Annotated in this window: 49 protein-coding genes (1 of these 49 running past the window's edge); 48 read left to right on the top strand and 1 reads right to left on the bottom strand. The window is 51.7% G+C overall.

The genetic code is table 11. The features are described 5' to 3' along the window. Positions 1-115 (top strand): IS3 family transposase (locus tag FWJ25_RS04490; RefSeq protein ID WP_149599076.1); only part of this gene is annotated, 115 nt, incomplete at its 5' end. Continuing rightward, positions 115-945, top strand: a complete 831-nt coding sequence (locus tag FWJ25_RS04495; protein ID WP_149599077.1) for a glycosyltransferase — start codon at positions 115-117, stop codon at positions 943-945. The genes FWJ25_RS04490 and FWJ25_RS04495, both read left to right, overlap by 1 nt. Positions 946-955: 10 nt before the next feature. Here the strand turns inward: FWJ25_RS04495 and FWJ25_RS04500 are convergent, their stop codons facing one another. Beyond that, positions 956-2,173 carry a glycosyltransferase gene (locus FWJ25_RS04500; RefSeq protein ID WP_149599078.1) on the bottom strand — a complete coding sequence of 406 codons (1,218 nt, stop codon included), beginning with the start codon at positions 2,171-2,173 and terminating at the stop codon, positions 956-958. A 407-nt stretch (positions 2,174-2,580) separates the two neighbouring features. On the opposite strand from FWJ25_RS04500, the gene FWJ25_RS04505 reads away from it, so the two are divergent. The 46 genes from FWJ25_RS04505 to FWJ25_RS04730 all read left to right on the top strand — a co-directional run. Next, a complete protein-coding gene (locus FWJ25_RS04505) occupies positions 2,581-4,089 on the top strand; it encodes a lipopolysaccharide biosynthesis protein (RefSeq protein WP_149599079.1) in 1,509 nt (502 codons plus the stop codon). A 16-nt stretch (positions 4,090-4,105) separates the two neighbouring features. After that, the gene (locus FWJ25_RS04510) at positions 4,106-5,593 is read left to right on the top strand and encodes an alkaline phosphatase family protein (protein ID WP_149599080.1); all 1,488 of its coding nucleotides are present in this window, start codon (positions 4,106-4,108) and stop codon (positions 5,591-5,593) included. Continuing rightward, on the top strand, positions 5,594-6,739 hold the full coding sequence (locus FWJ25_RS04515) for a polysaccharide pyruvyl transferase family protein (RefSeq protein ID WP_149599081.1): 1,146 nt from the start codon (positions 5,594-5,596) through the stop codon (positions 6,737-6,739). A gap of 4 nt (positions 6,740-6,743) precedes the next feature. Next, the gene (locus tag FWJ25_RS04520) at positions 6,744-7,736 is read left to right on the top strand and encodes a glycosyltransferase family 2 protein (RefSeq protein ID WP_149599082.1); all 993 of its coding nucleotides are present in this window, start codon (positions 6,744-6,746) and stop codon (positions 7,734-7,736) included. 105 nt (positions 7,737-7,841) lie between these two features. Beyond that, entirely contained in the window at positions 7,842-9,203 is a 1,362-nt protein-coding gene (locus tag FWJ25_RS04525; protein ID WP_149599083.1) for an MBL fold metallo-hydrolase, read from the top strand. 103 nt (positions 9,204-9,306) lie between these two features. Continuing rightward, complete coding sequence (locus FWJ25_RS04530; RefSeq protein WP_149599084.1) at positions 9,307-10,005, top strand: Fic family protein; 699 nt, start codon at positions 9,307-9,309, stop codon at positions 10,003-10,005. Positions 10,006-10,016: 11 nt separating this feature from the next. Further along, positions 10,017-10,784, top strand: a complete 768-nt coding sequence (gene cysQ, locus FWJ25_RS04535; RefSeq protein ID WP_149599085.1) for a 3'(2'),5'-bisphosphate nucleotidase CysQ — start codon at positions 10,017-10,019, stop codon at positions 10,782-10,784. Next, positions 10,781-11,260 (top strand): transcription/translation regulatory transformer protein RfaH, encoded by a 480-nt coding sequence (gene rfaH / locus FWJ25_RS04540; RefSeq protein WP_149599086.1) that lies wholly within the window; start codon positions 10,781-10,783, stop codon positions 11,258-11,260. Before cysQ ends, rfaH begins: the two co-directional genes overlap by 4 nt. 236 nt (positions 11,261-11,496) lie before the next feature. Continuing rightward, the gene (locus FWJ25_RS04545; protein ID WP_149599087.1) at positions 11,497-13,566 is read left to right on the top strand and encodes a YjbH domain-containing protein; all 2,070 of its coding nucleotides are present in this window, start codon (positions 11,497-11,499) and stop codon (positions 13,564-13,566) included. Between the two features lie 207 nt (positions 13,567-13,773). After that, positions 13,774-14,766 carry a hypothetical protein gene (locus tag FWJ25_RS04550; RefSeq protein ID WP_149599088.1) on the top strand — a complete coding sequence of 331 codons (993 nt, stop codon included), beginning with the start codon at positions 13,774-13,776 and terminating at the stop codon, positions 14,764-14,766. 74 nt (positions 14,767-14,840) lie between these two features. Continuing rightward, entirely contained in the window at positions 14,841-15,263 is a 423-nt protein-coding gene (locus tag FWJ25_RS04555) for an RT0821/Lpp0805 family surface protein (RefSeq protein WP_149599089.1), read from the top strand. Then, complete coding sequence (locus FWJ25_RS04560; RefSeq protein WP_149599090.1) at positions 15,260-16,993, top strand: polysaccharide biosynthesis/export family protein; 1,734 nt, start codon at positions 15,260-15,262, stop codon at positions 16,991-16,993. The genes FWJ25_RS04555 and FWJ25_RS04560 overlap by 4 nt, the downstream gene beginning before the upstream one ends. Before the next feature lie 8 nt (positions 16,994-17,001). Beyond that, a complete protein-coding gene (locus FWJ25_RS04565; RefSeq protein ID WP_149599091.1) occupies positions 17,002-17,796 on the top strand; it encodes an ABC transporter permease in 795 nt (264 codons plus the stop codon). Beyond that, positions 17,793-18,455, top strand: coding sequence for an ABC transporter ATP-binding protein (locus FWJ25_RS04570; protein ID WP_149599092.1), 663 nt, complete (start codon positions 17,793-17,795; stop codon positions 18,453-18,455). The genes FWJ25_RS04565 and FWJ25_RS04570 overlap by 4 nt, the downstream gene beginning before the upstream one ends. Further along, positions 18,452-19,537 carry a KpsE/RkpR family capsule polysaccharide export protein gene (locus tag FWJ25_RS04575; RefSeq protein WP_149599093.1) on the top strand — a complete coding sequence of 362 codons (1,086 nt, stop codon included), beginning with the start codon at positions 18,452-18,454 and terminating at the stop codon, positions 19,535-19,537. The genes FWJ25_RS04570 and FWJ25_RS04575 overlap by 4 nt, the downstream gene beginning before the upstream one ends. Positions 19,538-19,553: 16 nt before the next feature. Then, positions 19,554-20,660: a capsular polysaccharide export protein, LipB/KpsS family gene (locus FWJ25_RS04580; RefSeq protein ID WP_149599094.1), complete on the top strand. Its 1,107-nt coding sequence runs from the start codon at positions 19,554-19,556 to the stop codon at positions 20,658-20,660. Further along, positions 20,564-21,844, top strand: coding sequence for a glycosyltransferase family 4 protein (locus tag FWJ25_RS04585; RefSeq protein WP_149599095.1), 1,281 nt, complete (start codon positions 20,564-20,566; stop codon positions 21,842-21,844). The genes FWJ25_RS04580 and FWJ25_RS04585 overlap by 97 nt, the downstream gene beginning before the upstream one ends. A gap of 14 nt (positions 21,845-21,858) precedes the next feature. Then, positions 21,859-22,947 carry a dTDP-glucose 4,6-dehydratase gene (gene rfbB, locus FWJ25_RS04590; protein ID WP_149599096.1) on the top strand — a complete coding sequence of 363 codons (1,089 nt, stop codon included), beginning with the start codon at positions 21,859-21,861 and terminating at the stop codon, positions 22,945-22,947. Then, positions 22,944-23,828, top strand: coding sequence for a dTDP-4-dehydrorhamnose reductase (rfbD, locus tag FWJ25_RS04595; RefSeq protein ID WP_149599097.1), 885 nt, complete (start codon positions 22,944-22,946; stop codon positions 23,826-23,828). Before rfbB ends, rfbD begins: the two co-directional genes overlap by 4 nt. After that, the gene (gene rfbA, locus FWJ25_RS04600; protein ID WP_149599098.1) at positions 23,816-24,691 is read left to right on the top strand and encodes a glucose-1-phosphate thymidylyltransferase RfbA; all 876 of its coding nucleotides are present in this window, start codon (positions 23,816-23,818) and stop codon (positions 24,689-24,691) included. Before rfbD ends, rfbA begins: the two co-directional genes overlap by 13 nt. A gap of 23 nt (positions 24,692-24,714) precedes the next feature. Continuing rightward, positions 24,715-26,622 carry a glycosyltransferase gene (locus FWJ25_RS04605; RefSeq protein ID WP_223163227.1) on the top strand — a complete coding sequence of 636 codons (1,908 nt, stop codon included), beginning with the start codon at positions 24,715-24,717 and terminating at the stop codon, positions 26,620-26,622. Beyond that, on the top strand, positions 26,612-28,045 hold the full coding sequence (locus FWJ25_RS04610; RefSeq protein WP_149599099.1) for a mannose-1-phosphate guanylyltransferase/mannose-6-phosphate isomerase: 1,434 nt from the start codon (positions 26,612-26,614) through the stop codon (positions 28,043-28,045). Before FWJ25_RS04605 ends, FWJ25_RS04610 begins: the two co-directional genes overlap by 11 nt. Beyond that, the gene (locus tag FWJ25_RS04615; protein ID WP_149599100.1) at positions 28,042-30,204 is read left to right on the top strand and encodes a coiled-coil domain-containing protein; all 2,163 of its coding nucleotides are present in this window, start codon (positions 28,042-28,044) and stop codon (positions 30,202-30,204) included. The genes FWJ25_RS04610 and FWJ25_RS04615 overlap by 4 nt, the downstream gene beginning before the upstream one ends. A 90-nt stretch (positions 30,205-30,294) precedes the next feature. Beyond that, the gene (locus FWJ25_RS04620; protein ID WP_149599101.1) at positions 30,295-31,545 is read left to right on the top strand and encodes a coiled-coil domain-containing protein; all 1,251 of its coding nucleotides are present in this window, start codon (positions 30,295-30,297) and stop codon (positions 31,543-31,545) included. 5 nt (positions 31,546-31,550) lie between these two features. Continuing rightward, the gene (locus tag FWJ25_RS04625; protein WP_149599102.1) at positions 31,551-32,882 is read left to right on the top strand and encodes a methyltransferase domain-containing protein; all 1,332 of its coding nucleotides are present in this window, start codon (positions 31,551-31,553) and stop codon (positions 32,880-32,882) included. A 21-nt stretch (positions 32,883-32,903) separates the two neighbouring features. Then, complete coding sequence (locus tag FWJ25_RS04630; protein WP_149599103.1) at positions 32,904-33,605, top strand: hypothetical protein; 702 nt, start codon at positions 32,904-32,906, stop codon at positions 33,603-33,605. Then, positions 33,605-36,760 carry a glycosyltransferase gene (locus FWJ25_RS04635; protein ID WP_149599104.1) on the top strand — a complete coding sequence of 1,052 codons (3,156 nt, stop codon included), beginning with the start codon at positions 33,605-33,607 and terminating at the stop codon, positions 36,758-36,760. Before FWJ25_RS04630 ends, FWJ25_RS04635 begins: the two co-directional genes overlap by 1 nt. Positions 36,761-36,784: 24 nt before the next feature. Continuing rightward, the gene (locus FWJ25_RS04640; protein WP_149599105.1) at positions 36,785-38,470 is read left to right on the top strand and encodes a hypothetical protein; all 1,686 of its coding nucleotides are present in this window, start codon (positions 36,785-36,787) and stop codon (positions 38,468-38,470) included. Positions 38,471-38,525: 55 nt separating this feature from the next. Continuing rightward, the gene (locus FWJ25_RS04645; protein ID WP_149599106.1) at positions 38,526-39,251 is read left to right on the top strand and encodes a sulfotransferase family 2 domain-containing protein; all 726 of its coding nucleotides are present in this window, start codon (positions 38,526-38,528) and stop codon (positions 39,249-39,251) included. 45 nt (positions 39,252-39,296) lie between these two features. Continuing rightward, on the top strand, positions 39,297-39,605 hold the full coding sequence (locus FWJ25_RS04650) for a hypothetical protein (RefSeq protein WP_149599107.1): 309 nt from the start codon (positions 39,297-39,299) through the stop codon (positions 39,603-39,605). Positions 39,606-39,778: 173 nt separating this feature from the next. After that, positions 39,779-40,513 carry a hypothetical protein gene (locus tag FWJ25_RS04655; RefSeq protein WP_149599108.1) on the top strand — a complete coding sequence of 245 codons (735 nt, stop codon included), beginning with the start codon at positions 39,779-39,781 and terminating at the stop codon, positions 40,511-40,513. A 212-nt stretch (positions 40,514-40,725) separates the two neighbouring features. Further along, positions 40,726-42,159 (top strand): phosphomannomutase, encoded by a 1,434-nt coding sequence (locus FWJ25_RS04660; RefSeq protein WP_149599109.1) that lies wholly within the window; start codon positions 40,726-40,728, stop codon positions 42,157-42,159. Further along, positions 42,156-43,424, top strand: coding sequence for a hypothetical protein (locus FWJ25_RS04665; RefSeq protein ID WP_149599110.1), 1,269 nt, complete (start codon positions 42,156-42,158; stop codon positions 43,422-43,424). Before FWJ25_RS04660 ends, FWJ25_RS04665 begins: the two co-directional genes overlap by 4 nt. Before the next feature lie 518 nt (positions 43,425-43,942). Beyond that, complete coding sequence (locus FWJ25_RS04670; protein ID WP_188093568.1) at positions 43,943-45,538, top strand: glycosyltransferase family 2 protein; 1,596 nt, start codon at positions 43,943-43,945, stop codon at positions 45,536-45,538. 37 nt (positions 45,539-45,575) lie between these two features. Next, positions 45,576-46,121, top strand: a complete 546-nt coding sequence (gene rfbC, locus FWJ25_RS04675; RefSeq protein ID WP_149599112.1) for a dTDP-4-dehydrorhamnose 3,5-epimerase — start codon at positions 45,576-45,578, stop codon at positions 46,119-46,121. 32 nt (positions 46,122-46,153) lie between these two features. Beyond that, a complete protein-coding gene (locus FWJ25_RS04680) occupies positions 46,154-46,396 on the top strand; it encodes a DUF4160 domain-containing protein (RefSeq protein WP_149599113.1) in 243 nt (80 codons plus the stop codon). Continuing rightward, positions 46,380-46,631: a DUF2442 domain-containing protein gene (locus FWJ25_RS04685; protein WP_149599114.1), complete on the top strand. Its 252-nt coding sequence runs from the start codon at positions 46,380-46,382 to the stop codon at positions 46,629-46,631. Before FWJ25_RS04680 ends, FWJ25_RS04685 begins: the two co-directional genes overlap by 17 nt. Positions 46,632-46,641: 10 nt before the next feature. Next, the gene (locus FWJ25_RS04690) at positions 46,642-47,586 is read left to right on the top strand and encodes a glycosyltransferase family protein (protein WP_188093569.1); all 945 of its coding nucleotides are present in this window, start codon (positions 46,642-46,644) and stop codon (positions 47,584-47,586) included. Positions 47,587-47,868: 282 nt separating this feature from the next. Next, the gene (locus FWJ25_RS04695; protein WP_149599115.1) at positions 47,869-48,984 is read left to right on the top strand and encodes an AAA family ATPase; all 1,116 of its coding nucleotides are present in this window, start codon (positions 47,869-47,871) and stop codon (positions 48,982-48,984) included. Between the two features lie 242 nt (positions 48,985-49,226). Further along, positions 49,227-51,212, top strand: coding sequence for a capsule polysaccharide biogenesis protein (locus FWJ25_RS04700; RefSeq protein ID WP_149599116.1), 1,986 nt, complete (start codon positions 49,227-49,229; stop codon positions 51,210-51,212). Between the two features lie 40 nt (positions 51,213-51,252). Continuing rightward, positions 51,253-52,215, top strand: coding sequence for a DHH family phosphoesterase (locus tag FWJ25_RS04705; RefSeq protein WP_149599117.1), 963 nt, complete (start codon positions 51,253-51,255; stop codon positions 52,213-52,215). A 9-nt stretch (positions 52,216-52,224) separates the two neighbouring features. Continuing rightward, entirely contained in the window at positions 52,225-53,139 is a 915-nt protein-coding gene (gene cysD / locus FWJ25_RS04710; RefSeq protein WP_149599118.1) for a sulfate adenylyltransferase subunit CysD, read from the top strand. A 9-nt stretch (positions 53,140-53,148) separates the two neighbouring features. Then, complete coding sequence (gene cysN / locus FWJ25_RS04715; protein ID WP_149599119.1) at positions 53,149-54,564, top strand: sulfate adenylyltransferase subunit CysN; 1,416 nt, start codon at positions 53,149-53,151, stop codon at positions 54,562-54,564. Between the two features lie 8 nt (positions 54,565-54,572). Next, complete coding sequence (gene cysC, locus FWJ25_RS04720) at positions 54,573-55,187, top strand: adenylyl-sulfate kinase (RefSeq protein ID WP_149599120.1); 615 nt, start codon at positions 54,573-54,575, stop codon at positions 55,185-55,187. A 4-nt stretch (positions 55,188-55,191) separates the two neighbouring features. Beyond that, positions 55,192-56,958, top strand: a complete 1,767-nt coding sequence (locus tag FWJ25_RS04725; RefSeq protein ID WP_149599121.1) for an SLC13 family permease — start codon at positions 55,192-55,194, stop codon at positions 56,956-56,958. A 197-nt stretch (positions 56,959-57,155) separates the two neighbouring features. Then, on the top strand, positions 57,156-57,671 hold the 5' portion of the coding sequence (locus tag FWJ25_RS04730; protein ID WP_149599122.1) for a Wzz/FepE/Etk N-terminal domain-containing protein. The gene runs 240 nt beyond the window's last position; only the first 516 of its 756 coding nucleotides appear in the window; its start codon is at positions 57,156-57,158; its stop codon lies beyond the right edge, outside the window.

Genomic DNA, 57,671 nt, shown 5'->3' on the forward strand with positions numbered 1-57,671 from the left:
GTTGAGACAATTACGGCGGCATATAAGTAACTATATTGAAGTCTTTTACAATCGTCAGCGGCTGCACAGTGGCCTGGGCTATCGGACTCCGCTAGAGTTCGAAGAAATCAACTGATGGGGCGTGTCCAATTTATTGGGGGAAGTCCACTTCCATTGTGTCGGAATTCTATCCTCTCTATATTGCTTCAGACCAGAACGCCAGATAAAATTAATTTGTGGATTTCAGAGGAGGCTTATCTTTTCGATCAGGGAATTTTAGATAGAGATCCTCTGAAAGATTTGTTGAATTCGTGCTCCGAAAAGTTAAGGGATATTGTAAGTGTTCGTTGGGTCAATAATATCGGCCCTTATAGGAAGCTACTTCCAATATTAAGGGAAGCAGATTCAGGTGATATTATAGTCACTGCGGATGATGATATTTTATATGGCAAGGATTGGCTTGGGATACTTTTAGATGGCTTTAAGTCAGATCCGTCATGCGCTGTTGCTGCCAGGGTGCGCCGTGAAAAGGTTAATTTTTTTGGTAAGAAGACATCATACCTGCGTTGGGGGCTTGTAAGGGGAGATAGGATTCTTGATGATAACTATATAATTACATTTGGTGGTGGGGCTGTCGTGACCCGTTCAATGTTTCTTGAAGATGATATTAGTGATGAAGAATATAAACGACTAGCACCGACCTCTGACGACTTATGGTATTCGGAACTGTTGAAGCGGAATTTAGTCAAGGTTCGGGTCTTGAGTAGAGCCTTTGATGAGCTTGAGCTTGTTGATCATGAAGAAGGATTGATGCGTCAAAATTTGCCCGCAACAAAGAATTATCTTCATAAAATTAAAGTATGGCTTATAGATTATACGTTGGGTTATTTTGGATACTCTATGTGTAATAATGATCTTTCATATTCAAAAATAAAACTTTACTTTCGTGGTAAGAATAATGCTTAAGGTCTCTGTTTTAGGGTGCAATTGAACTCAGTATTTTAAGGTATTTTTTCTTTACATTTCTCCAGTGAAACTTCAGTAATACATGCTTTCTCAGTTCAATGATATCTTCTGGGTTGGTGTGCTTCATAATCTCAACTATTTTTTTTGAGAAAATATCCTTATTTTGCGGCGTAGTTGTATATTTTTCCCGATATTTTTGGGGGATTATGTCATTGGCGGCCGGTATTTTTCCTATCAAAATGGGGCATCCAAAACTCATCGCTTCTATTGTTACTAATCCTAGCCCTTCGGTTAAGCCGTTTTCAGAGCTGACAAATGGTGCGCAGAAGAGGCTTGCGTGCTTATAGTATTTTGGTAACTCTTCTTGTGGTAATGCGCCCATGAATTTAACTGAATTCGAAACTCCTAGCATTTTGCATTGTTTTTCCAAGTTTCTACGTTCCGGGCCATCGCCTACAATTACTAGCTCTAAACTCGGAAGGGTCTCGAGAAGGAAAGGCAATACATCTATAAGATGGTGTAGGCCTTTTAATTTTACCAACCGACCTACAAATAGAATTTGATTCGAGGAACGTAGTCCCGGGTTTGGACTGGCATCTTTGTTGTTGAATCCGAACCCCATTGGTGCGACATAGGTTGAGGTATCTGGCGAGCCCAGCTGGGAAGCGATTGCTTTCATGGGGGTGCTGACAACGGTCATAGCCGCGGCGGTGGATATTGCTTTTCTCTTTAGTTTCGTCCCCAGCTTTCCTCTCAAGCTATAAATATCTCCTCCGTGAGATGTTAAAAGTATCGGAGGCAGGCCCATAAATGCCGATAATAATGAAAGAACAAGCCCCTGAGGGATGATCCAGTGGCAATGGATTACGTTAGGGGTTGTCTTTTTGATTAGCTTGCGTGTGTTTATAGCCATTGATAGGAGGAAAGACGGAACCAGGAACCATTTCAATGGATGGCGTTTGAGGTTGCTGAGGATTCCTCCACCATAGACCAAAGTTTCAAGTTTGGCTGGTGCGTAAGAAAAGCGTTTGATGGTGATCGGTCCAAACTGTTCTTCGCTTTTAGCTCCTGGCGACCTTGATGTTATAACAGTGATGTCATACTCACCTGATAGCTCTGTGCAGAGACGCAGGACAAAGTTTGGTTCGTAGTCATCCTTCCACCGGGGAAAAGTTGAAGCTAAAACCAAAAGTTTAGGTTTTCCTTTGCGGTAGATGGCTGGGGGCATTGGGTCATGACAGCGTGCTTGATTGTAGAAGTGGAAGGGTAGAGCAGAAGTCGCATGTTGTCGAGGGATTGGATTGATATTGCACTGGTGACCCTGGCCAGGTATGAGGTAGAGCCAGAGATGGAAAAATCTGGCTCCAGTGTATTATATTTTGCCTAGAAATTGCATCGAATACATGGGGGCTCCGGGCCTAGTATAGGTTTGGAAAGGAAATTAGCGATAGCTAGGCCATCCATGTGTTATCGTTCTCTGGGGCCAGTAGTTGGTAATTTTTTAACTGCCCCATTTGGTTCTTATTGAAATAAAAATGGGGCAGTTAAACGCAGATGGCTGTTTATAGAAGGCGCCCGCGTTAAGCACTCGCTGGTTAGTGAATTCAACATTTAATCCGTCACCGAGCCAACAGTTTGTCAAATTCCAGAAATCAGGACCAACTCTTTCGCGTAGATCACCTCAAGGTCGATATAGAAGAGCGTGCCGTTAGGGGCGCGAGCATCATGTTTGTTGCTCAAGCCATCAAACTGGCTCTTCAGTTAGGGGCTTTAGCAATTTTGGCTCGCCTGCTGGAGCCAACAGATTTTGGTTTGGTAGCGATGGTGACAGTTTTCACCAATCTGGGGCTGCAAATGATGGAGGGCGGATTGGCGATGGCCGTGATCCAGAGAGAGCAAATCACTCACGCCCAAGTATCCAATTTGTTCTGGGTGAATAGCGCGCTGGGCGCTGGTTTGTGCCTTCTGGGTATCGTCATTTCTCCTTTGGTAGCGGGTATTTACGCTGAACCTCGACTGATGCCAATAATGGCTGTAATGAGTCTGACCTTTCTGATAGGAGCGCTCTCTGTCCAACATGATGCTTTGCTCCGCAGGCAAATGCGATTCACAGCAATCTCGATCATTGACATAGTATCGATGACTGCTGGCGTAGTAGCCGGTATTGCCTCAGCTATCGGCGGGCTTCAGTATTGGGCGTTGGTTATTAGTCCGATTGCGATGCTTTTGACAAAGACTACAATGCGCTGGATTAGTGCGCGATGGTTGCCATCGGCGATAAGTCGAAGTTCGGATGTGCGACCACTTCTTGACTTTGGTGCGAATTTAACCGGGGCTAACTTTATTGGGTATATGGCGACAAATGTAACGGCCTTTGCAGTTGGATACATTGGTGGGCCACAAGCACTGGGTTTTTACAACCGTGCCAGCATATTAACAGCTATACCGTCGTCTCAGCTATTGCCGCCGGTAATGAGTGTGATGCAGTCAATGCTAACAAGGGTAAAGGATGAGCCAGAAAAATTAAAAAATGCTGCACGATCATTGATGACCAAAATAGCTATGGCAACTATGCTGGTCACGATAACGATGTTTGTAACGGCCGATTGGATTGTGGAATTGTTTCTCGGTGATGGCTGGACTGGTGCTATAGAAATATTTCGTGTTTTGGCCATTTCTACAATAGTCACTCCAATAACCACATTTACTGCAGTAATCATGGTTGCTGTTGGCGAGGCGAGAGCTTTGATGCGCTGGAAAGCTATAACTCTTGCTATTTTGGCAGTCTCGATAGGCTTTGGAATGTTTTGGGGCGTCATGGGCGTAGTGTTGGCACACTGTGTTTCTGGGATTTTTATACGAATGCCCGGGTTCTTAGTGTATTCGAGTAGGTATCAGCCAATAACGGCAAAAGATTTTTTTAAATCACTCTATCCTGTTTTCCTGAGTTCCATGCTAACTGTTTCAGTGGCTATGGTTGTGAGGGGGTTTTTGGTTTTTCAAGATGAGTTAATATCAATTTTTATGTATTCGTTGATTATTTTTGTTCTTTATTTTTTGAGTTTGTCTATGTTTTCAGGTACAAGGCTTGAAATTGAAAAGATCATATTTTTATTTAAAAATATTTTTTTAAAATATTTATAGTGTCGTGAGCTGAGTTATGAAGTTGCTTGTAATTGGGATAGATGGCGGGACAAAGGAAATTATTGACGGAATGCCTATGCCGTTTACACAATCCTTGTTTTTGGGGGCAGCGTCCGAGCATCTAGAAGAGGACCTTATTAGTAGAGGGTGGGCAGAAGCGCTGACTGGAGAGCACGCTTCTACCAATAAAGGCTTTTATCTTATGCCGTGCGCGGATGGAAGTTATGATTTTTCTGCTTCATACTCCAAGTCGGAGATGGTATCGGCCAGTTCAAATAAACCTATTTGGGATCTTTTGAATGAAAATGGAGTTTCAGTCGGTATAGTTAATGTTCCTACCACTGGTCCCGCAGATGAAGTCAGCGGATTTATAATTGCTGGCGGGGGCGGCGGGGTAAAAGCCGGAGGGGGTGTGCCAGATGGCATGGTTTATCCTCCGAGCTATAAAAAGATATTAGAAAACAACCGCTACGTCTTCGATGTTAGACTCCCAGGAGGAGAAGATACGGTCTCAGGTTTTCTAAGAAAAATTAGTGAAGCTGAAGAAGTACAAAAGAATACATTTGTACAGTTGGCTAAGCAGGAAAAACCGGAATTTGGTTTTCACTGCTTTCGGATTACGACAGAGGTTCAATATCTTGCTCGGTACGAAATAAAAAGATGTATAGAGGCATTCTCCGATTGTCGGGCTAAAGGGTTAGAATTCGAACCTGATAATGAAATTCAAAGGGAATTAGTGAATCACTATAGGAAGTTGGATGAGTCCATTAAGTTCATATTTCGGGAGTTGGATCCTGAGAGCTATATTATTATTGGGGATCATAGTACCGCTCTTTTTGAATATGAGGGAAACATAGATGTTTGGCTTAGTGAAAAAGGGTACTTAAAAGTTCTATCGCCAGTCGAGGCCTTTATTCGTAAAGGCTTTCGTTTTTTAAAGCGTAAGGCTTTGCTAGCTTTAGGTGGTAAGAATCCACCAAAAGCAAGCCTGATTAGGCGCCCAATTACGAGCTTTTCGAAGAATAAAACTCTTGCATTTGGGACTTTTTACGATACCGGTAATTTTGCCGGAATATTTATCAATGATAGTGATCGATTCGGTGGCCCAGTTAAAGGTTTGAAAGCTACAAAATCTATAGTTGATAATATATGTAAAGAGTTTAACTCGGATCCGGTATCGATAGAGTACGGCTTGATAGCTAAGCCATACAGAGAGGTGCATGAGAACGCGAGATTTCAGCATCTGATGCCTGACATAAAAATTCACAAGCCAGATTCTATATACTTTTCTTCGAGAAGATGGAAATTCATAACTGACAACCCAAATCTGAAGGCGTTGAGCGAAAGCTTGGCGGGAGTTCGATACCCTTATTCAGGAGTTAAAGGAAGCGATCCGCTCTTCGTATGCAGTAAAAATCTCGAACAGTTGATTCACGAAGGCGACCCCAATGATTTGAGGCTTGCTTATCGAATAATTTCAAGATTCTTTATTCAGGCGAATTGAATGGTTGGGCTAAACGTCTCTATCCTCACGCAACCCTTAGGCCACAATTATGGGGGACTCCTGCAAGCCTGGGCCCTACAGACCTATCTTGAGAAAATAGGTTGCGAGGTAGAGATCCTTGATAGGCGCGTCGAAAGTGTCGGGTGGAATTCGCTGAAAGTGCATCTGCTAAATCTTGCGAGGCTGATGCTGGGCAGAATTAAATCCTTACCGTCAGAACGGCGGCAGGCATGGGCTTGGGCAGAACTGGCCGCGTTTCGTGACCACCAGTTGAAGATGTCGCCGAGAATAGTCAGCGAACATAAGGTTCGGGAATACTATCGCGAGCGAAATTTCGATGTGTTCGTAGTTGGAAGTGATCAGGTTTGGAGACCCCGCTATTCTCCAAGCATCCTGAATTTTTATCTTGATTTTCTAGATGATATAAGGTGCCCGGCGAAGCGAATTGCTTATGCCGCGTCCTTCGGGGTGGATAACTGGGAATACTCCCCAAAACTGACTGGAAAATGTAAGAATCTGGCGAGAAAGTTTGACGCAATATCTGTGCGAGAAAACTCGGGAGTCGATTTGTGTCAGGATAAGTTGGGTGTTTCTGCGCAATGTGTCGCGGATCCGACATTTTTACTCGAGCGTGCGGAGTATGAGTCCTTGATTAGTAAGTGTGAATCGTACTCTAACCCAGGTCGCGTGCTTTCTTACGTGTTGGATCCAGCGCCAGAGAAGCGTTCAATAGCCCGCGATGTCGGGCGTCTACTCGGGTCAGAAGTATTCTCTATCAAGCCAGAGTATTCTGTTACCGACGTACGGGCTAAAGATCTATTAAAATGCCGCTTCCCCGGTGTGGAGCGTTGGCTCTTGGCTTTTCGTGATGCCCGTTTTGTTGTAACAGACTCCTTTCATGGAACCATATTCTCAATCCTCTTCAACAAGCCCTTTATTACGGTCGGAAACTCGACAAGAGGACTGGCGCGTTTTGAGTCGCTTCTGTCGCAGTTTGGGTTAGTTGAGCGGCTGGTTGAGTCTCCAACCGAAATACCGTTGGGGCTAGTGCAGAGACAAATTGATTGGGAGGCTGTAAATGATAAGAGGGAAGAACTCTCCACTGCTGGGCGTTTATTTCTACGTACTCAACTTCTAGGTCACTGATTGAATGTCTTTCTCCCCCCAAATTTCGGTCATCGTCCCGGTGTTCAATGCTGGTGCACAGCTAGTTCCAAGTATTGAGTCACTGCTCAAGCAGAGTTTGGCCGACATCGAGATCATTATAGTTAACGATGCTTCGACAGATAGCTCCGCCTCTGTGATTGATAAACTGGCTGAAGATAATGCAAATATTTTGCCGGTGCACTTATCTGTTAACAAGGGAGTCCATGAGGCGAGACTGGCTGGGCTAGCGAAATCGTCTGCGCCATGGATCGGCTTTCTTGATGCAGACGACTTTGCAAAGCCCGGCATGTTTGAAACGCTGTTATCGTCCGCAGTCGATTACGACGTCGATATCGTCGTTTGTGGGTCTAACAGAGTGACGTCTCAGCGAAAGATTATCGCACCAAAGGTACGCTTTCGGCGTTCGGAAAAGGTTTTAGTCAACACCTTTGATCGGTTTTGTGCATACGAGTTTGGTAGCGGAATGCTATGGAATAAGCTTTTTAAGCGCTCAATTATAGAGCCTTGGTTCGATTTGCATTTTCCGTGGCGGCAGAGTATCAATGAAGACCTGTTGATGAATATCGGGTGTTTTTACCAGGCTAAGTCCGTATATTTATGTAAAGAGGTGCTGCATGACTATGTCCTTCATGAGTCGAGTGCCACCGCCAATATCCCAATTTCTAAGGCCTACGTGAATACATATCGTGCTGCAGCATTAGCTATTAGCAATTTTTCAGGGCTAGGTGATGATACGCTCTCAAAAATTATTGATATGTATCGAATTCAGCTTTCTTGGCGTTGTTACCAGGTCGATAATGCGGCTTTGATCCTCTCGTATGAAAAGGAGCTGCGGGAAGCGACAGATGTGATCAATGATGTGTTTCCCGCAGCGTTGGCCCTTCTTGCCGCTAGACCCAGGCCTCCTGTTGTTAACGTTGAGCTAGCGTTGAAATCTCTCTTTCATAGATGTCTCACTGCAGTAGGTCTGCGCTGACTCCAGTTAGCTGGATAGCGACGGTTTGGCTGAATTGGGGGGGGCGTAACCTGCGATTTGGGACGGTAGGTTAATATTGGTGTTAATAAAAACGGAGAGCCCTCAATGAAACTAACCTTCCTAGGCGGCACAGGCACCGTAACAGGCTCCCGCTACCTCCTATCAAACCAAAAGCACCGCCTCCTCATCGACTGCGGCATGTACCAGGGCGTGAAAACCCTGCGTCGTCGTAACTGGGCAAAGTTCCCGGTAGAGCCTTCCAGTATTGAAGCCGTAGTCCTCACCCATGCCCATATTGACCACTCCGGCTATCTCCCTGCTTTGGTCAAAAACGGGTTCAAGGGCAAGATATATTGCACCAAAGCCACCCATGAACTCTGTAGGGTTTTGTTGCCGGATGCCGGTTTTCTTCAGGAAGAGGATGCCAAGTATGCGTCTCGCAAGAAATTTTCGAAACACGCAAATCCTGAACCGTTGTTTACCGAGAAAGATGCCTGGGAGGCGCTCAAGCATTTTGAGTCGCTTCACTACCACGAGACGTTTGAGCCCGTTCATGGGTTTGAGGTGAGTTTCACGCCGGCCGGTCACATTCTCGGCTCTTCCTGTGTTCACGTGTCGGAAAAGAGTTCTGGCAGAACCGTCGTCTTTAGCGGCGACGTGGGTCGGCAGTCGGACATCATTATGCGTAATCCGGAGCCGATTGATCATGCGGATGTCTTGGTGTGCGAATCAACCTACGGTGATCGTGCCCATGGGGAAAGTGATCCGGAAGGGGAGCTGGAAAAGATCATCACAGATACCGCCGGGCGTGGCGGTATTGTGCTGATTCCTGCCTTTGCCGTGGGGCGTGCTCAGATGTTGTTGTATGTGGTCCATAAATTAATGGCTGATGGGCGCATTCCGAAGATGCCAGTATTCCTCAACAGCCCGATGGCGATCAAGGCGACGGAGATTTTCTGTAAACATCACAAAGAGCACAGGCTCAGTCGTGCGGATTGCAACCTGATTGATGAAAAAACGGAGTTTGTTCGTACCGTCGATGAGTCTATCGAGCTTGGTGCTGTGCGCTATCCCTGCATCATCATCTCTGCCAGTGGCATGGCCTCAGGCGGTCGGGTACTCCATCATTTGAAAGCCTTGTTGCCCAATCCCAGGAACAGTGTTGTGTTTGCCGGATTTCAGGCGCCGGGTACCCGGGGTGATGCCCTGGTTCACGGTGTCGATTCGGTCAAGATTCACGGCGAGTACTGGCCGGTGAAGGCGGAGGTCCATAATCTCGATTCCATGTCTGCCCATGGTGACTATCGGGAAATTCTGGCGTGGCTGGAGCAGGGCAAATTGAAGCCAGGGAAAGTGTACGTTACCCATGGTGAGCCGGTAGCCAGCGATGTAATGAGGCACCGTATTACTGAGAAGTTCGGTTGGGATGCGGAAGTGCCGGAGCTGTTTGCCGAAGTTGAGATATAACTCAGGCGCTGGCTAAAAATTCTCTTTAGCCAGCCGGCCCCCTCACTTGTTAAACTAGCGGTTGTATTCTCAACTGGACGTTGCTTACCCTGCCGGACGCTCTATGCCCGATCCCAACGATACCCACTGGGCCATGTCGCCTAATCGTCAAAAAGCGCTCATGCTGGCTCAGCGTGCTGTCTCCGTTTTTGTGTACGATGCGGTGCGCCTGGAGGGCATTAACTTCACGCTCCCGGAAGTCCAGACATTACTGCAGGGAGTAACGGTTGGCGGGCATAAGCTCAGCGATCAGCAAATTGCGGTGAATCAGGGTAATGCCTGGAAGCTGCTGTTCGAGATGATTCGTTCAGAGCGCTTTGGGTTGTCTCCCGCCTGCGCTACAGAGCTGCATAGTGTTGCGGCCAAGGAAGAGGCGTTGGAGTGGGGGGGCTTTCGGTCTGGATCGGTGCTGATCGCCGGTACGGATTACGAACCGCCAGAAGCTTCGATGCTCCCGCAGTTGTTTGATGAGATGGTTGCGCGAGTCGGCGCGTTGAATGACATCTACGACCAGGCCATCCATGTTTTCCTTACGATGGCTCGCTGTCAGTTTTTCTATGATGTTAATAAGCGCATGGGGCGGTTTATGATGAATGGGCTGCTCCTGAGGCACGGTTATCCTGCCATCAACGTTCCTGCGTCGAGGCAGTTGGAGTTTAACGAATTGATGCTTGCGTTCTATGAGTCTGGTGATGAGGCGGCTATGAACCGGTTTGTTCGTAGCTGCCTGGATGAACGCGTGATACGCATCATGAAAGAATAGTGGAGCCTGCCATGCACTACAGCTCGATTCTCCCGGATGTCATTAAAGTCGCGGACGAAGCCAGCGAAAAAGTCCTTCACATCTATCAGTCGGATTTCAAGGTCGACTACAAGGAAGATCAATCCCCCATTACGGCGGCGGATATTGCCAGCCACGACATTATCGTCAGTGGGCTCCGGAATATCAGTCGCGACATTCCGATCCTGTCTGAAGAAGGCAAAAACATTCCCTGGGAAGAGCGTAAGCACTGGCGGAGGTTCTGGCTGGTTGACCCCATTGATGGCACCAAGGATTTCACTCAGCGCAACGGAGAGTTCACCGTGAATATCGCGATGATTGAAGATGGCGAGCCGGTGATGGGTGTGGTGATTGCTCCTGCGCTGAAAGAAGCATTCTGGGGTGTTGTAGGCGAGGGCGCTCACAAGCGTGATCGTACCGGTAACGTGCATCGCATCCGGGTGGCGGACCCCAAGGAAACGAAGCGGGTTGTTGCCAGCAAGAATCATCTGAATGCTGAAACGAGGGAATTTATCGCGAACCTTGGGGATCACGAGCTGGTTCAGGCGGGTAGCTCTCTCAAATTCTGCCGGATTGCGGAAGGTCACGCGGATATCTACCCAAGAATTGGCCCCACGAGTGAATGGGATACCGCAGCCGCACAGGCTGTTCTCGTGGCTGCCGGGGGATCAGTGGTGGCTCTCGACGGTACCCCCCTGCGTTACGGTAAGGAAGATATTCTGAACCCGAACTTCGTGGCATCCGGTGGTTGGTCTTCATGACCTGGTACGTTCTTCAGCACAAACCCACGCAGGGTGACCGGGCGGTGCTTCATCTACAGAACCAGGATATTGCCTGTTTCTATCCGAAAATTACGATTGAGAAGGTGCAATCCGGCAAGCGGGTGCAGAAGCTGGAGCCTCTGTTTCCGGGGTATTTGTTCGTCAATATGGAGCAGGGCGATCCGAAATGGGCAAAGCTGCGTTCGACTCGAGGTGTGTTGAGGGTTGTGGGGTTCGGGAATAAGCCGTTGCCGCTGGGGGATGATGTCATCCAGCACATTAAAAACAGTCTTGATTCGGTGGTGGCTCAGGGTGGAATCAAGCCGGGGCAGGCAGTTGAGCTCAGCGAGGGCCCCTTTGAAGGGGTTCAGGCGGTTTTTCAGAATTACGATGGCGAGGAAAGGGCTGTCGTACTGATCAATTTCATGCAAAAGCAGCAGGTGGTAAAGGTGCCTGTCTCATCGCTCAAAACGTGATCGTTGTTGTTTGATATTTGATCGCATTTGTTTGTATTCTCATATTTTTACAAAACTTAACGTCTGCAAGGTTATGAAATCCGCCTGCTAAGCCATTTGTCACTTGCTTGTAACACCGGATGCCTTAGAATCGTAACCCATCTGAAATAATCCATTCACAACCTGACACGGACCTGGTCGGGGGAGAATCTTCCCTCCTTTTTTTGTTTCCCCGTGTCTTCGGAAAACTGGTTTTTATGACCTCAAAACACTGGGCCCTGGTCGGTGGGGCGGTAGCGTGCCTGAAGCCGCTTTCAGTATTCACGGGGCTGGCGCTTGTCAGCTTGAACAGCAACGCACAATCTGCTCCAAAAGATCTTGCCTTCCCCGGCTACAGCGGTTTTCTGAATGTGCCGTCGGCAACCGTTCTGAACCACGGTCAGGCCGAAGCGCAGTGGTCAGATCAGGCCTACTTGCAGGGGCGTCCGGGTTATGAAGAAGCGCGTTACGGCCACTTTAATAATGCCATCGGCGCTTTTGGCATCATTCCCTACGTGGAAGTAGGCGGGCGAATTGTCTGGGATAAAACCAAAACCAATTGCTACGTTGAAGACTGCACTATCCGGGATCTCTCTGCCAATGTGAAAGTGCAGGCGCCTTTCATTCCTGAGGACTGGTTCACGCTTGCAGCGGGTGTTCAGGATCTCGGCGGTGAAACCGACGACTTTGAAGCCGCCTACGTGGTGGCCGGTCGGCAGTTTGGCCCTGTAGAGGTTGCTCTGGGGTACGGTAAACCCAAAGAAACGCCGCGGTACCTGGATGGGGCTTTTGGCGCGATCAGTTATCGTCCACTTCCGTGGCTGAACATCATGGCTGAACACGACAGCATGGATGCCCGCGTTGGCCTCGGGCTGACGTCACCGGAAGGCTGGTTGCCATACGGCCTGCAGGTTAAAGGTAAAGTGCTTGGCTGGAGTGAGGGCGACAGCGACAACGACCGGAATTTTGTTTCGCTGGGCCTTTCCATGCCATTCGGTAATGCGCCGTCCAAGAAACGCTTGCGAACTGAGCCTCCTTTGCCCGCAGAGCCTGAATCCAGCATGGAGCAAAGCAGCACCGCTGTGAAGGATGGAGCTGAGACCGCTCCGCAGGCAAAAGCCGTTGCTGGTGTTCAGGGTAAAGGCGGTCAGTCAGAAGAGGCCAAAGACGTGGCGCTCCGGATTGGCCAACAGCTCGCCGATGAAGGCTACGATCGGGTTCGCACATCCAGTGATGGTGAAACCCTGAAAATCCAGTGGGAAAACAACCTCTACAACCGGGATGAGCGGGACAGCATCCTGGATGTCGCAAGAATGACCCATAAGGCGGCGGGCACTCATAAGCGGGCAGAGCTGACTCTGATGAATCAGGGCTTGCCGGTGTTGACTCAGGGCGTCTCTCTCACTGAGAGTGAACCCTATTCGGTATCCCGTAAATTTGCAGAGGCCAGCATGCTCTCTCAGGACGAGCAGCAATGGGATTTCGAGGGTGGCTATGGCCCCAGCTGGAAGCCAAGGCTCAAACTTAGCCCGAGTATCTCCAGTGGTGTGGCGACAGAGTACGGTGTGTGGGATGCGTCCGTCGCCCTGAGCTCTGAATTGTCCTCCAATCTGTGGCCGGGTGCTCTGGTGGCTGCCCGCTACGATGCTGAGATCTATCGCACAGACGATTACGAAAAAGGAAAGGTTTTCTACAACAGTCGCCAGAGAACGGACCTTGTTGAAGCGGAAATCCAGCAAACGTTCAAGCTGCATCCGCTGCTCTACACCAGCTTCCACGCGGGCCGTTATGCCATCAACTATAACGGTGGCCTGAATGAGACGCTGATCTTCAGCCCGAACGGCCGTCATGCCCTTGGTTTCATCGGTGGCAAGTTTACCCATCGGGACTACGATGACATCGAGCGTACCCAGTCGCTGGCACAATATAGCTACTACAATCCGGGCCTGGATGCACAGTTTACGGTGTATGGTGGTCAGTTTTTTGCAGAGGATACAGGGTTCCGCGTCGATAGCCGCTTCTGGTTCGGCGACTACGCGCTCACGATGCAGTACAAGAACACCGATGCAGAGTTCATCAGCCTCGGTTGGGTGATACCGCTCACCCCGGTGAAAGATCACCAGTTCAGGTACCTGCAAGTGAAGGGCGATGCGGACTGGAACTACTCGGTTCAGACCCGCATCAACGAAGACAGGAACCTGCTCAGTTCGGGCGGTGGTGCAGGGGTTCTGACGACTGGCAACCCGTTGCGGTCGGTGTATTTCAACCGCGGAAGAATCGGTCAGTGATAAATAGCGACCGACAACATAATGTAAACAAAAGTGCGTAACCTGTATCCGGGTTACCACTTGCGTTTCGATAGCTATGACATATAGTAAGTACCCGAAACCTAATAGAATCTTACCTTGAATCAGGGTTTGTCCGACTGCACCAAAATGGTGACAGTGCATTTCATTAAAGCGCGTGCAACAGTAAATCTCAGGAGACGAGAAGGCATGACTAAAGCAAACGAAGGAACTTTCAAGAAAAAACTGCTCGCCGTCGCGGTGCTGGCTCCGGCTATGGCCCTGACTGCGTGTAACAGCGATGACTACACATCGGCAGACCCGTCTACCATTTCCAGCGGTGTGGTATTCGACGGTTACCTGCAAAATGCAATCGTATGTGTGGACGTTAACCAGAATAAGAAGTGTGACGCGGGCGAGCCTCAGACCACGACTGGTGCAGGTGGTGTCTATGAGTTGACCGGTCTGACCGCTGCTCAGCAGCGTTATCCGCTGGTTATGGTTGCCACTGCTGGTACTACCATCGACGAAGACACTGGTGCACCGGTTGAAGACGACTTTAACTACCAGGCTCCGGCCGGTGGTTCCGCGATTTCCGCTCTGACCACTATCGTTCAGATTGAGCGCGAAAAGCTGATCGCGGCGGGTGCAACCCCAAGCGAAGCGACTGCACAGGCTAACGCGACCGTAGCTACAGCGCTCGGTGTAAGCGGTACCGATATCCTGAACTTCGACGCACCTGCCGTTGCCGCAGAGAACTCTGCGGATTCTGACGTTGCGGCTCGTCTGCACATCGTTAACCAGATTCTTACCAAGAAAATCGTAGCTGCTGTTGCTTCTGCTCCTGCCGGTGCCGATGCTGACAACAACTTCTCTGCAATTTACTTTGCAGCGGTTTCCAACGTTGCTGATCTGCTGACCGAAACCAAGGCTGCTGTAGATGAGGCTATTCCTGATGGAATGACTGCTCAGGACCTGGACGCAACGACTCTTGAGGAAGTTCTGACGACTGTTGATGCAGAAATTACCCCTGAGAACGTGAAGGCTAACGATATTGCTGATGCGCAGGAGATTGTTGAAGCTGCTCAGGATGCAATTGCTAGCGAGATCGAAGAAGAAACCGGTGAAACCGTTGAGCCGGAAGCCCCCACTGGTAGCACTGGCGGTAGCGGTGCAGGCGGTGGTGAGCAAGGCGTAAACTAAGCTCTGCTCCATCCCCTCCGCCACCTTCGGGTGGCGGAGACCCTCCTTCCTTTTATTTCTTTAAGCGTCATTGCATGTTCCAGAAACTCAAGAATCGCACCGTTTACGGCGCAACTGCCGCACTCTGTATGTCTGCAGCCCTGGCCGGTTGTGCAACCACTCCAAATCAAGCTCCGGATGCCCAGGCCAACTGGCTGTTTGTTGGCGAGCCTGTGATTTGGTTATCCACCGAGAACGCGACTCAACTGGAACAGACCCGCGTAGGTAACAGCACCACGCTGAACCAGACCCCGTGGGGCGACACTATTCAGATTTCCCGAACTCCCGGCTATTTTTCTGCGACGGGGGCTCAGTGTTTCAAGTCCACCATCAGCTCTGATGGAAAACACCCCATGGACGTCAATGTCTGTCAATACGAGGGCGGGCAGTGGGGAGTCAGTAAGGCGCTCCAGCCAGCGGGTGCCAGTCTTCCGGCTACGGTGGGAGACCCGTCATGAAGCCCAGAATTCTTTCTTTCGTTGCCGCTGTCATTGCCGCCGCAGCATGCATGAGTACCCAGGCCCAGAGCTTCGGAGATATCCCCGAAAGCCAGCGTGAGCGCCTGATGCCTCAGCTGGAGGCCATGGCTGGCAGCAATCCTGTCAGCAGTAGTTCAGAGGGGGATGCCGCCGCAGAGCAGCAGTCTGCCAGCCGTCGCACGTCCGGTATCTACGGACCGGTATTGCCAGAACAACAGCAGCTGGCCATCAAACCCTTCGGTTCCGAACTGTTCTCAGGAGGTTTCCGGGGGCTGCGTTCCGATGGTCTTAACCCCGATTACCGCATTCTCCCGGGTGATCAGATTACCCTTCGCCTCTGGGGGGCTATCGAGATGGACCGGGTGCTGCCGGTGGATGCCCAGGGCAATATCTTTATCCCGGCCATTGGCCCCGTTCAGGTTGAGGGCGTTAGCCATAGCCAACTGGACTCCATCGTTAAAAGCGCCGTCCGGAATGTCTACCCGGATAACGTGAGCGTTTACACCAACCTGCAAGGCGTTCAGCCGGTATCCGTTTTTGTGACGGGGTACGTTAACAAGCCTGGCCGCTACGTGGGTGTGCCCAGTGACTCTGTGTTGTACCTGCTGGATCAGGCTTCCGGTATTGATGAGCAGCTCGGTAGTTATCGCAACATCAAGCTCTCCCGCGATGGCGAAGTGATCGCGAACCTCGACCTTTATGACTTCCTCACCAATGGCAAACTGGCCCATCCCCAATTGCAGGAAGGTGATACCTTGCTGGTGGAGCGCAGGGGCCCGGCAGTCAGTGTGGTGGGCGACATTGCAAAACCCTATCTCTTCGAACTTGATGATGAGTCCCTCACCGGAGCCGGCCTCAATCAGCTTGCGCCGCTCCTGCCGGGTGTGTCGCATGCCTTGGTGCGAGGCAAACGAGGCATTATGCCCATTGCTGAATACCTGCCTCTCAAAGATTTCGGTAACACCCGTCTGGCCGATGGCGACGAGGTGATTTACCTGGCTGATCAGCGCTCAAGCAATCTGGTTATTCAGCTTGAAGGGGCCTATCTGGGCCGTTCTTATTACGTGGTGCCCAAGGGCACAACGCTGCATGAGCTGTTGAACGAGATTGAGGTCAATCCCGGTGAAACCGCCTGGGAGAGCGTGTCCATTCGCCGTGAAAGCGTGAAAGAACAGCAACAACAGGCTCTGGACGACAGCCTGCGCAGGCTGGAAACCACCTATCTTGGTGCGTCTTCCTCCACCGCAGAAGAGTCCGCGATTCGTATCCGGGAAGCGGAGCTGATTACCCAGTTTGTTGAAAAGGCCCGTCAGGTTGAACCGAACGGTCGTCTGGTGATTGCCAACGAGGGCAATCTGGTGGATGTGCGTCTCCAGGATGGCGACGTCGTTACCTTGCCACAGCGCACCGATGCGATTCTGGTGAGCGGTGAAGTCTACATTCCGCAGTCGATGGTGTACGTGCCGGGTAAATCCGTCGCGGACTACATCGACGCCGCTGGCGGCTTCAGCCAGCATGCCGATGATGAGCACATTCTCGTGGCCCGCCAGAATGGTGAAGTCCGTGATGCTGGTGAAGTGGGTTTGCGGGCCGGTGATCAGATTCTGGTACTGCCCAAAGTGGAAACCAAGAACCTGCAGATCGCCTCAACGGTTACCCAGATTCTTTACCAGATCGCCGTGGCCACCAAAGTCGCGCTGGATCTGTAACCGGTCTCGTGAGCAGCTACACCGCACGCAGTCCCTGGAAAGTCAGTTATCACGTCTGGCAGGCGTTGTTCCTGCGGGAGGCGGTAGCCCGTCTTAGTTCAGACCGGATCGCCTGGCTCTGGTTGATTGCTGAGCCGATTGCGCATGTGGCGCTTTTGGTTTGGGTGCGTACGCTCATTGGCCATGTGCGGTTTATTCCGGGGGCCGAATTCATCCCGTGGCTGGTGCTGGGTATTACCCTATTCATCATGTTCCGGAACCATATGAATCGGGGTATGGAAGCCATCAACGCCAACCGAGGGTTGTTCGCCTACCATCAGGTACATCCGGTTGATACGGTTCTCGTACGTTGCTTTCTGGAAGCTGCAATCAGTAGCGTTGTGATTTTGTTGCTTATTGCAGGGTTCTCGCTCCTGGGTCACAATCTCGTACCTGCACACCCTCTTCACGCGCTCTATATCTGGGCGCTGGTTGTCGGTTTCGGCACAGGAGCCGGACTGGTCTGTTCCGTAATAGCGACCACGTTGCCGGAAGCCGCCAAATTCATACGGATGATCATGTTTCCGCTGTATTTTCTTTCAGGGGTTATGATCCCAGTTCAATACTTCCCCCACGAACTACAGTACTACCTACTGTTCAATCCTATGCTCCATGCGGTTGAGCTGTTTAGGGTAGGGTTCTTTGAAGGCTATCGTGCGGTAAACGGTATCAGCGTGCTGTACCTGCATTACTGGGTATGGGGATCCCTGTTCCTTGGCCTACTCCTCCAGCAGCGCTACAAAATACGGTTGACGGCACAATGATCGAAGTCCGCAACCTCTACAAACGCTACCACGGCCCTTTCGGCGGTGACTGGGTTCTGAAAGACCTGAACTTCACCATTCCTGATAACGTCAGCGTGGGCATCGTCGGCCGTAATGGTGCGGGTAAATCAACGCTGCTCCGCATTATCGGCGGAATGGATGCGCCAGACAAAGGCGAAGTCCTGAAGGATTGCCGAATCTCCTGGCCTATTGGTTTGGGAGGTGGGTTCCAGGGTTCAATGACCGGCCGTCAGAACGTGAAGTTTGTTGCGCGGATTCAGGGTGCTGGCAATCGCTTGCAGGAAATCATCCGGTCCGTTGAGGATTTTGCGGAGATCGGCAGCGCGTTTGATCAGCCGGTGAAAACCTATTCGTCCGGCATGCGCAGCCGGTTGGCTTTTGGATTGTCGCTGGCCTTTAACTTCGATGTGTATTTGTCTGACGAAGCCACGGCGGTTGGTGATGCGGCATTCAAGGCTAAGGCCACCAAAGCCTTCAAAGACCGGGTGGGTAAGGCCAGTATCATCATGGTATCTCACCAGACCGGCATGCTTAGAACCCTGTGTCAGGCCGGGATCTGGATCAACAACGGCAGCGCCACCTGGTTCGACGACATCAACGAAGCCATCCAAAGTTACGAAAAGAGCATCGGTAAATGACCCGTTTTCTTAAACAAAACCCCGTCTGGGCAGTTGCAGTTATCGCCATTGCCGGCGCCATTATCTATTGGGGGCTGATCGCCTCGGATCGTTACGTTTCCCGGGCTCACATTGTTCTGCAAACGCCGGAAATCGTACCGACAGGGCTCAATGTGTCATCACTACTCTCCGGTACAAGTGGTGCCGGTGATCTGCTGCTTCTGCAGGATCATCTCGAATCCGTTGCGATGTTGAAAAAGCTGCAGCAGAAGCTGGATCTGCGTAGCCATTATTCAAACAGCGATATCGACTTTCTGTCCCGCATGGGCGGCGCGGATCTGCCCATCGAGAAGTTCCACGAGTACATCAAAACCCGCATAACGATTACCTTTGATGACTACGCAAACCTGCTACAGATTGAAGTACAGGCCTATACCCCGGAGATGGCCCAGGCCATAACCCAAACGCTGCTCGATGAAGGTGAGAAACACATGAACCTCATGGGGCAGCGCCTGGCGGAAGAGCAGCTCGCTTTCATTGAGACCCAGGTGGCCGATCTTGAGCAGCGCCTGTTTGACGCCCGAGATGCGATGCTGGATTACCAGAACAAAAACGGGCTGGTGGCTCCTACGCAAACCGTTGAAGCCATCTTTGCGACGGTGTCCCGTCTTGAGGGAGAGCTGGCCGTTCTGAAAGCGCAGATTACCGCTCGTGGTACCTACCAGAGCAACAGTTCACCGGAGTTGCGACGCCTGAAGGCCGAAGCCTCAGCTTTGGAACAACAGATCACTATTGAAAAGCACAAGCTGGCGCAGGAAAACGGCAATGCGCTGAACCAGGTGTCTGCGGAGTACGAAACCCTGGAGTTGCGGGCGAAATTCGCACTGGAACTGTATTCCAACGCGCTGACAACACTGGAAACCACCCGGGTTGAGGCGGCGCGTAAACTTAAGCAGGTCTCCATTCTGGAATACCCGACCCTGGCAGAATACGCAACGAAGCCCGAGCGTACCTATAACATCACCGTATTTGCGATTCTCGCCCTGCTATTGGCCGCTATTGCCCAATTAGTGGTCACGGTGGTGCGGGATCATCGAGATTGATCGCGGTAGCACGCTGATGAATAAGGCCCTGTCTGCAGGGGAAGTGGAATCCCGGCAAACCTGGCGCACGAAGGCAAGAAGTCTTGGCCTCAATCCTGAAAGCCCGATTTACGCCATAGGATTCAGCAGGCCGTTTCGCACGTATGTAAAACGCTTCTTTCAAGGCAGTCCCATCAGGTTTGTGCCCAGTGGGCACCAGGTTCCTGCGGGCCATGTAGCTGTTATATGGGGCAGGAAGCACCCGGAAGGCCTGAACAACCAGTGTATTTTGCTGCGGGTGGAGGATGGTTTTCTCCGGTCTGTGGGGTTGGGCATACAATTTGCTGCGCCGTTATCGTGGGTCGTAGATTCAAAAGGGCTCTACTTCGACGCAACGGGCCCTTCAGATATCGAAGTCATCCTGAACCACCAGGATTTTAGCGCCGGAGTGCTCAAAAGAGCCGCGCAGCTGCGGGAAGCCATATGCGCCGGGCGGATCAGCAAGTACAACACCGCTGGTAAACCCTGGGTTCGGCCAGAACACCCTGAAGTGATATTGGTGCCAGGCCAGGTGGAATCCGATGCGTCAATAGCGTGGGGCGCAACAAGGATTCGCACCAATTTGGAGCTTGTCCAGGCCGTGCGTGTTGCCAATCCGGATGCGTGGGTTGTGTACAAGCCCCATCCGGATGTGGTGGCAGGTGCACGGATAGCGGGCTCCAGTGAGAGTGAGATCAGTCGCTACTGCGACCAGATAGAGGCACATGCCAGCCTCAATGACATGCTGGAGCAATGCGACGAAGTGCATGTAAATACCTCGCTCACCGGGTTCGAGGCATTGCTGAGACACAAATCCGTAACCTGCTATGGTTTACCCTTTTATGCAGGGTGGGGGCTGACAACGGATATCAGCCCGTGCCAACGCCGCAAGCGCGAGAGAACACTTGACGAGCTGGTAGCGGCGACATTGATTGAATATCCGTTGTACGTGAGTCGTGCATCGGGCGAACACACAACGCCGGAAGACATACTCAACGAGTTAACGCTATGGCGAGAACAATCACATACCTGGACTCATCGTTTCCGGGCGCACTGCGGGAAGGCTATAAGGAACCTGGCCAATCTGCTTACCGGGACAAAGTAACGTCCCGGCCGGAAGGAGACTTCCAGAGCAAACCGCCAGTTCGTCATCGGGTAGCGATCATCGGTACCCTGGCGGAGACCATGCTTGGTTTTCGGGGGGAACTGATCCGGGATATGGTTCGGGCGGGGCATGAAGTCTACGCATTCGCCACCAATTACTCGCCGAAAACCGAACAGGCTATCCTTGCCATGGGGGCCTTTCCGGTGAAATACCGGATGGGGCGATTGAGCACCAACCCGGCGGCAGACCTTCTGAGCACCTGGCAGCTATACCGGCTGCTGAAAAGTTATAGCATTACCTGTTGCTTCAGTTACTTCACCAAGCCCTCCATCTGGGGAACGACCGCTGCCTGGCTGGCTGGTGTGCCCGTGCGTGTTGCCAAAATCGAAGGCATGGGGCGGGTGTTTACGCCTGAAGTACATGGGTTCAGCCTCAAGAAACGCGTATTGCAAAAGGTCATACGCGGGCTCTTCCGGTTCAGCCTCAGGAAGGCGCATCACCTGTTGGTGCTGAACCACGATGATCAGCAGGAACTCGTGGCCATGGGCATCACCGACCCGGCACCGAACATGGTGGGTGGTATCGGTGTGTGTCTGAATCGGTACCCGTTCACGGCACCTGTAGCAGACCCATTGAGATTTGTGTTTGTGGGCCGGCTGATTCCGGAAAAGGGCATTCGATATTTCCTGGATGCAGCCAAATCCCTGAAGGCCCGATACCCAAACATCGAATTTATTGTACTCGGCGCGCCGGATGACAAGCGGGGCATCACCAAAGCCGAACTCAAACAGCTGGTTAGTGACAATATCATCACTTACCCGGGCCCGGTGGACGATGTAGTGCCCTGGCTGGCCAAAAGCAGTGTGTTTGTTTTGCCCAGTTACTACCGTGAAGGCGTGCCGAGAAGCACTCAGGAAGCTCTGGCGATGGGCAGGCCTGTGATTACCACCGATATGCCGGGTTGCCGGGAAACCGTGCAGCATGAAGTTAACGGTTACCTGGTTGGGCCTCATGATCAGCATGGACTGGAAGCGGCTATGCTCCGGTTTATACGTGAGCCGGAGTCTATTGCTATTATGGGTGAGGCTAGCCACCAAATTGCTGTTGATCGTTTTGATGTCCGGGTTATTAATAGGAAGATCCTGAGCATCCTTGGCTTGGTCGCTACTGTGAACTCCAATTGATCTCCGGCCGTACAATGCGCAAAACGTTTTTTGTTACCGGTGGTGCTGGGTTCATCGGTTCTGCCGTTATCCGTGAGCTAATCAGTAATACCGATCACCACGTCGTCAACATTGATAAACTCACCTACGCGGGCAATCTTGAGTCACTCAAGTCTGTAGAGGATAGCTCCCGTTACACCTTCATCCAGGCTGACATCTGCAATGCAGATGCTATGGCTCAGGCGTTTGAGAAGCACCAACCAGACATCGTGATGCACCTGGCTGCGGAGAGTCACGTAGACCGCTCCATCGATGGCCCTGCGGCCTTCATGGAAACCAATATCATTGGTACTTACACCCTGTTGGAAGCTGCGCGGGGATACTGGAAAGGGCTGCTGGAAACGAACCCGGAAAAAGCTGAAGCCTTCCGTTTTCATCACATCAGTACAGACGAGGTGTACGGGGACCTGCCGCATCCCGATGAGTCAGAAAATGCTCAGGAACAGCTGTTCACAGAAACAACCTCCTACGCACCAAGTAGCCCATACTCGGCGAGCAAAGCCAGCTCCGATCACCTTGTTCGTGCCTGGCAGCGTACCTACGGCCTGCCAACCCTGGTGACCAACTGCAGCAACAACTACGGGCCATACCATTTCCCGGAGAAGCTGATTCCATTGGTCATCCTGAACGCGCTGGCAGGGAAGCCGCTTCCGGTATACGGCAACGGCAGCCAGATCCGCGATTGGCTCTACGTAGAAGACCATGCCCGAGCCCTTATCCTGGTGGCGCAAAAAGGCGAGATAGCAGACACCTATAACATTGGAGGCCACAACGAGAAGCAGAACATCGAGGTGGTTCAAACCATCTGCGACATTCTTCAGGAACTGGTTCCAAAGGACAGACGTTACCGGGACCAGATCACCTATGTTCAGGATCGCCCCGGCCACGATCGCCGCTATGCCATCGATGCGAGGAAAATCGAGCAGGATCTTGGCTGGAAGCCGCTGGAAACATTTGAAACGGGCTTGCGCAAAACCGTGCAGTGGTACCTGGATAACGAAACCTGGTGGAGGCGCGTACAGGATGGCAGTTACCAGGGCGAGCGGCTGGGAGTCAGTTCGTGAAAATTCTGCTTTTGGGAGGTTCCGGCCAAGTAGGGTTTGAGCTTGCTCGCTCCCTGGCGCCGCTGGGAACAGTTGTTGCTCCAAGCCGTGCAGAACTGGACCTGAGCAGTGAGGAGGCGGTTACTGACTATCTCACCTTACACCAGCCAGAATTGATTGCTAACGCGGCAGCGTGGACGGCGGTTGACGCCGCCGAACAGCACGTGGACGCTGCACGGCGGCTGAATGCCGGATTGCCGGAGCAGCTTGCACAATACTGCGCAGAGAAGGGCGCCTTGTTGGTGCACTACAGCAGTGACTATGTCTACCCCGGCGACGGCTCAGAACCCTGGCTGGAAACCAGCGCGACAGGCCCGCTGAGTGTATACGGCCAGACCAAGCTGGAAGGCGACCTGGCCATACAGCAAAGCGGTGCGAAGCACCTGATTTTTCGTACAAGCTGGGTTTACAGCGCCCGGGGCAATAACTTCATGAAAACCATGTTGCGCCTGGCGGAGAGTAAGCCGGAGTTGAGCGTTGTGGCAGATCAGGTTGGAGCGCCGACCCCTGCGCGCCTGGTTGCGCAAATCACCGCATTGGCGATCTATCGGGATATTCCCCTGGGGCTGTATCACCTGGCGCCCAGAGGAAGTGCTACCTGGCATGAGTTCGCTGTGGCAATTGTGAATCTCGCCTCGATGACGGGGAAATTACTCAGCTCAGGGCCGGCCGACGTGCTTCCTGTTTCAACGAGCAGTTATGTGACGCCCGCAAAACGACCGATGAACTCGCAAATGGACCTGAGCAAAATAGAGTCGGCATTAAGGATCAGCTTACCGGGATGGTATAGTCAATTGGAACTGACCCTGGATGAGTATCTGGAGAAACAATGCGCGGCATAGTCCTTGCGGGCGGTTCGGGAACCCGGTTGCATCCTATTACCTACGGTGTGTCAAAGCAGCTGTTGCCAATCTACGACAAGCCGATGATCTACTACCCCATTTCTGTCCTGATGTTGGCGGGAATTCAGGATATTTTGATCATTACCACTCCTGAAGACCAGGCTCAGTTTCAACGCTTGCTTGGTGATGGGAGTCGGTTTGGGGTTAACTTCAGTTACGCGATCCAGAGACGGCCAGAGGGCATTGCTCAGGCTTTTCTGATCGCGGAAAAATTTATTGGGAATGAACCTGTATGTCTGGTGCTTGGAGATAACCTTTTTCACGGACAAGGCTTCTCCGGTCAACTGCACTATGCAGCCAAGCAAACTTCGGGAGCAACCATTTTTGGCTATCTGGTCAATGATCCTGAACGGTTTGGTGTGGTGGAGTTTGATGAGGCCGGGGTGGCTTTAAGTATCGAGGAAAAGCCTGAGGAACCAAAGTCCCGATATGCGGTTACAGGCCTCTACTTTTATGATGGCCAGGTGTGTGACATCGCGAAAACTCTGGTTCCTTCAGAGAGAGGCGAGTTGGAAATTACCGCGATAAACAACTACTACCTTCGAGAGGGGCTTTTGAGGGTAGAGCGGTTTGGTCGTGGTTTCGCCTGGTTGGATACTGGTACGAACGACAGCATTCTGGAGGCTAGCCAATATGTGCAAGCCGTTGAAAGTCGCCAAGGGCTCAAGATCGCCTGTCTTGAAGAAATTGGATGGATGAAAGGGTGGGTGACAGATCAATCATTAGCTGAGTCTGCAAAGGCATCTGAGAAAAGCGTTTATGGCAAATATCTGGAGTCAATTCTGGAGCATAAATACCAATAAAATGACGATCCACAAAATTTAGTATGCACCTCTACGAAAAACCAATCGAATTGCCATTTGCGCTGCCAACAAAGTTTTATGTCGGCATGCTGGTTGTGTGGCTTTTGAGGCCCGCTCAGCAAAAACGTTTTCCTTTGCACTTGGGAAAAGAGCGTGACTTTTTAAATTACCTTGCATGGTGTGCGGCGGTAGGAAGAAAAGAAAACAGAATCCTCAGCCAACTAGACGCCTGGAATGAAGAGTTAGAAAGGCCGGCACCTCTCCCGAAAATCCCGGGCGATGTATGGGGAGGAACCTACAACGTCGCGATGTATTTGTCGGGTTTGCATCGGAGTAAATATTGGCTGGGTCAGCTTCTCGGGAATAGAAAAGTCCGCTTTCGCGTTGCTCGTTGGTATTTTCGCGAACGTTTGGACCTGATGGCGTCCGGAACTTTGCCCTCGTGGCAATCATTGGCATTGGAAAGTGCGTTTAAAACATCCGGTGATTTCCTTCAGGCAATTACTGTGCCGGGCGATACTGCTGAAACCAACACCAGATTAAACGAAGCATACGCAGAGCTGTGCTCAGGGTGGGGTAGTGTTCATAACGAACGTGAGCAGATTGTTAATTCTGTAGTGACGGCAAACACAAAGTTGGCGAGCCGGGTCCTGGGAAGAATTCTGCCAGTTCGTTTCAATCGCTTTGTGGGCCGGTTGGTTGGAAGTGGGCGGGTTCCTGCCTGCACTGAGCTCGATTGGCTGATCGAGCTTGTTACCCCTCTGCAACGGGAATCCAGCGCTAAAAGCAGTGGCCAGCTAACTTCGTCAAAGCCATTTGGTGTGAACCTCTATGGCTACGCCCGTGGGGAGTTGGGTATCGGGGAAGATGTTCGTATGGTTGCCCATGCCTTGAAAGAGGTGGGGGTCCCCTTCAGCATCATCAATGTACCACTCGGGCCGGATGTCAGTCAGCGTGATGTAACTGCCGACGACTGGATCGTAGACAGGGCCAGGTATTCGGTAAACCTTTTCTGTATGACCGGCATTGAGATGTCACGTTACATCTGTGAAAAAGGTCTCGACATCCTCAGTGATCATTACAATGTGGGCCTCTGGCCTTGGGAGCTCCCGCGCTGGCCCACGGCTTGGCACCATGCATGGGGGCTCGTGGATGAACTCTGGGGCATTAGTCAATACACCGCAAAGGCATACGATGGGGCTCCGGTTCCGGTAATTCCCATGCCGCTACCGGTACGTTTGGGCCCGATCGCACCAATGACCAGAGCAGATTGGAATTTGCCCGAATCTGATTTTCTGTTTGTCTTCTCATTTGATATGAACTCGACACTGTCCAGAAAAAACCCTCTTGGGTTGATCATTGCGTTCCAGGAAGCGTTTGCCAAGCTACCTGCCGCAAATGTGGGTTTGGTTCTAAAAGTAAGTCACGTCCGAGAGGAAGACCCTCAGTGGAAGAGAATCAGGGAAGAAATAGACCGGGACAATCGTATACATCTCGTCACCAAAGAGCTGAGGCGCCCCGAGGTGCTTTCCCTCTATCAATGTTGCAATTGTTATGTCTCGCTCCACAGAAGCGAAGGGTTTGGTCGGTCGCTTGCAGAGGCACAACTACTGGGGCTGAAATTGATCGCCACTGGCTACTCGGGGAACGTCGATTTCTGTAACGACGCTAACACTCAACTGGTGCGGTATCGCGTCAAAGATTTGTGCGAAGGAGACTATTTCTTTGCCTCTGGCCAGCAGTGGGCAGACCCAGACCCGACTCATGCAGCCGACTTGATGAGGGTAGCTTATGAAAATCAGAAAGCAGCGCCCCCTGAATACTCCGTTAAGCGGTTCACCGAGCGGTATTGTGGCGAAAAGTTTAAACAGAGATTAGAAGAAATTTCAGAACGAACACTAACCAAGGAACGAGTGATTAATGAGTACTGAAACCATCCATCCCGTAATTCTGTCTGGCGGTTCTGGTAGCAGATTGTGGCCATTATCCCGGGCGGGTTATCCCAAGCAGTTTCTGAACCTGGGTGACAATGAGAACACCATGCTCCAGGCGACAGCAATGAGAGTTTCGGGAGAGGCATTCAGTAATCCTGTGATGGTGTGTAACGAAGAGCATCGGTTTATCGTTGCAGAACAGTTGCGGTTGGCGGGTATCGAGCCATCACAGATTGTTCTTGAGCCGGTTGGCCGAAACACCGCACCAGCCGTTGCGATCGCGGCATTGTCATTGCTGGAACAGAATGAAGATGCGGTGATGCTTGTAATGCCGTCGGATCACGTTATTCGTAACCAGAGTGCTTTTCTTGCTGCTGTAGAAAAAGCGGCGCAAGCCGCAAAATCCGGCAAGTTGGTGACGTTCGGTATCGAGCCAACTGCGCCCGAAACCGGCTATGGATACATCCAGAAAGGTGCGACGCTGCCAGAAGTTGATGGAGCGCACCAGGTTGCACGCTTTGTTGAAAAGCCGGACAGCGATACGGCGTCGGCCTACCTGGAATCCGGCGAATACTATTGGAATAGCGGGATCTTCGTTTTTACAGCAAAGAACTATCTGGAAGAGTTGAAAGGCCACCACCCGGAAATGCTCAGTGCCTGTGAGAAAGCTCTGAAACTGTCTAAGCAGGATCTGAACTTCTGCCGGCTTGATCACGATGCATTCATGGCTTCACCCTCAGACTCTATCGATTATGCCGTAATGGAAAAAACAGCCAACGCGGCTGTTGTCCCGGTTGATATGCAGTGGAGCGATCTTGGCGCCTGGTCTGCGCTTTGGGATATTGAAGAAAAGGACGAGTTTGGCAACGGGGTACATGGAGATGTTCTGCTGCACAACACACGTAACAGTTACGTTCATGCCGATCATGCTTTGGTAGCCGTCAGTGGTGTAGATGACGTGATCGTCGTAGCGACGGACGATGCTGTGCTGGTTGTGAATCGAAACAATGCACAGGATGTGAAACAAGTGGTGGAGAGGCTCAAGGCTGATGGCCGTTATGAGCACAACCTCCATACAACGGTTCATCGCCCCTGGGGGAACTACCAAGGCATCGACAACGGTGATCGGTACCAGGTCAAGAGAATTACGGTGAAGCCGGGCGAGAAGTTATCTCTTCAGATGCATCACCATCGTGCAGAGCATTGGATCGTTGTCAGCGGAACAGCCGTAGTCACGTCTGGGGATAAAACCTTCATGCTGCGGGAAAATGAGTCGACGTACATTCCTATTGGCGAAACACATCGGCTGGAAAATCCCGGCAAGGTTCCTCTCCACCTGATCGAAGTGCAGTCCGGCAGTTACCTCGGAGAGGATGATATTGTTCGTTTTGAAGATGGGTACGGGCGCATATCGTCATGAAAGCACTGTGTATCGCGGGCGCTCCTTCAGCAGGCCTGAAGTCTGTTGAAGCAACCTTGCATGCGGCGGGTGTAAGCCCCGCCAGCGCCCTGCACAGAAATGAAAGCGTCGGATTTAGTTATTGGCACGAGAAAGTGGTTGCCGGGATTAATGGTGCCTGTCTGGCTGGCGGTGATCAGGGCGTCAGCGATCTCTGGCGACAAGTTGCGGTTGATTTGCTGCTTGAAAACGTGAGTAGCCCGATATGGGGGTGGGCTGATCCTGTCAGCACCTGGTTTCTGGATTTCTGGGCTTCTCTGGACCACAACCTACATTTCCTGTTGATTAGCGAGTCATTGGAAGACCGTTTGGCCAGGGAAATTTCGGAAACTGGTGAGATCGGAAACTGGCAGGATCTATATGATGAGTGGCAGAGCTATCAACAGGCTCTCTATGAGTTCTACCGAAGAAACCCCGATCGCTGCATGTTGGTTGAACGTACCGATGTAGATAGTTCTCCAGCAGAGTTAGTCAGTGCAATTAATGATCGGTGGGGGTGGTCTCTGGTTGCCGATGCGGTAGATGAGACTGCGGGTAAGTCACTCTCCTCACTTACCAGGTATCTCGCGGCAGAGTTTATTAAAGCGAACAGGCTTAATGCTGAGATAGCTGATGAATGGCGTTTAGCGTGGTTACCGCTGGGACAATCTCATACTAGCGATACCTCTACCGGAATTGAGGAAGCGATAGCGGATTTCTTCAAACATGGCGAGATGGTAAGTGAGTTATCGGTTGCCTTGAGTGAATCTGAAGCAAGAGAAAAGGAACTGGAAGTTCAGTCCAATGATTATCTTGTAGCCCTCACGGAAGCTCAGGACGAAGCCGAACGGCTCAAGACGGAAAACGTTGAAATAGCGGAATCAGCCCGCGAAAGGTTTGAAACCGAAGTAGCAAAACTTCTTGGCGCGTTGGATAAAAAGCAACATCAACTTGAAGATTCAGTGATGGAGCGAGAGGCGTTAGCCGCCCGCTGCGCTGCGCTCCAGCAGGTGTCTGAGGAGACTGAGACCCTCCTCCACGCTCTGAATGACATTCAGAGCCAGTTAGAGCTCTCAGTCATCGAACGAAAAGCGTTGGAGGCGAGATGTTCGAGCCTTCAGCAGAGTTCTGATGAAGCAGAATCGCTACTCTACGCGCTCAATGAAACTCAGAACAATCTGGAAAGCGCCATACAGGAACGGCAATCTTTGGAAGACCAGCTCTCAAGTTTGCAACATACCAATGCTGGCTTGCAGCAACTCAATGGTGAGGAGAAAGGCCGGGGAGAGGCCCTGGCAAGGGAGAGAGCAGAGCTCCAGGAGCGAACGGCTGCGTTTCAGTCTCAAGTTCAGAAGCTCAATGGCGAACTTGAGAGGGTTAAAGAGGAAGCTCATAGCGAAAGGCGGCAGCATCAGGATAGTCATAAAGCTCTCCAGGGGCGGTGCCGGGCATTGGAGGAAGAAGGCAGAAATGTTCTGCTGAGACTAAATGACCTTCAGGAAGAACTGGAACAGGCCGTTCTGGCTAAAGAGCAAGCAGAGCAGACCTGTCGGGCTCAAGAAATTGAGATCAAACAGTACGAAGCTGATAAGGCGCAAGCAGAAGAGTTAGCCGCCAGTAAACGAAGGAGTCGTATTTTTAGCCGGAAAGAACGTAATTCGGTTGAAAAGAGTTTGTCATACGATGCGGTGGAACTCAGAAATGTTCAGGTAAACCCGGACTACGAGCACCTCTGGTTCAGTCTGCGTAACCCGGCATTCGACGGAAGAAAATCAACGCATTGGCAGTTCCGGCTATCGTGTGCTGGTGTTCGGCCGGATGTATTTGGCAAGCACCCCAAACTGGAGTTCCCCAAGCAGAGTGATCAGTTGCTGGAAAGCTGGTTTCTCGAAAGCGAAGACGATTTTGGCAAAAAGCTGGAACTGCGTTTTGCACTGCCAGAGGCCATGGACAAAGCCATCTGGAAAAAGCTGGAGAAGCGAGACCGGGCGCTCATGTCTGCATTGGTGCAGAAATTGCCTGACATTCTGGCTCAGGGCCGGAAACAAAGACCAAAACTTAGCAGGGACTGGCGCCAGTGGGACTCATTGGCAAAGGATATCCAGCGCATCTACGAGATGAAAACCCGCAGCGGAAAGTAAATTATGGTGGCACAGTTTGACACCCTCGTTCACCTCGGGTGTGGTGGATCATTAAACATGCAGACCTATGCAGAGGTAGCCAACCACTCTGTGTTGGTCGACGCCTGCGATAATGTCGTTGCTAAGCTTGAGAGCGCAGTTATCGACTTTCCCGGGAAGTTTTCCGTCGTGCAAAGCCTGGTTGATAGCGAATCCCGGCAGACGACTTTTCACCGTTACAATCTGGACTGGGTCAGCGGTACCGAGCACCCTGACAAGGCTCTTTATAGGGTATTCCCCGGGTTGAAGTGCCTGGACTCACTAGAGACTGTCAGCACGTCTGTTGTAGAGCTGATTGAGGATCTGCAACTCGATCCATCTCAGCCGAATCTGTTGGTCATCGAGTTACCGGCATTAACAGGTGCCATATTGGACGCTCTCGAGCAGAACGATCTGCTGCGCTTGTTCAGCCTTGTTGTGATCGTACCGCACTATCGAGCCGGGAAGACATTGCTGGAAATGGAGTCTCTGCCTATTTCACTGCACCCGGTTTATAACGCGCTGCCGCATGGCCTCCTGCCGGAATCGAGTTGCGCTCAGGTTTATGTCAGGCATCCATTGATTGAAGACATCCAGTCAAAAGATGACGAGATAGCCCGGTTGCAGAGCGAGCAAGCTGACCAGTTAGAAGAGCTCAGAAGAGAACTCAGGGCCCTCAACGAGAATTCAAACCAACAGGCACAAGCCAAGGAAGCTTTGGTGTATGAAAAGAGCCAGCTCCTTGAAGAGTGTCAGAACAATAAGGTTCGAATTGATGCGGTGATCTCAGAGCGCGATTCAATCTGGAACGAGAAAGAAGCACTCGCAGCAGATTATCAGGACAAGGTTCAGCTGTTGGGCGAAGCACAGCAAAAAGTCGCTGAAGCCGAAAAAGAGCTCGGGGTACTCAAAGAAGAGCTTGTGGCGCATAAAGATGAGTGCAATCGGATGCAGCGTCAGAGAGATGACCAGTTTCATCGAGGTGAGGCGTTAGCTGACCAGCTTGCAAAGCTAAAAAAAGAACGCGATGAGCTTGTCCAGCGGAGGGATCACTGGAAATCGGCTCATCAGCAAGCCCAGGAAAAATGCAATTCGCTTGAATCAGAGCTGAAAAATCGCCAACAGAAGCTCGCAGCCAGCGAGCAGCAGAATGAACAACTCCGGGGCGAGCTAGAACAAACCCATAACAGAGCAGAAGAAAAAAGTCTCCAACTCGTTCAGGAGCAGCGTAACAGGCAACAGTTGGTGGACCAGGAGCTGATGAAGGCTGAGGCGCAGTTGGAGTTGATCAAGGACGTGCTGATCCGTGGTAAAGGCGTTTAACCGCTATGGCAAAACGGAGAACCAAAGCTAAAAGAAAACCACCTGGAAGGCGGAAAGCACCCAACCAGGTAGCCGTACAGGTACCGCAGTCCTCCTCTGAAACATCGCTCAATGCAGAGAGCCTGGCAACTCTGGAAACAGTTGATCCTGGAATACATGCACCGCTAGGACAAGCCAGAACCCGTTGGCTGTTCAGCGAATGGCAGCAGCTCTGCGAGATGGATATTTCTGATGTGGAGCAGGAGCCTGAACGTAAGCAACTGGCTGTATTGATTGCCTCGGCACATCAGCACCAAAACAACCTGGATCAAGCGCGGCGGTGGGCTGAACAGGCATTAGAATGGGGATGTGAGCGTAGCTTGGTAGCCCAGGCGTTGGTGTCTGGAATTCATAACACCTTGGGGCGATTGGCACTACTCCGAGATGATGCCCGGGAAGCTGAAAAGCAATTCAGCGATTCTGTCGGTGTGATGAAACTCCGGGATACCGACACCAAAACACTAGCTCGGGCCAGGGCCCTGCACGCAGCTAACCAGTTGTCAGTCCCCGGTGCTTTACACGCCAGCGAAGAGGTCAGAGGGACTGCTCCGCAGGTAGAGGATGGTTTTTACCGTGCCTTTGAAGACAAATTCCGCGGTTCACGGGAAGAAATCAAGCGGCGCGTAGGCGTGTATCTCCCATTCGTGCAGCCCTTGGCCTCTTATTATCCCAGAGGCAGCGTGCTCGATTTGGGGTGTGGCAGAGGTGAGTGGCTTGAACTGCTCAGAGAGAACAATATTCGTGCCGAAGGCGTAGACCTCGATGACGGAATGTTGTCAGCCTGCCGTGAACTGAATCTGGACGTAAAAAAGGCCGATGCTTTTGAATACCTCGCCTCACAACCAAGTGAAAGTCGTTTAGCGATTTCCATGATGCACGTAGCTGAGCACATTACGTTCGACACTCTACGCGCCCTGGTTAAGGAAGCTTATCGAGTATTGGTTCCGGACGGGCTGCTGATCATGGAAACACCTAACCCGGAAAACTACACCGTCGGTTCATGTAACTTCTACATGGACCCCACACACCGCAACCCTTTACCACCAGCTCTTCTGGCGTTTGTCCCAGAGTTTTATGGTTTTAAGGACATAAAAATTCTGAGACTTCAGGAGAGTAAAAGACTCAAACCCAACCAGAGCGTTACCGTGATGGATTTTCTGAACGGTATCAGCCCTGATTATTCCGTACTCGCGCTAAAACAACACAACAATATGATCGACGAGGACATCTGGAGCAGGGAATACGGCATCTCGTTTTCGATGCTTGAAAAGCTTTGGCTGGATCATAATGACGATTGAAAAGGACTGTAAGAGTTTCACATGGGGCATCAAGAGTTAAGGATCAAACACAAAGCCTTTCTTGTTGAAAGCGCATTTCGGATGTTCCGGCCGGAAGCCGGTACAGAAGAGCAGAAAAACTACTGGGTAGATCGACTGCTTGATGGTCATGACCTGAACGACATGATCAATGAGCTAAAATCAGGGTTCCTTGGCGCCATTGGGTCCCCGAGTAGCGATCATTTGGAAGCCCGCCCTGAACCGGCAGAAAAAGCCGAATTAGGGACGGTAGGAGAAGGTGACTATTCAGGCTCTGCTATTCCCCGGGAAACTCTGGGCGTCCTGCGAGCCGGGATGCCCGAGACTGTGCCTGCAACGATAGAAAACCGTTCATCCTTCAAGTGGGCAAGCGACAGTGATCAGCCAATTAACGTGGCGTACCATTGGCTGGATGAACATGGTGACATGCTCTTCTTTGAAGGCAATCGTACATCATTGAAAACGGCCATCATGCCAGGGCAATCCGCATTGGTGGATGTGCACGTTGTTCCCCCGGCCAAACCCGGGAAATACCGGCTTATGCTAACGCTGGTACACGAAGGTACCTGTTGGTTTGAAGATCGAGGCTTTTCCGTTTCGAGCCAGCCGGTGGACGTGGAGTGGTGTCTGCCAACATCGACTAACCGGGTGCTCGAAGAGTTGGCCTTCATGCGCACAACCAGTCACGGGGAGGTTGTTGCCTGATGAAGGTTTTGATTGATTTACAGGTTGCCCAAACAGGTACAAACCCTGAAGCCGGCAAATATGCCCTGGCTTTATCGAAGGCCGCTGCGCAGGAAGTGGGAGAGAATGGCGAACTGTTGGTTCTGCTTAATGGCTCTCTCGAAGCTACTATTGATGAGCTTCGGGCAGAACTCGAAGGCTTTATCAAACAGGAGAACATTCGAGTCTGGTACGCCCCTGATGGCATGGGAAGCATTTGCGACGGTAACCCATCGCTTCGGAAAGTAGCTGCCCATACACGCGAGGCTGTTATCGCTGAACAGGAACCAGACCTCGTCATCTTGCCCAGTTTATGGCTGGGTTGGGCGGATGAAGCAGTGATCAGCTTTGACTATGAACCTCCGGGTTGCCCGATAGCGACGATTTTGCCGGGCGAGTCATTCCATGGCCCACAGAAAGAGTTGGAGCAGGGAAGACGCGGCGAATGGCATCGATCCCTGCTGGAGAAACTCTCCCGAGCTGATTTTGTATTGGATGTGCCAGGCCTTAGCGAACCGGAATTGTGTAACGGCATACCAGATACCAACCGCGTGCGTTGGCCATCTGCCGAAGCGGATCAGCTTGTTGAGGCGCTACAAGTAAGTGTTCGATCGCTATTGGGCGAGGCCAGGTCTGAAAAGAACGGGTTTGCCGAAAAGGTAATGAGGAGCCTGAATCTCGATGGCGTGAAGCCTAAACTGGCGTTTGTTTCTCCACTCCCACCGGAGAAAACTGGCATTGGGTACTACAGCGCGGAACTCCTACCTGAACTCGCTCACTACTACGATATTGATGTGGTTGTCGATCAAGAACAGGTGAGCGATGAGTGGATCGAATCCAACTGCACCATCCGCTCCGTCGAATGGTTCTGGAAACACGGTCTGGAGTACGACCGGGTAGTTTACCAGTTTGGTAACTCCCGTTTTCACGCCCATATGTGGGATCTCATCGAGAAGATACCCGGGGTAGCAGTCATCCACGACTTCTATCTCGGCGATGCTGTGGCCTACCGGGAAGACGGCGCAGGAAAAGGATTGGCGCTGCCCCGGGAACTCTATCTCTCGCATGGCTACGACGCGCTGAAGCCGATAATCACGGACGGTGATCGGGCAGAAGCCATTCGATTGTATCCCTGCAGTTACAGCCCGATCAGGGAGGCCAAAGGTGTTATTGTCCATTCAAACCATGCGCGCGATCTCGCTCGCGAATGGTACGGAGATACGGTTGCAGATACCTTTGAAGTGATTCCTCATCTGCGGGTGTTACCTGAACGACATCCTGAAGAGAAGCAGGCAGCAAGACAACGCCTGGGGATCGCTGAAGATGCCTTCTTGATCTGTAGCTTCGGTGTGGTCAATAAATCCAAATTGAATCACCGTTTGTACTCAGCGTGGTGCGATTCTCGGGTTGCAAATGACCCTAATGCTCGCATCGTGTTTGTAGGTGAAACGCCTGACGCATACGGCCAGCGCCTGCGCAGCGAGATTGAAGGTTCTTCGTACAGCAACCGAATTTCCTTCACCGGGTGGGCAGACAGCGAAACATTCCAGGACTATCTGGCTGCAGCTGATGTGGCCGTTCAGTTAAGAACCAACTCCCGTGGAGAAACATCCGGTACAGTACTGGATTGCATGGCGAATGGCCTTGCCACTATCTGTAACGCTCATGGGAGCTTTGCTGAAGTACCGGATTCGGGAGTCTGGAAACTTGAAGATCGCTTTGAGGAAGAGGATCTTATTACGGCTCTTGATACCCTATGGAGCGACCATACTCGTCGTGAGCAACTGGGTGTGGACGGCCGTGAGCAGATCGTTAAATCCTACTCCCCGGAATTCTGTTCGAACCGGTATTTTGAAGCCATAGAGCAAGCGTACAGCCAACACAGGCGGAGCCGCCTGAATGTCATAAAAACGGCATCTGAAGTGCTGGACTCTGCCATGCAACACGAAGTGTTGGCAGCCTGCATTGGTAACTCCCTTCCAGTATCAACGCCGCAGCGCCAACTACTCGTTGATGTCACCGTGGTTGCCAGAGAAGATCTGAGAACCGGTGTTCAACGGGTAGTAAGAAGCATCCTGAGCCAGTTGCTCGATATGGATTTGCCGGGTTACCGTATAGAACCGGTTTACACCAATCCAAGCATGGATGGCTTTTTCTATGCAAGGCAGTTTACCCAGGAGTTCATGGGTGGAGAGCACTCCGTGCTACCAGACGAACCAATGGAAGCTCATACCGGCGATATATTCCTGGGGCTGGATCTGCATGGTGATGGCATAGCCGCTCAATGTGGTTACCTGGAAGGTCTAAGGGATAGAGGCGTGAAGGTTGTGTTTGTCGTGCACGACTTGTTGCCGGTTACTCATCCACATTGGTTCCCCGGACCGGAAGAGCAGACCTTCGAAAACTGGTTAAGCTGCATCACCAAATTTGACGGAGCCATCTGCGTATCCCAAACCACGGCTGATGAGCTCGAAAAATGGATGGTGTCCCGCAATGTGGAACGGAAGCGTCCGTATAGAATTGGTGTAGCGCACAACGGTGCTGACATCCGACAATCGGTGCCCTCAATGGGGCTTCCAGAGGATGCAGAACAGGTTTTGGCTCAGATCGAAGCCAAACCCAGTTTCTTGATGGTCGGAACGGTTGAGCCTCGTAAGGGGGTAACCCAGGTGCTGGATGCGTTTGAGCATCTTTGGCAGCAGGGTAAGGACTACAGCCTGGTGCTGGTAGGCAAGCGGGGATGGAACATCGAGGATCTGGCGGATCGCCTTGAAAATCACCCAGAGAAAGGATCGCGATTGTTCTGGCTACAGGGCATCAGTGATGAATATCTTGAGCGCACTTACGCAGCTTCTACTTGTCTGATTGCCGGCTCTGAGGGTGAAGGGTTTGGCCTGCCGCTGATTGAAGCTGCACAGCAGGAAATTCCTATTCTTGCGCGTGATATTCCAGTGTTTAGAGAAGTGGCGGGCGCCCATGCAGAATATTTCACTGCAGATACTGCGCAGCAGCTATCAGCGTCCATAGACGGCTGGCTAAACGGATATAAGATGCAGCGCTACCCCGATTCAAAGGGAATGCCCTTCTTGACCTGGCGAGGCAGTTGTGAAAAGTATCTTGACTTCATGCTTCAATAAACTGGACGCTTCATAAAGGTATACATGAAATATCTTATAATTCCCGGGCTTGCAAAGTCAGGAACTACGTATCTATTTGATCAACTCTCGCAAAATGAAGAGTACTTTACTCCCACCATGCGGAAGGAAGTAAATTACTTCTGCCAGGGAGATGATATTCTTCAGTATAACAGCCAATATCCGAGTCTTAGCGAAGAGAAATGGCATGTTGATGCATCTCCTGCCTATATGGAAAGTTACGTAGACGAATTCACGCGCATGAAATCGGCGTTCAATGGGGAAATTGCCAAGTTCATCGTGTGCTTGAGGGAACCGTTCTCAAGAGCCTATTCTCACTATCTTCACGATTTGAAGAGGCATGTCGTACACTTTGACTTTAATGCCTTCATGACGTTGTCTCATAACATCAAGTCTATTGATTCTTTTCAGAAATATTTCATTCCAAGAAAGCCCCAGATCGAATACCTGATAAAGCTTTTTGGTAGAGAGAATGTTCTGGGATTTGATTTAGGGACAAAGCGTGAAAAATGGCGTCATACCACTGAACTCGAAGACTTCCTATCGATATCCGGAAAGATTCATTTTGATTCTGGAAAAGTCTCCAATCCCGGTGGATGGATACCTCGAATATTCTACGACAGGAAGAGGTCACTGGAAGTATATGACCGCGGTGAAGTGTATGCTTTGCCGCCTGGAACACTGTTGATAAAAAATGGCACTGATTCAATGTTGCTTAAAGATTTCCCTGAATCAATGGCCGACAAGCTCATCAAAAGTTCACAGTATTGGAGTATGGAGTTTATTCCTGATGAGTTAGGGGATATGTCCGGTGCTATTTGGGATGATTATCTTGAAAGTATGGAACTCCTTGGGCTGGAAGTTAAGAAACCACAGCCTGAAAAAGCTTATACCGCTCACGAACCAAACTTATCGCCGACGATAAAAGAAAGGTTGGAGAAAATATCTTCTGTTGAAAATGATCTTTCACATATCTGGACGACGAGAAGCGACAAGGCGGCCTTCAATGCTGTAGCCGATAAAATGGCGGATAGGCACTTTGCTGGTGGTGCGGTTAATCGTATCAGGCGTTCAGATAGCCCGTTGGAGACAGCTTTAGAGACTGTGAATAGGTTTGATTATCTGCCCCAGGCTGAGGCGAGCTTGGTCGTTGAGTGTTTGCGCCAAAAGAATTTTAATTTGCTTTTGCAGGGTAGGGTTTTAAGTCCTGTGAATAACCGTTTTTTGAGTGAGGATAGGGTAAAATCACTCGTTATGCCAATAATTAAAGGTGGAGAAATCAGCGTCGAAAAATTGCGGACGCTAGCTCACCATGTCGGACTTAGCTACGCAGGAAGGTTAACAACACCAAGCATTCCTGTCTCTATGAAGAAGGGCGAGGAGGTGTGCATCAGTGTTGATATTGAGAATTTAACGAATAAGAACTGGTTGCCTTATGATGGCGGCAAGTTGAATGTATCCTACCATTGGTACGATTCAACGGGGGCTGTATGCATATTCGATGGACTGAGAACACCTATAGATGAGGAGGTTATGCTCGGTCAGCCTCTTAGAATAAGCAATGTTAAAATAAAGGCTCCCGAATTGCCTGGGGCGTATACGCTTGAAATAACAATGGTACGTGAGGGGGTGTCATGGTTGGAAAGAAAGGGATTTATATCTGAGAAAAAAGAACTCAGGGTTAGTTCGTGATGCTGCACTGGGCGAATTTTGTGGGATGAAGATCTTAGCTTAAGGGGTAAATTTAATGAAGAAGTTAGTATTTCTGCATGTTGAAAAGGCTGCTGGAACATCTTATCGGGCCGAGCTTTATAAGTCTTTTGGGAAAGATAATGTATGGTGGAAGGGCATTGATTCAGATCGGCCCCTGGATGAAGTGGAAAGCCCAATAATGGGTGGGCATGTAAGAATAAAACAGTATCTTAATTCTGGGTTCAAGGATGATGAGACAGTGTATATGTCATTGATTCGGGAGCCTATTTCTAGAGTGGTTTCGCTCTATAATTACCACACTGAGAAAGCGCCAGCATTTTTTGAAGGCGATGTGGCTAAGAAATCATTCCATCATGCAGTGTTTGAGAGTGAGAAGTTTCGAAATAAGATAAGAAATGCTCAATGTATATATGTGGCAGGGGTTGGTGGGTTTCACAAGGCGATGCCGGCATTGAATGGTCGGAATTGTTTAATAGGTACTGTTGAAAATATCGAAGATTATAATAATTCGTTTTGTGATTGTCTGGGGTTGGAACGTTTCTCCGTAAGGAAGGCCAATGTTGGATCTGAGGGGTATAGAAGTAAACATCAGCTAGATCCCAGTATCTTGCATGAGTTATACGATTTGGTCAGGCAAGATGTTCTCCTTTATCATTATGTCAGGGATTCCTGTGGAGGGATTTTGAATACTGTCCAAGATGAGGGGTGGGAAAAGCTAAGAGTTATTTTGGAAAGTAAAGAGTCAAGAGTTTTTGATTAAAACTCGAGTTTAGATTTTTTAACGATTAAAAAATGTGAGGTTGTTGTGGAAGATAAGAAAGTCGAACTGAGTGAGGTTGTTGTGGAAGATAAGAAAGTCGAACTGAGTGAGTTTGTTGACAGAATAAGAGGGAGTAACCCTCGCTTGCTTTCCGGGCTGGATGATAAACAGGCTTCATTATTGGTTCATCGGGTCCTGGCTATTGTTAGCGAAGAAATTGATGGTTTGGATGAGGGGGTGCTTCGTTTTCCGGCTATAGGAAAAATCACTCTGCGGAAAGGTGAGCATAAGCGGGGCAGTGAGGTATTCAGAGTGAAGCGAGTTGTCTTACGCCCGCGGCCAATTGATGAGTAGGTTTTTATGTGGTTGAATTGTGGCGCGTGAGTTTTAAATTGAATAAATGTGGCAACTTTATTTAAGAGCTTTAGCTCTCTGACTTTTGGGATGCGTGAATCGACATTTCCGGAGTCTGAAGTTGAACTCTTAGATAGCGGCCAGCCAGTAAAGGGCCGTATTTCTGGTTATATATGATTGGTATTCTTGGTGGCTATATGAAGGTTTTGTTAGATAATGATTTTATAAAAATTTCCGTTCGAGAAAGGTCGTCGAAAAATGTCGTCTTGTGCTTTACTGGCATTGGGCATGCAATGGGGGCTGTCGACGTCCAAGGTGAGGAGTTTTTTAACATATCGTCCATGGCTACTACTGTTTTTATCATTGATAAGCAGAGGTCTTGGGGTAATAATTTTGACTTTCTTGAGTTGAGGGAACTTTTGTCACCATACACTGAGGGCAAGGTTGTTTTTAGCTTAGGGAATAGTATGGGCGGATTTCTATCAATTCTCGCCTCGAAGTTTTTTGATGTACGGTCGGTTGTTGCGTTTGTTCCTCAGTTTTCAGTTTCTCCAAAAGTGGTGCCTGATGAAAGACGATGGAGGAGGTACGTTGATAATATAAAAGCTTGGCGATACGAATCTCTAGATGGCGCATTTTTGGATGGGGTAAATTATTATATAATTTCGGCGGTTAATGATGTTGAATTGATTCAGTTGAAGCTTTTCCCGGATGGGGATAACGTTAGGAAGATTATTTTCTACGGTGATGAGTTTGGGCATAATGTTGCAGCACCCTTAAAAAAGGTTGGTGCTTTATATGGAGTTATTGATTCATGCTTTAAAGGTGAGTGTGTTTGGACGATTCTTGATGATCTTAAGGGTGTTATGAAAGGTGTCGATGTTAGGCCGGTTGTCGATTATAGTTGACGTGGTTTCATTTGTTAGGAGGGGGATGTGAATATAGTTTTAACCGGGAACTGCCAAACTCAGTCGGTGTCTAGGGTTCTAGGTGAAATTATAGATTTCGACATTCAGCGTTTGTCGATAGCAGAGTTTAGGTCAAAGAAAGTACTTGGTGATGAGCTTAGTTCAGAGGTCGATCAAGCTACATTCGATGAGGAAGCGTTGGGCGATAGATCATGAGCCTGGTACCTGATTCCAAAATTTTGTCCGTTATTTCTAGCAGTGAAGTGAATTTCGGAACGAGCGGCGCTCGAGGATTAGTCAACCAGTTCGCCGATAGTGTTTGTGCTGCATTCGTGTTGGCTTTTGCTGAGGTTATGGCTAAGCAATTCCAATTTAGCCGTATTGCCATAGCTATCGATCACCGCCCAAGTAGCCCTAAAATGGCTGCTGCCTGTTCGGGCGCTGCAAGGGCTCTTGGGTTGGAAGTTGACTACTATGGTGTACTTCCCACTCCCGCCTTGGCTTTACAGTCTATGGCAGACAATTTGCCTGCGATCATGGTTACTGGCAGCCATATCCCCTTTGATCGAAATGGCCTGAAGTTTTATAGGCCTGACGGCGAGATTGATAAGAGCGATGAGAAGGCGATTCTCTCGGTCGATCGGGAACTTCCGGCGTTTGAGCCAGGCTTGCCTGACGTGTCCAGTTCTGCTCGCCAAGGATATATTCAGCGTTACCTTGAGTTGTTTCCTGATGGGGTATTGAAAGGCAAGCGTATCGGCCTGTATGAGCATTCTGCTGCGGGAAGGGATATTAATCGTGACATCCTGGAGGCGCTGGGTGCCGAGGTTGTTTCTCTGGGACGGACAGATACCTTTGTTCCTATCGATACTGAAGCTGTGTCGGAAGAGGATCGGGCGCTGGGTCGGCAGTGGGCCAAGGAATACAATCTGGACGCTATTCTGTCAACGGATGGCGACGGTGACCGGCCGTTGGTCGCTGATGAGCGAGGAGAGTGGTTGCGCGGTGATGTTCTTGGGCTGTTAGCGGCGCAGGCGCTTGAGGTGGACGCGCTGGCTATTCCGGTTAGCTGTAACAGTGCGATAGAGAAGAGTAGTTCTTTCAAAGCTGTAAAGCGTACTCGGATTGGTTCACCCTATGTTATCGAGGGCATGGCTGAGCTTTCTGACGAGTTTTCCAGTGTGGCCGGGTTTGAGGCCAATGGTGGCTTTCTCCTGGGAACCGACCTGCAGTTGCGGGGAACGACGTTGAAAGCTCTTCCCACGCGAGATGCGTTGCTGCCTGCACTCATGTTGTTAACCGGGGCTGCCAGCCAGGGCAAGCGTGTGTCTGAAATGCTTTTGGCACTGCCCGAGCGATATACAGCCAGTGATCGCGTTAAAGAATTCCCTACTGCTCAAAGTAAGGCTCTGATTGAGCAATGGAGGGAGTCTCCCTTACTTTTACAGGAAGCTATGGGATTGGATAGCGATGTTGGTGCCATCGATACGACGGATGGCCTTCGAGTGACTCTTGAAAATGGGCGAATTGTACACTTCCGTCCGTCTGGCAATGCGCCGGAGCTGCGCTGCTACGTCGAAGCGGAGACCGCGGATGATGCAAGCGAACTGCTCAAAGGCTGTATGAGTGCGCTGAACAGGCTATGAAGCGCGCGCTACACTTTGTTGTTCATATCGGCACGGAAAAGACTGGCACCACGACCCTCCAGGCTTATCTTCACGCTCATCAATCTCGGCTGCGGCAGAGAGGCATATGTTATTATGCCTCTCCGGAGAGGATTGAAGGCCGGGGGCTTGCTGCTGCGGCGTTGGGCGACCAACCGCCGGATGATTATCTCCGTCACGAGGGAATACATACTCCAGAAGAGCGTCAGGCTTTCCGAAGGCGGGTTGTTGAACACTTCCAACAATCTATGGAATCGCTGGAAGAGCATGTACATACTGTTGTTATTTCGAGCGAGCACTTTCATTCCCGGCTGCGTCAACGAGATCAGGTTGAATGGCTTAAGGATCTGGTAGCTCCTTGGGCAGCTGATACCAAGGTGGTTGTCTATCTGCGCCGGCAGGTAGATGTGCTGTCGTCTTTCTACTCTACCGCGCTTCGTAATGGTGAGGTTTGCAACCTGCAGGAGCTTGCCCTGCGGGTATGTCGCCCGTCGAACCATTATTACAACTATCGTACGGTGCTGGAGCTTTGGGGGGAGGTGTTTGGCCAGTTATCTCTCACCCCAAGGTTGTTTTCTGCGAATGATCTGAAAGATGGCGACATCCTTGCCGACTTTCTGGATGTACTTCGTGAGGGGCATGAGGCCCTGCCAGAGGCCCCTGATTTGCCCCGGCAGAACGAGTCCATTAATCCTGTAGGCCAAGGGTTAATGCGAGGGCTTAACAAAGTCGCCAGGGAACTTCCGGCCGACAGCGAGCAGGAAGAATTACAGGTCCTTATGCGCAAGGTTGTTTCTGTATTCTCTGGTCCTGGAGAAGCTCTGCCGGTTGTAGAAGCCAGAAAACTGCAGAAGGAGTTTCAACAGTGTAACGCCTGGATTCGTCAAAATTGGTTTAACGAAAAGAAGCCTCTTTTTCTCCCTGTGACCAAAGACAATTATGGGCGACAGCCGAGTGTTTACACTTTTGGGAGCGAGGAGCTCGAAACTGCGAAAGCCGTTATTGACTACCTTGCGAAGCCCGGAACTGAGGGTATTCCCTGGCTTGACGATTGTGCCGGATACTTCAGAAATTCAGCGGTGGCATTAGAGGCTAAGGACCTTGCTGCTGCCAGAAAACTGATGGCAATGGCGCATAGAATTCGTCCGAAGGGGCCGTTTATTCAACAGAAGTTAGGTGAATACCGATCTTTGCGCTCAGGCCTTCTCGGGAAATTGGGGCGCTGGGTTGGTTTGGGCGGTTCATGAATTGGGCGGTTTCTGCTCCCCGGACTGGCTGGTATCGGCTTTCCGCCACTTCAGCCCAAGGGGAAGCTCCTTGTGTTTTGCAACTGATCGGGCCTTCTGTTGAGTGTATGGATAGCAGCCTCTACATTCGTCCGGGGCGTGCTTCGGGGCGGCCTGTTTATCTCCAACGCGGTTACCAGTATCAAGTTCACCTTAGGGATTGTGATGGTGTTTCTTTGCCAGAAGATCTGGTGGCAATAGAGCTGGAAATCATGCAATGGCCTTTGGCCTGGCGTCAGATCTGGCGACGGGTCTCGACCATGATGATGGATTGGCATGGCGTGCCGTTTTTGTCATTTCTCCGGCGAGCGACCTGGCTTGGTATTAAGCAAAAGAAACTCCCTCGGTGTGCGGCTCTGAAACTGTATGAGGCAACCCAGGATTCTTGCTCTTCTTCCAAAGAATATCAGCGATGGCTGCACAGTGATGAGCCGTTAATTCGGGCACAACAACATGCTTACCTTTTGGGTGACAAAAGCGTGAGTGCATCTTCGGCCAGGCTCATCATCCTGTTGCTTGTAAACACTGCCGAAGATGTTCAGAAGGTTCGTGATTCTTTATCGTCGCTAACGAATATAGGTGCCGTGAACGGGCAATGTTTGCTGGTTGCTACGGAATCTGTGGCTTCGTTAATCCCGACTGACTTATTGACGGTAGGGGTGTCCGCTGTCGTTGTTCCTGAGGGGGCTCCGGGGGCGAGGCTTAACGCGGCAGTGGGTCAACTGGCGGAGCTTAGTAGCTGGGTGGCAGTGTTGCTACCCGGTGATCGGGTTTCTCCAGATATTCTTCAATGGTTGGCAAGTGCAGAGAGTCACGTAGGTGAGCCTGCTCTTTTATTTGCAGATGAAGACAGCCTGGATTTGGAAGGGGAACGGTGCCAACCCTTGTTCAAAACGGGTTGGAATCCTGATGCGTTTGGAGCGGGTAAGGATCTTGGTAACGCGGTCTTCTGTAAAGCTGGTTACCTGAAAAAAGTGGGTGGTTTCGATGAGTCTTTGCCGGATGCCAATATCAGGACGCTCTGGTATGGGGTAGCTGCAAAGGCGGCTGGGGAAGGCAAACCGGTTATCCATCATATACCTGTTGTGCTGCTGCACCGGGGTTCCGACGATGAGGGGGCGGTGGAACGTCAAACCCGATTGGATCTTGCCAAGAGGTACTTGGAGAAAAATCAGGGTGTCTCATCGGTTGCGGCAGAGAATGGGATTCTCCGGGTGTCTTGGGCACTTCCTGATAAAAGACCTTTGGTGTCGTTTCTGATTCCAACTCGGGATCACCTTGATGTTCTTAAGCCCTGTGTGGAATCGATTCTTGATCGAACCGAGTATGAGCGGTTTGAAGTTCTGATTGTCGATAATCAGAGCCGTTGCCCCGAAACTCTCGCGTTTTTGGAGTCTATCAAGCGTCGCGACGAACGTGTCCGTGTACTGACCTGGGATCATGAATTTAACTTCTCGGCCATCAATAACTTTGGTGCGAAGCATGCGCGGGGCGAGTTGTTGGCGTTGGTTAATAATGACATTGAGCCTTTGCACGGGGACTGGCTGAATGAAATGGTCGGTCAGGCACGCAGGCCGGACATAGGGTGCGTAGGGGCGAAGTTAGTCTACCCGGGTGGTCGAATTCAGCATGCAGGATTGGCGCTTGGTGTTGGCGAAGTCGCTGGGCATGTGTACCGGTTCATAAACGAGAACGATCAGCGCTTTTCGGGTGTTTTTTCGGGCGTAAGGAATGTGTCGGCTGTTACAGCCGCTTGCCTGGTTCTGCGAAAAACACTGTTTGACCAGGTTGGCGGTATGGATGAGCATAACTTGCCGGTCAACTACAACGACGTTGATTTATGCCTTCGGGTACAGCGGCTCGGGTATCGCAACTTATGGACGCCATACGCTACTCTTGTCCATCACGAATCTGTTTCCCGGGGAACGGGCGGGGGCAGGGCAAAGAGGAGAGCCTCAAGGGCGGAGGTAGATTACATGTGGCGGACGTGGGAAGGAGAGCTCAGGCGCGATCCATACTACAATCCGAACCTTACGGAGATCCACGAGGATCTGTCGTTGCGGTTAATCGGGTAGATACATTTATAGGCGCTCCTCAGGAGAAGATAATCCAGTGCAGTTTTGCCCTTTGTCCATTCCCGAAGTCGTGATGATCTACGCTGATGTTTTTAGCGATGAGCGCGGTTTTTTTATAGAAACCTTCCGCCAGAGCGAGTTTGAAGAGCACTGCGGTAATTACACCTTCGTTCAGGACAACCACAGCAAGTCCGCCAAGGGCATCCTTCGGGGCCTGCACTATCAGTTGAACCAGCCTCAGGGCAAACTGGTTCGGGTGACCCGCGGTGAGGTGTTTGATGTGGCTGTGGATATGCGTAAAAGTTCGCCCACGTTCGGCCAATGGGTTGGTGCGATGCTGAGCGAAGAGAACAAGCAGATGCTGTGGGTGCCGCCCGGTTTCGCCCACGCCTTCTATGTCACCAGCGATGAGGCGGAATTCCAGTACAAGTGCACGGATTACTATGCACCGGGGGATGAGTACTCCATCCGCTGGAATGATCCGGATCTGGCGATTGATTGGCCGCTGAGTGGCGGGGAACCACGGGTTTCCGAGAAGGATGGCAATGGATTGCTGTTCCGGGACGCACCGTGTTTTAAATAAATTTCGTTATTTTCCATGGAAGGAAATACTCTATGCCTGTGATATATCGCTATCAGGGGTACCGCTTTTTCTTTTACTCCAATGAAGGCGATCCTCTGGAGTCACCCCATATTCATGTCCGGGCTTCGGGTAAGGAAGCAAAATTCTGGCTAGTCCCCGAAGTTTTATTAGCAAGAAATGATGGTTTTGATGCTCGGACAATTCGGATATTGTTGGAGTTGTCTAAAACAAAGCAGCAACAGTTCGTGGAGGCGTGGAATGACTATTTCGCCTGAGAAGGTCTGGTTCGATGAAGATAATCTTTGGGTGACGCTATCTGATGGCCGCACGATAGGGGCTCCTTTGGCCTGGTTTCCTCGTTTATTGTCTGCTGGGGTTGCTGAGTTGCAGAACTATGAGCTGAGCGCCAGGGGGATTCATTGGGATGAGTTGGATGAAGATATAAGTGTGGAAGGACTCCTGGCTGGCCTTGGAGATCAGACCCACCCAAAGCGCACAAGGGCAGCATAGATCCGAACTGATGCCCGTGCCTGTTTTTGTCGTTCAGCAATGCCCAAATCCCTCCACGGAGTTCTTTGTTGCGCCGGCTCTCTCTGAGGCCGGGGAGTCGGTTCAAGCCTTCACATTTAACGAAACCCCTGCGCCTGAAGACCTGATGGGCAGTACGGTCGTGTTTGTCCGTTATGTTCCTTCGGCCTGGAAGGCGCTCCTGAAAAAACACCCGGCGGGCCGGGTGGTGTTCTTCATGGATGACGACCTGTTTGATCTTCACGCATTCCGGGGCATGCCCTGGCATTATCAGCGTAAGTTATTCCGCTTGGCCTGGCGGCATCAGAGCTGGCTGAGGTCGGTGGGGGCTGAGGTGTGGGTGTCGTCTCCCTGGTTGGCGCAGAAATACGCTAACTGGGCGCCGAGGGTGTTTGAACCAAGTAATCCCCACAAGCTACGTAGCAGTTTGGGGGAACCCTTGCCAGCGCCCGTAATGCAAACGGTGTTCTACCACGGTTCCGCTTCGCACCGTGCCGAGCTGGAGTGGTTGGTGCCGGTGGTGGAGCAGCTGCTGGCGGTAAGGGATGATGTGTGCTTCGAGGTGATGGGTGATCGCAAAGTCCGCGATCGGTTCGCGCACCTGCCACGGGTTCACGTGGTGCACCCCATGAGCTGGCCAGCCTATAAGGCATTTATCCAGCGCCCCGGGCGCACCGTTGGTTTGGCGCCGTTGTTGGATTCAGCCTTCAATGCGGCCCGCGCGCCGACGAAATTTTATGACATCACAGCCGCAGGGGCAGTGGGGGTGTATGCGGATACACCGGTTTACCGGCGTTTGATTTCCCATCAGAAAAATGGGCTGTTGCTGCCAATGGATGAGCCAGGAGTTTGGGTGGAGGAGGTGTTGAATTTGCTTTCTTCGCCGGGGGTGTGCTCTGAGCTGCTCCTCCATTCTCTGGCATCGATTGACCAATGAGCGTGCGGCACAGGCTCATAGTTGTGCTATTTTGCGTCAGGCGTATGAGCTTTGATTTGGAGTGTGGCGATGGAGTCTTCAGGTAAGACAATCACGCGGACTGACCGACTGCGTACTGCACTTGAGGTTGGTGAACGAAGTGGAATAAGTGCACGCACGGTTAAGGAAATTCGGAAGGCGGCCAGGGAGAAGGTGGAAGGTGGTAAACGGGCGGGCAGGCCGATATCAATTTAAGTGTGGTTAGTTCTGGCAGGTTGGAAGCGGGGTAGGTAGCCTTTCACTATGATCAAAAAACTCTACGTAAATAATTTTCGTTCGTTGGTGAACTTTGAGCTGTCACCTGGACCTTTGTCTTTGATAATGGGGCCCAATGGATCAGGGAAGTCGGCGGTGTTTGATTTACTGGATAGCCTCCGGCGTTTTGTGGCGGACGGAGAGCGGCTGGACTCTGCGTTTTCCATAGACGACAAGAGCCAGCTTCCTTCCCTGCCAAACAGTGAAGAGATGCACCTTGAGTTGGAGCTGGCTACCGATGAAGGCGTTTATTTTTATAGCTTGACGATCGAATACTCGGAACTCGAAAAGAAGCAGCGTGTTCAAAAGGAATCGCTAGAGTTCAACGGCAAGCCATTATTCAAATCAACACTCGGAGAGGCTCAGCTATATAGGGATGATCATTCCGAGGGGCCGAATTTCCCGATGGATTGGAATCAATCAGGTGTAGGCTTTCTGATGGCTCGCAAGGATAACCAGAGGTTGACGCGCTTTAAGGAGCGTATTCAGCGTATCTGGGTTGTGCGCCTTAATCCATTCAATATGGCCGATGAAAGCCGTCAGGAATCTACAAGGCCCACTAAGGACATGAGTAATCTTGTCGATTGGTACCGCTACCTGGTGCAAAGTCGCTTTGAGGCTGTGCAGGAGTCTACCGATGATCTTCAAGATCGAATTTCTGGGTTTCGCTCTCTTAGTGCTGTAGAGAAGGGTGAAGCCAGGGTGTTTCGGGCGATTTTTGAGGGGAAGCAGAGTTTTCTTTTCTCAAAATTGTCAGAAGGGCAGAGGGCATTGATTGCTCTGTATACCCTGATTTATGGAGTTGCGGAGGAGGCTGGCGCCACGTTGTGTATTGACGAGCCTGAAAACTTCCTCGCGCTTCCTGAAATTCAGCCTTGGTTGGATGGGCTGTATGACCTCGTTGAAGATCAGCGGTTGCAGGCAATGCTTATTTCTCATCACCCGAGAATGGTCAATTTCCTGGCCGCCGGCCATGGAGTTTGGTTAGAACGTAATAACCAGTCCGGGCCGACTCGAGTGAAAATTATTGGCCCTGCAGAAAGTGATGCACCTATCAAAGTTGATGAATTGATTTCCAGAGGATGGATTGGAACCAATGCCTGAAAGGCAAAAACTGAGGTTTGTAGTGCTTTGTGAAGGGGAAAAGGATTACCACTTCGTACGGGGCTATTTGATTAAGAAGTTTGGTAAACGCCATGTAGCTATCACGCGACGAGATGTCCCGGTCGGTTCAGGGTCTGGTGAGCAACATGTTCGACGCTTGTTTCCGGAGGAGTTAAAGGCTCAGGAGCGTTGCTCTTCCGTAAATAACACTTCGCATCTGAATGGCGGCTTGAAAGAGGCCTGTGAACAAGTTGCCAGAATCCAGTAATTCCTCTTTTTATCTCTCAACCTCTCCCGCCTTGCAGCATCTACCTGAGCTTTCCGGGTTTGTGGGGCTTCCGGTAAAACGTTATCGCCCGGGTTTTGGCACCAGGGGGGCTCAGGCCATGCTGGCCTGGGGGCGAAAGCCGTCGGCTGCGAAGGCGGAAGTAGCGGCACAAAAGCTTGGCCTGCCCATCATTCGATTGGAAGACGGCTTTCTTCGCTCTGTGGAACCGGGAGCAGAGAATCCTCCGCTCTCGCTGATCGTGGACGATCAGGGCATCTACTATGATGCGAACCAACCTTGTCGTTTGGATGCCCTGCTTGAACAATCCCTGTCAGCACAACAAGCAGAGCGGGCGCAATCGCTGGTTTTTCAGTGGCGGCAGGGGCGTGTCTCCAAGTACAACCATGCCCGGGAACGCAGCTACCAGCATCTGGCACCGTACGTGCTTGTGGTAGACCAGACGGTGGGCGATGCTTCCATTCAGTTTGGCCAGTCGGATGCCGGTAGCTTCGAGCGGATGCTGGAGGCGGCCTTGGAACGCTTTCCTGGCCATACCATCTTGCTGAAAACCCACCCGGATGTGGTTGCTGGGCGTAAGCAGGGGTATTTCAGCGAGTCGGCATCGGCTAGGTCTGAACGGGTTGAATGGATTGGCGACAATGTGCACGCGCCCTCGCTGCTGGAAGGGGCGGACGCGGTATTCTGTGTTACCTCCCAGATGGGCTTTGAAGCACTGTTATGGGGCAAGCCTGTGCACACGTTTGGCATGTCCTTCTATGCCGGGCGGGGGCTAACGGAAGATGCGTTGCCTGCACCGGTGTTCCGGCATTCGGTGAGCCTTGAGCAGCTAGTGTATGCCGCATTGGTGGATTACCCGCGGTATATCGATCCTGAAACCGGCGAACGATGTGAACCCGAGCAAGTTTTGGGCTGGCTGGCCCTGCAAAGGGAGCAGCGGGAGCGGTTTCCCGAAAGGCTCTATTCGCCAAGGGTGCCTCTGTGGAAAAGGGCGGCATTGAAGCGTTTTCTTGCCGGGAGTGAGTTGCTGGATGAGCGAGTTGAGGCGGCTCCGGAGAAAGCTGCTCGAGTTGTGTGGGGGCTTGCAGACTCCCGGGAGCCGGTTATTCGGGTAGAGGACGGGTTTATCCGTTCAGTAGGCTTGGGGGCGGATCTGGTTCAGCCCCAGTCCTGGGTGCTCGATGATGTGGGTATGTATTACGACGCCACAAAGCCGTCACGTCTTGAAACTATTCTTGAGCGCGGCGAATTCTCTGAGGCGTTGTTGAAGAGGGCCCGCGAGCTGATTTGCACGTTGCAGGCACTGGGGACGACCAAGTACAACACCGGCGCCCGGACCTGGCAGCGCCCGTCGGATGCGAGACAGGTGGTTCTCGTACCGGGGCAGGTGGAGAGCGACGCGTCGATCCGTGTTGGTTCCCCGGTGGTTAAGTCCAACCTTGAGCTTTTGAAACAGGTGAAGGGGCAGCGTCGGGACGCGTGGGTTGTCTACAAACCTCATCCGGATGTGGTGGCGGGTTTGAGAACACCTGGTGCAGAAGAGCACTCGGCGGCGCAGTGGTGCGACGAGGTTCTGGTGGACCAGGATATGGGGCACCTTCTAGAGCACGTGGACGAGGTGCACACGATGACCTCGCTGGCGGGATTTGAAGCGCTGATCCGTGGGAAATCGGTTGTTTGCTATGGGCAACCGTTCTATAGCGGGTGGGGGTTAACCTCGGACGTCCATCCCTGTGAGCGCCGCACTCGCCAGCGGTCGCTGGAAGAGTTGGTGGCTGCAGCGTTGATTCTGTATCCCACTTATATCAGCCGGGCTACTGGGCAATTTGCCTCCGTGGAGACGGTGATCCGGGAAATTCAGGCTGAAAGGGACAATTTTGATAAGCGGGCTGGTATAGTGCTTCGCTGCTCAAGGTTGATCCGGAGAGCCTGGAGGTTCTGAGTTCAATCTGAGAGTGAAAACAGCATTTTTTAAGGACGTTATGCAAACCTACGATGTATTCAACGGAGACGCAGACGGTATCTGCGCACTGATCCAGCTTCGCTTGGCGAAGCCCGCGGAAACACACTTGGTAACGGGCGTGAAGCGGGACATCGCATTGGCCAAACGGGTACCGGCGGGTGAACCGGCTCAGGTCAATATTCTGGACGTGAGTCTTGAGAAAAACCGCGATGCGGTTGACCAGCTGCTGGCTGGTGGTTCGCAGGTGTTTTATGTGGACCACCACTTCCCGGGAGAAACCCTGCCAGGCGATCCTCGTTTCACCGCGCTGATCGACACCCAGCCCACCACCTGTACCAGTTTGCTGGTGGATAAGCACCTTCAGGGCCGTTTCCATAACTGGGCCATCACGGCAGCCTTCGGGGATAACCTGAATGCCGTGGCCGAGGACCTGGCCGCCTCTGCGGGGCTGGTGCCGGAGCAGGCCGAAGCGCTGAAAACCCTGGGTGTTTGTATTAACTACAACGGTTACGGTGCCACGGTTGAAGACCTGCATTTTCACCCGGCGGATCTTTACCGTGAGTTTGTAAAGTTTGATGACCCCCTCGCGTTGATTGCCTCTGAGCCAGAGGCGTGGACCAGGCTGCGGGATGGTTATGAGGCGGATATGGCACAGGGCCTCGCAGCACCCGTGCTGGCAGAATCGGGAACCTCGCTGATTGTAAAACTGCCTGATGAGCCCTGGGCCCGGCGGGTAAGTGGCGTTCTTGGCAACGAGTTGGCCAACCGCAATCCGGAGAAAGCCTGCGGGATTGTGACTGAAAAGGCCGATGGCACTTATCTGGTGAGTATTCGGGCGCCTCTCAATAACCGCACGGGTGCGGATGAGGTGGCACGCCAGTTCCCAACCGGCGGTGGGCGCAAGGCGGCAGCGGGTATCAATGAGCTGCCCGCCGATCAACTGAATGAATTTTTAAACGTAATGGCAAAGTTCTGGAGCTAAAGGATTAACATGACACTAACGCCTCCCAGGAAAACTCACCTCAAGCAGCTTGAGGCAGAGTCCATCCATATTATTCGAGAAGTGGCCGCTGAGTTTGATAACCCGGTGATGCTTTATTCCATTGGTAAGGATTCAGCGGTCATGCTGCACCTGGCCATGAAAGCGTTTGCTCCGGGCAAGCCACCGTTCCCGCTGATGCACGTGGACACCACCTGGAAGTTCAGGGAAATGATTTCCTTCCGGGACAAAATGGCTGAAAAGGTTGGCATGAAGCTGATTGTTCACACCAATGAGGAAGGTGTGAAACAGGGCATTGGCCCCTTTACCCACGGCAGTGCCAAGCACACCGACGTGATGAAAACCCAGGCCCTGAAGCAGGCGCTGGACAAGTATGGTTTTGATGCAGCCTTTGGTGGCGCTCGCCGGGATGAAGAGAAGTCCCGTGCCAAGGAGCGTGTGTACTCCTTCCGTGACAAGTTCCACCGCTGGGACCCGAAAAATCAGCGTCCGGAGCTGTGGAATCTGTATAACGGCAAGGTAAACAAAGGCGAAAGCATTCGTGTATTCCCGCTGTCCAACTGGACCGAGCTGGATATCTGGCAGTACATCTATCTGGAAAACATCGACATTGTGCCGCTGTACTACGCAGCAGAGCGACCCGTTGTTGAACGCGATGGCACCCTGATTATGGTGGATGACGATCGCATGCCTCTGGAGCCGGGCGAGAAGCCGATGATGAAGAGTGTGCGCTTCCGTACCCTGGGATGCTATCCGCTGACCGGTGCGGTCGAATCCGAAGCGGCAACCCTGCCTGAAATCATTCAGGAGATGCTGCTCACCACCACATCCGAGCGTCAGGGCCGGGTGATCGATCATGATGCCGCGGCATCCATGGAACAGAAAAAACGCGAAGGGTATTTCTAAGGAGTTGTTATGTCTCACGCATCGGAATTGATTGAATCGGATATCCTCGCGTATTTGGATCAGCACGAAAACAAGGACCTGCTGCGCTTTCTGACCTGTGGCAGCGTTGATGATGGCAAGTCCACCCTGATCGGTCGTCTGCTGTTTGATTCCAAACTGATTTTTGAAGATCACCTGGCGGCGCTGCATAAAGACAACGAGCGCCAGGGCAACGCAGGCGAGGCTCTGGACCTGGCTCTGCTGGTGGATGGCCTTGCCTCTGAGCGGGAACAGGGCATCACCATTGATGTGGCCTACCGCTATTTCTCGACGGACAAGCGTAAGTTCATCATCGCAGACTGCCCGGGCCACGAGCAGTACACCCGCAATATGGCCACCGGTGCCTCCACCTGTGACCTGGCGGTTGTGATGATTGACGCGCGTAAGGGCGTGCTCACTCAGTCCCGTCGTCATAGCTTTATTGTCAGCCTGTTGGGGCTCAAACACATTGTTGTCGCCATCAACAAGATGGATCTGGTGGACTTCTCCGAGGAGGTGTTCAACAACATCCGTGCTGAATACCAGAAGCTGGCGGAACAGTTGGGCCTTGAAGATGTTTACTACGTGCCTATCTCAGCCCTCAATGGCGACAACGTGGTGAATCGCAGCGAGCAGACGCCTTGGTACCACGGCGAAACACTGATGAACATTCTGGAGCAGGTGGAAGTTCTGGAAGACCAGAATGTGACCGATCTGCGTTTCCCGGTTCAGTACGTGAACCGCCCGAACCTGGATTTCCGGGGCTACTGCGGCACCTTGGCCAGCGGTGTGATTCACAAGGGCGATGAGGTTGCTGTGTTGCCTTCCGGCAAGACCTCCCGGGTGAAAGGTATTCACAACTACGAAGGCGAAGTTGAACGCGCGTGGCCTGGCGATGCCATCACCGTCACTCTGGAAGACGAAGTGGATATCTCCCGGGGCGATCTGCTGGTTCACGCCAACAGCCAGCCGGCCATGGGTAACCGCTTTGCCGCCCACATGGTCTGGATGAACGAAGAGGCACTGAAGCCGGGCCGCGAGTATGGCATCAAGATTGGCACCAAGGTGACCAACTGCTATGTGAACCAGGTTCTGGAAGAAGTGGACGTGAACACCCTTGCCCGGAATACCGAGGTTGACGGTGGCCTGGAGCTGAATGCGATTGGTCTTTGTGATGTGGAGCTGTCTGAGCAGGTGGTTGTCGAGGATTACCGGAACCACCCGGGTACCGGCAGCTTTATCCTGATCGACAAGATGACCAACGTGACGGTTGCAGCGGGTATGGTCGAGCGGGTGCTGGGTGGCGCTGGTGATGGCCGTGCGGATCGCAGCTACACCGAGGCAGAACGGAACCTGAACCGGTTTATCCGGGAAAACTACCCTGAGTGGGGCTGTAAGCCGGTTTAAAAGGGAGTATGACATTGGCTGACACGAATATCGTATGGCATGACCACAAGGTGTCCCGTGCCGAGCGTTCTGTAAACAAGGCCCAGAAACCCTGCCTGCTGTGGTTTACCGGGCTCAGCGGTTCAGGAAAATCCACCATCGCCAATGCTCTGGACGTGGCGTTGCATGAGCGTGGATACCACACGTTCCTGCTGGACGGTGATAACGTTCGCCACGGCCTGTGCAAGGACCTCGGCTTCTCGGATGAAGACCGGGAAGAGAACATCCGCCGGGTTGGTGAGGTGTGCAAGTTGTTTGCGGATGCGGGCCTCATTGTGATGAGCGCCTTTATCTCGCCGTTTACCAGTGACCGCAGGATGGTTCGCAAGTTGTTTCCGGCCGGGGAGTTCATTGAAGTGTTCATGGATACCCCGCTGGCAACCTGCGAATCCCGGGACCCGAAAGGACTCTACCAGAAAGCCCGTTCCGGGGAGATCAGGCACTTTACGGGGATCGATTCTCCCTACGAAGTGCCTTCCCATCCGGAGGTTCGACTGGATACCTCAACCATGACCGTTGATGAATGTGTGGACTCGCTGATTGGCTACTTGCTTGACCGTGGACTGATCTCCCGTAAGGACTGACTCCATGGAGTGGCAGGGCATACTGACGCTGATAACGCTGCTTGCGGTGTTATCAGCGCTTGCGCTTTCCCGGATTTCGGCGGACCTGATTCTGATGGCGGCACTGGCGTTTCTGTTAGTGTCCGGAATATTGGTGCCTGCTGAAGCACTGGCGGGCTTTGGTAACCCGGGCGTGATTACCATCGCGACTCTCTATGTGGTTGCGGCAGGGCTCAAGGAGACCGGGGCAGTGCAATGGGTAGCCAGGCGTCTGCTTGGCCACCCGAAAACCGAGAAGGGTGCACAACTGCGAATGGTGGCGCCTACGGGGATTCTAAGTGGGTTTATGAACAACACCGCTGTGGTCGCCATGTTCATTCCTGCTATTCAGGACTGGGCACAACGGCTCGGGATTCCCGCCTCCAAGCTTCTTCTTCCCCTCAGTTACGCCGCCATTCTGGGGGGCACCTGTACGCTGATCGGCACCAGCACCAACCTGGTGGTGGACGGCATGTTGCAGAGCCGGCTGGGCATTCATCTTGGCTTGTTCGAGTTGGCCTGGGTGGGTGTTCCATTGCTGCTGGTGGGCGGCGTTTTCCTGGTTTTGTTTGCTTCGAAGCTGTTGCCAGACCGCGGTGGCGTTACGGAAGAGCTGGATCAGGTTCGTGAGTATGGCGTAGAAGTTGAGGTGATGAGTCCCGGCCCGCTGGTCGGCAAGACCATTGCCGAAGCCGGGCTGCGGGCTCTGAATTACGGCTACCTCACCGAAATCGACCGGGGTGGCCGGTTGATTACGGCGGTTGAGCCCGATCGGACCTTGCAACCGGGCGACAAGCTCTATTTTGTGGGTGCGCCCGAGTGTGCCAGTGAACTGCGTCGTATTCAGGGATTAAAGCCCGCCAACGGAAGCGTGCACAAACTGGCGGTCGAGAACCACCAGCGGTGTCTGGTGGAAGTGGTGCTTGGGCCCGAATTTCCGGCACTGAACCGCACCATCCGGGACAGTAAGTTCCGTACCCGGTTCAATGCGGTCATCCTGTCGCTTTCCAGAGAAGGTAAGCGGGTGCCTGGTAAGCTGGGGGATATTACCTTCCGTATGGGGGATACCCTGCTGCTGGAAGCCAGCCACCAGTTTGTAGAGCAGTACCGGTTCCGCCGGGACTTTCTGCTGGTGAGTGCGTTGAACGACTCCACTCCGCCAGATTTCCACAAAGCCCCAAGGGCTCTGGGAATCCTCGGGCTGATGGTGCTGGCCAGTGCGTCTGGGCTGTTGCAGATTATGGAAGCGGCTTTCCTGGCTGCTGGCGCAATGATTATGTCCGGTTGTATTACCGCAAGCCGGGCCCGGCGCAGTGTGGATCTGCCGGTGCTGGTGGTGATTGCCGCATCCTTTGCGCTGGGCAATGCCATGACGGTGACGGGCGCCGCCGAATGGATCGCTCAGGGACTGCTCGGCTTTGGGCCGCTTTCTCCGTGGGTTGCCCTGGCGCTGGTGTATCTGCTTACGGCGCTGTTCACGGAAGTGATCACCAACAATGCTGCTGCGGTCCTGATGTTTCCGATTGCCCTGGCGCTGTCAGAACAGCTGGGTGTGCAGTTCCTGCCGTTTGCTGTTGCGGTGATGTTTGCTGCATCGGCGTCGTTCATTACCCCGCTGGGATACCAGACCAATCTCATGGTTTATGGCCCGGGGCGGTATCAGTTCACCGATTACGTTCGTATCGGTTTCCCATTGTCAATGCTGGTGGCGATTGTGGCCATTGGGTTGATTCCTCTGTTTTGGGGGTTTTAGGCGCTGCCTTTACCCCCGGTAACTGAAATTTCCTTCCGATTGGCGTAGAATCGCGCCGTTTTTAATCTTTCGTTTGCATTTGTCATGCTTTCCACCGCGATCGCTGGTGCAGTAGCGCCTGATTACACTGATCCTGGTAGGTGGGGCGGTAGCGTGTTCGGATAGGTGCAAGCCTGATGCAGGGATAAATTGCTGAAATGAATCAGGAACGTGATCAAAGTTATAGTGAGATCTCCCTGGTAGATCTTGCCACTATCTTCGTGCGCCGGATCTGGCTATTCGTCGTTGTTTTAGGGGTGTTTGTTGCAGCAGGAATTGCAGTAGCTCTTCTTCAACCGGAGCAGTACGCCTACGTGAGCCTGTACCAGATTGCTGAAAAAGCAACAGAGGAACCGGTGGAGACCCCGGAGCGCGTGATTGCAGTTTTGCAATCCCACGAACTTCCTCTTTTAGAGACTTCCTACAAATCTGAGCGTGGAGAGCGTCTTCCCTTTTCTGTGCGGTTTAGTAATCCTGAGGGGACGAGCCTGGTCAGAATATCGTCAGAGGCGGAGCGTCGCATCGCTTCAGACGTAAAGGCCATTCACTCGGCCCTGATCCAACGACTAAGTGAAAAGGATAATCGGCTTATGGGCGTTATCAGGGGCGGTCTTGAGAATCGAATTGCGTCTGTGTCGACAACTCTGGACTCGCTCAGCAAGGCCCCAGAAGCG

Source organism: Marinobacter salinexigens, from assembly GCF_008370345.1.
GTDB lineage: Bacteria > Pseudomonadota > Gammaproteobacteria > Pseudomonadales > Oleiphilaceae > Marinobacter > Marinobacter salinexigens.

What these genes read in the sequence shown, in the direction of transcription:
- cysD (WP_149599118.1), top strand. Translation starts at nt 52,225, where the DNA reads ATGACACTAACGCCTCCCAGGAAAACTCACCTCAAGCAGCTTGAGGCA.
- cysQ (WP_149599085.1), top strand. Translation starts at nt 10,017, where the DNA reads ATGCACTACAGCTCGATTCTCCCGGATGTCATTAAAGTCGCGGACGAA.
- FWJ25_RS04495 (WP_149599077.1), top strand. Translation starts at nt 115, where the DNA reads ATGGGGCGTGTCCAATTTATTGGGGGAAGTCCACTTCCATTGTGTCGG.
- rfbB (WP_149599096.1), top strand. Translation starts at nt 21,859, where the DNA reads ATGCGCAAAACGTTTTTTGTTACCGGTGGTGCTGGGTTCATCGGTTCT.
- FWJ25_RS04510 (WP_149599080.1), top strand. Translation starts at nt 4,106, where the DNA reads ATGAAGTTGCTTGTAATTGGGATAGATGGCGGGACAAAGGAAATTATT.
- FWJ25_RS04580 (WP_149599094.1), top strand. Translation starts at nt 19,554, where the DNA reads ATGAATAAGGCCCTGTCTGCAGGGGAAGTGGAATCCCGGCAAACCTGG.
- FWJ25_RS04725 (WP_149599121.1), top strand. Translation starts at nt 55,192, where the DNA reads ATGGAGTGGCAGGGCATACTGACGCTGATAACGCTGCTTGCGGTGTTA.
- FWJ25_RS04515 (WP_149599081.1), top strand. Translation starts at nt 5,594, where the DNA reads ATGGTTGGGCTAAACGTCTCTATCCTCACGCAACCCTTAGGCCACAAT.
- FWJ25_RS04685 (WP_149599114.1), top strand. Translation starts at nt 46,380, where the DNA reads ATGACTATTTCGCCTGAGAAGGTCTGGTTCGATGAAGATAATCTTTGG.
- FWJ25_RS04690 (WP_188093569.1), top strand. Translation starts at nt 46,642, where the DNA reads ATGCCCGTGCCTGTTTTTGTCGTTCAGCAATGCCCAAATCCCTCCACG.
- FWJ25_RS04680 (WP_149599113.1), top strand. Translation starts at nt 46,154, where the DNA reads ATGCCTGTGATATATCGCTATCAGGGGTACCGCTTTTTCTTTTACTCC.
- rfbA (WP_149599098.1), top strand. Translation starts at nt 23,816, where the DNA reads ATGCGCGGCATAGTCCTTGCGGGCGGTTCGGGAACCCGGTTGCATCCT.
- FWJ25_RS04575 (WP_149599093.1), top strand. Translation starts at nt 18,452, where the DNA reads ATGACCCGTTTTCTTAAACAAAACCCCGTCTGGGCAGTTGCAGTTATC.
- rfaH (WP_149599086.1), top strand. Translation starts at nt 10,781, where the DNA reads ATGACCTGGTACGTTCTTCAGCACAAACCCACGCAGGGTGACCGGGCG.
- FWJ25_RS04655 (WP_149599108.1), top strand. Translation starts at nt 39,779, where the DNA reads ATGATTGGTATTCTTGGTGGCTATATGAAGGTTTTGTTAGATAATGAT.
- FWJ25_RS04560 (WP_149599090.1), top strand. Translation starts at nt 15,260, where the DNA reads ATGAAGCCCAGAATTCTTTCTTTCGTTGCCGCTGTCATTGCCGCCGCA.
- FWJ25_RS04645 (WP_149599106.1), top strand. Translation starts at nt 38,526, where the DNA reads ATGAAGAAGTTAGTATTTCTGCATGTTGAAAAGGCTGCTGGAACATCT.
- FWJ25_RS04695 (WP_149599115.1), top strand. Translation starts at nt 47,869, where the DNA reads ATGATCAAAAAACTCTACGTAAATAATTTTCGTTCGTTGGTGAACTTT.
- FWJ25_RS04570 (WP_149599092.1), top strand. Translation starts at nt 17,793, where the DNA reads ATGATCGAAGTCCGCAACCTCTACAAACGCTACCACGGCCCTTTCGGC.
- FWJ25_RS04660 (WP_149599109.1), top strand. Translation starts at nt 40,726, where the DNA reads ATGAGCCTGGTACCTGATTCCAAAATTTTGTCCGTTATTTCTAGCAGT.
- FWJ25_RS04665 (WP_149599110.1), top strand. Translation starts at nt 42,156, where the DNA reads ATGAAGCGCGCGCTACACTTTGTTGTTCATATCGGCACGGAAAAGACT.
- FWJ25_RS04625 (WP_149599102.1), top strand. Translation starts at nt 31,551, where the DNA reads ATGGCAAAACGGAGAACCAAAGCTAAAAGAAAACCACCTGGAAGGCGG.
- FWJ25_RS04610 (WP_149599099.1), top strand. Translation starts at nt 26,612, where the DNA reads ATGAGTACTGAAACCATCCATCCCGTAATTCTGTCTGGCGGTTCTGGT.
- FWJ25_RS04555 (WP_149599089.1), top strand. Translation starts at nt 14,841, where the DNA reads ATGTTCCAGAAACTCAAGAATCGCACCGTTTACGGCGCAACTGCCGCA.
- FWJ25_RS04520 (WP_149599082.1), top strand. Translation starts at nt 6,744, where the DNA reads ATGTCTTTCTCCCCCCAAATTTCGGTCATCGTCCCGGTGTTCAATGCT.
- FWJ25_RS04640 (WP_149599105.1), top strand. Translation starts at nt 36,785, where the DNA reads ATGAAATATCTTATAATTCCCGGGCTTGCAAAGTCAGGAACTACGTAT.
- FWJ25_RS04500 (WP_149599078.1), bottom strand. Translation starts at nt 2,173, where the DNA reads ATGCCCCCAGCCATCTACCGCAAAGGAAAACCTAAACTTTTGGTTTTA.
- FWJ25_RS04545 (WP_149599087.1), top strand. Translation starts at nt 11,497, where the DNA reads ATGACCTCAAAACACTGGGCCCTGGTCGGTGGGGCGGTAGCGTGCCTG.
- FWJ25_RS04585 (WP_149599095.1), top strand. Translation starts at nt 20,564, where the DNA reads ATGGCGAGAACAATCACATACCTGGACTCATCGTTTCCGGGCGCACTG.
- FWJ25_RS04605 (WP_223163227.1), top strand. Translation starts at nt 24,715, where the DNA reads ATGCACCTCTACGAAAAACCAATCGAATTGCCATTTGCGCTGCCAACA.
- FWJ25_RS04550 (WP_149599088.1), top strand. Translation starts at nt 13,774, where the DNA reads ATGACTAAAGCAAACGAAGGAACTTTCAAGAAAAAACTGCTCGCCGTC.
- FWJ25_RS04525 (WP_149599083.1), top strand. Translation starts at nt 7,842, where the DNA reads ATGAAACTAACCTTCCTAGGCGGCACAGGCACCGTAACAGGCTCCCGC.
- FWJ25_RS04635 (WP_149599104.1), top strand. Translation starts at nt 33,605, where the DNA reads ATGAAGGTTTTGATTGATTTACAGGTTGCCCAAACAGGTACAAACCCT.
- FWJ25_RS04705 (WP_149599117.1), top strand. Translation starts at nt 51,253, where the DNA reads ATGCAAACCTACGATGTATTCAACGGAGACGCAGACGGTATCTGCGCA.
- cysC (WP_149599120.1), top strand. Translation starts at nt 54,573, where the DNA reads ATGACATTGGCTGACACGAATATCGTATGGCATGACCACAAGGTGTCC.
- FWJ25_RS04630 (WP_149599103.1), top strand. Translation starts at nt 32,904, where the DNA reads ATGGGGCATCAAGAGTTAAGGATCAAACACAAAGCCTTTCTTGTTGAA.
- cysN (WP_149599119.1), top strand. Translation starts at nt 53,149, where the DNA reads ATGTCTCACGCATCGGAATTGATTGAATCGGATATCCTCGCGTATTTG.
- FWJ25_RS04615 (WP_149599100.1), top strand. Translation starts at nt 28,042, where the DNA reads ATGAAAGCACTGTGTATCGCGGGCGCTCCTTCAGCAGGCCTGAAGTCT.
- FWJ25_RS04530 (WP_149599084.1), top strand. Translation starts at nt 9,307, where the DNA reads ATGCCCGATCCCAACGATACCCACTGGGCCATGTCGCCTAATCGTCAA.